The organism is Serratia aquatilis (assembly GCF_044865145.1).
Classification (GTDB): Bacteria; Pseudomonadota; Gammaproteobacteria; order Enterobacterales; family Enterobacteriaceae; genus Chania; species Chania aquatilis.
This window is the reverse complement of the sequence record NZ_CP173186.1, coordinates 4,026,792-4,084,462: the sequence shown is the minus strand read 5'-3', so window position 1 is coordinate 4,084,462 and position 57,671 is coordinate 4,026,792. Positions and strand designations below refer to the sequence as shown.

Below are 57,671 nucleotides of genomic sequence, written 5' to 3'. Positions count from 1 at the left end.
GCGGAAAAGGAAACCGCCGCTTTGGGTGCCGCCATTCAGGCGATGTGGTGCGATAACCTGGCTACTCAACCTGAGCTTTCGGCCAAGGAAGAATTGAGCAGCTTATGCCAGCGTTTTGTTCGCCTGGATGAAAACACGCGTGCAGTCCCCAATACTTTGCACCAGCGGCAGTATGCCGATCTCTACGCTGGTTATCTGAACTTACTGCAAAAAGAGTATCCCGAGGTGAGGTTATGACAGGCACTCCCCAAGCAAACGCCCCGGACTATCTGCTGGAGGTTACGGGTATAAAGAAAGCATTCGGTTCCGTCGTGGCGCTGAAAAATGCCGAATTCTGCCTGCGCAAGGGCTCGATTCATGCGCTGTGTGGCGGCAATGGTGCCGGTAAATCCACATTTCTCAGCATCTTAATGGGTTTTATCCAGCCTGATAGTGGCGATATTTTCATTAACGGCAAGCGCTGCGAGTTCGCCCATCCCAAAGAGGCATTGGCGGCGGGTATCGCTATTGTACAACAAGAGCTGAGTGCCATTCCCGATCTGACGGTGGCAGAAAATATCTGGCTGGGGCGTGAACCGCGTCGCTTAGGCTTTGTTGATTTTAAAACCATGAATCAGCAGACCGAAGCCCTATTGCAAGACCTGCATTTTGCCCTTTCGCCGACGGAGAAAATGCGCAATCTCAGCGTGGCAGAGCAGCAGTTGGTTGAGATAGCCAAGGCTCTCTCCCATGCGGATGCGGACATTATCATTATGGATGAGCCCACCTCCGCCATTGGTGAAGAAGATGTGCAGAAAATCTTTCAGGCGATCACGCGGCTGGCGGCAAAAGGTAAAGGGATCATCTATGTTTCGCACCGTTTGTCCGAGATCTTCCAGATTGCTGACAGTTACACCATCTTTCGTGATGGTAGCTATATCCACGAAGGCTTACTGCAAGATATCACTCGTGAGCAACTGATTGAGCACATTATCGGCGGCGAATTCGAGAGTGAGTTTGCCAAATTTAATCAACCCGGTGACGACGTAGTCATGGAGGTGAAAAATCTGTGCTGGGGGAAAAAGATCAATGACATTAGCCTGACGCTAAAGCGTGGCGAGATCTTGGGTATTTACGGGCTGGTAGGATCTGGCCGCAGTGAATTCCTTGACCTGATATTCGGTATTCAGCGCGCAGACAGCGGCACGATCAAGATTGGTAACGAACAACTTGCCAATCACTCGCCGCAGCAGGCGATTAAATGCGGTCTGGCCTATGTGACGGAAGATCGCAAAGAGACCGGTTTGGTGTTGTGCCGTTCAGTGAATGAAAACATCAATGTTGCTTCACTGGATGCAGTAAGCCGACTGGGGATGATTGACGACGGCAAGGAAATGGCTCGCGCAAAAGAAATGATCCAGCGCTTCAATATTAAAACCCCGGATGCCGAACATATCGTTGGCAACCTGAGTGGTGGAAACCAGCAGAAAGTGGTGCTAGGGCGCTGGGCCTTAATGGATCCACAGGTCATGTTGTTGGATGAACCAACGCGCGGTATTGACGTGGGGGCAAAAAAAGAGATTTACCGCTTTATGTCTGAATTTGCGCTAAAGGATAAAGCCATCATTATGGTTTCCTCCGAGCTTTCAGAAATTATCGGTATGAGCGACCGAATTTTAGTCTTTCGTCACGGCACGCTCGCCGCAGAATTATCGGCAGGAAATGCCACGCAGGCGGAATTAATGAAACTGGCCGTATAGCCAATGAATTAACTCATTATTTAAAAGAGATTTTATTATGAATGGCACCAATTCGCTAACGCCAGGGATATCTTTCTTTACGCAAAATAAAAAACATCTGCACAAATACGGCATTGTTATTGCGTTCTTCGTATTGTGTTTGATTGTCACCGTTATTGGAGAAGTTCAAGTTTCACAAGGTGCTTGGAGCAATAATTACTTTTTAAGTGATGAGAATATGCTGATCGTATTACGCCAGATATCCATTAATGGAATTCTGGCCATCGGCATGACCTTTGTCATTATTACCGCAGGCGTTGACCTTTCGGTAGGTTCGGTACTGGCACTGAGCGGGATCGTCGCCGCCCGCTTTGCTACCACTAATAGTGGCCTGTCTATTGGCGATACCGCTAATGCGGTGATGTTGCCGCTGATTGTTGCCTTGGGCATTGGCATTGTCTGCGGGTTGATCAACGGCACCATCCTGGCCCGTTACCGGTTGCAGCCCTTCATTGTCACCATGGGGATGCTTTCCAGCGCCCGTGGCCTGGCGCTGTTGACCACCGACGGTAACCCGGTTTCTCAGTTAAACAGTGATTTCCGCTGGTTGGGCAATGGCTATGCGCTTGGCATTCCTGTGCCGGTGATTATTTTCAGCGTGCTGTTTCTGCTCGCCTGGATATTGCTGAATAAAACCATCTTCGGCCGCCACGTGTATGCCGTGGGGGGGAACCAGAAAAGTGCTCGAACTTCCGGCATCAGCGTGGTGCAAATCAAAGTGCTGGTTTACACACTGTGTGCTGCCCTGGCGGGGATTGCTGGGGTGATCCTGGCCGCTCGTACCGGTTCAGCGCAAACCAACGCCGGTAGTGCCTATGAACTGGATGCGATAGCAGCGGTAGTCATCGGCGGCACCAGCATGGCTGGTGGCGTGGGTACTCTGGTTGGCACGCTGTTCGGCGTATTGATTATTGGCGTTATGAATAACGGCCTCGATTTACTCGGCGTTCAATCCTATTACCAGCAAATTATCAAGGGCGCACTGATTGTTATCGCTGTGCTACTTGACCCCTCACGCAAACAACAGCGTGACTGATTTTTTCGTTCCCTACAAACCAGGAGTCATAATGAACAAGATAACTAAAATTGCGTTGCTTACCTCCGGCCTGCTGTTGGGTAGTTCAGCGTTTGCCCAAGATGCTCCGGTCAAAATTGCCGTGTTGATGTACGGTATGAAAGCCGAGTTTGTACAGTTGATGGAGAAAGCGGCGAAAGAGCATCCTGAGGTAAAGAACGGCAACGTGCAGCTCACCGTCTACGATGGCCGCTACGATCCGATGGTGCAGAACAACCAGGCTGAAACCGCCATACAGACCAAAACGGATGCCATCATCATTAATCCGATGGATTATGAAGCCAATATTGATGTGGTGACTTTGGCCAATAAAGCCAAGATCCCGGTTGTTGTCACTAATGCTCGCCTGAATACCGATCTGATGACATCGGAAGTGGTCTCCGACGACGTGCTGGGTGGCTATATGGAAGCCAAAGCGGTACTGAAAAAAATGAACTGCCAGGGTAACGTCGTGATTATTGAAGGGCCAAAGGGTGGCAGTGGCGAGATCCAACGCGGACAAGGCAACGACAAGGCCATTGCGGAGTGCGGCCCGGGCAAAATCAAGGTGCTTGAGCGTAAAACTGCTAACTGGTCGCGGGCAGAAGCGCTGCCGCTGATGGAAAACTGGCTGCAAAAACACCGTGGTCAGATTAACGGCGTCATCGCGCAAAACGACGAGATGGCTTTAGGGGCAATCGAAGCGATCAAAAGCGCCAATCTGAATGTTAAAGATTTCGCCATTGCTGGTGTGGATGGCGTATCTGATGCTATTCGTGCCGTGCAGGCGGGGGAGATGGTTTCTATTCTGCAAGACGCTCATGCCCAGATGCAGGGTTCCATCGATGTGGCACTGCGTGCAGTAAAAGGCAGCAGCTACCAGCCGCAGTCAGATATCTGGAAACAGTATGAAAGCCAAATGAAGTGGGATAACGGCACGGCCAAGCATTACTCTGTGCCATGGACTGAAGTGACCACCGAGAATGCAGCGCAGCTATTAGATGCCCGTAAGTAAATAAAATTAGGCTGTGTCCCTTAACTGCACGCGAGCGTTCCAGCCTCAGGACAACTGCTCGACAAATCGGCCAGGAAAAGATTTGTCGAGCAGTTTCTGTATCTTGAGGGAATCTGGGGATGGCTTTTAGGCTGTATCCCTTAATTGCACGCGAGCGCCGCTGGCGGTCATTTGCGCACAGGGCAAGGCGTGAGCCGCGAGGTTTGGTGGACCAAATAAGCGGCGAACAACGCCGCAATGCGCGCAAATGGCCCCAGCCCGAAGGGTCGCGCCCCAAAAGCCCGTTTTCTGTGTTGTCGGGTTTGAACAGAGGGCCACTCTGCCCTTCACCCTCCGCCTTGATAACGGGCTTTTGGGTCTGCGACGGCACCACGGGCAATTAAGGGACACAGCCTAGCTACGCGTATAAGGATCCACATGAGTCATGACATTTAACACCCGGTGATTACTTAATACGGCTTTTCTGGCGCGAACGGCAATATCATGACCTTCTTTCACCGATAGTTCGCCATCAATCTCCAAATGTACATCAACGACAATCAGGTCACCCATCTTCCTGGTTTTAAAATCATGAATACTCATCACGCCCTCGGTGGCTAATAGCGTGGCTTTTATTTCCTCTTCGGTATCCCCGTCGACGGCTCTATCCATTAAGTCGTGCAGGGATTCCGACATAAATGAATAGCCCATCTTGCCAACGATCAGGCCAACGATGAGTGCGGCAACAGGATCGAGAAACTTAAAGCCAAGCAGGTTGCCGACGATCCCCAAAGCCACAACCAATGAAGAGGCGGCATCAGAGCGGGCATGCCAGGCATTGGCCACTAACATGCTTGATTTAACCTTGGTGGCTACGGATAACATGTAGCGGAAAAGTAATTCTTTCGAGACCAATGCAATAAGAGCAACCCACAAAGCAACAATATGTATTTCGGGAATGCTGCCAGGATTGTTTATTTTATTTATTGCAGACCATAGCATCCCGATGCCGACAATAAATAATAAAGAACCAAGAATTAATGACGCACCATTTTCATAGCGATGGTGTCCATAATTATGGTCTTCATCAGCTTCCTTTTTGCTCTTATTATTAGCAACAAGCACAACAAAGTCGGCAATCAGGTCGGAGAGTGAATGGATACCATCGGCAATCAACCCCTGAGAGCCGGAGAAAAACCCGGTAATCACCTGCCCAAGCGTTAAAAAACAGTTTACAACAACGCTGACCCAGGTGCTTTTTCGAGCCGCATGAAAACGCTCATGAGATTCATTGTTATTTGTATCAGCCATTTTATCTTTTCTCATGTAATCTCTCAAAAGCAATCAGCTGTATATAATTATTAAGCCTATACCCTTCATACTTCAAATTGCTTGGTTGTTGGCTGCCTTCGTTCACCCCAGTCACTTACCTGAGTAAGCTCCTGGGGATTCGCTCAGTTGCCGCCTACAAGCAACTCGAATTATTTTGGGTATAACTATCAATCCACTTTTTCATCTTGAGAATAGGCATAGTAAAATCCGAACTATTAGTCAGAGATAATAGTAATTGTAAGGCTTTATATAGGTTATTTCTCATTTTGACCAGTAACTTTCCCTAATCCAGCAGGTGAATATTGCTGTCGCCACGCTGCTTCCCTTGATTGGCCTGGCAGAGCAACGAACTACCGATCTTGAGCAGTTTTTTCTGCTGCCTGAACGGACCTTTGACCAATGACAAGGTGGTCTGAGCGTTAACTTCTTTATAATCAAGCCCGTTTATCTTCTCACTGGTGTGACAGCATGGCTTACCAACTAAACCTTAATTGGCCCGAATTTTTAGAAAAATACTGGCAAAAACAACCCGTTATTTTAAAAAAAGCCTTCCCTGATTTTGTCGATCCCATTACGCCGGACGAATTGGCGGGGCTGGCGATGGAGGCTGAGGTGGATAGCCGCCTGGTCAGCCAGGTAAATGGCCAGTGGCAGGCCAGCAACGGGCCGTTCGAGCACTTTGATAACCTGGGGGAAACGGGTTGGTCACTATTGGCTCAGGCGGTTAACCATTGGCATATGCCGTCAGCCGAACTGGTGCGGCCGTTTCGCGTGCTGCCGGACTGGCGCCTGGATGACCTGATGATCTCCTTTTCTGTTCCAGGAGGCGGAGTCGGGCCACATATCGATCAATACGATGTTTTCATTATCCAGGGAATGGGCCGCCGCCGCTGGCGCGTCGGTGATAAATTGCCACTCAAGCAGTTTTGCCCGCATCCTGCGCTATTGCACGTTGAGCCGTTCACACCGATCATCGATGAAGATCTCGAACCGGGTGATATTTTGTATATCCCACCGGGATTCCCACACGATGGCTTCACTCACGAAACTGCGCTCAACTACTCCGTAGGTTTCCGTGGGCCTAACGGTAGGGATTTGATCAGCAGTTTTGCTGACTATGCACTAGAACACGATCTCGGCGGTGAGCACTACAGCGACCCCGATCTTACTGGCCGTGAACATCCTGAGCGCGTTGAGGATTATGAGCTTGACCGCCTGCGCACGATGATGATCGACATGATTAATCAGCCTGAAGATTTTAAGCAGTGGTTTGGTCGTTTCGTGACGACGCCACGGCACGAGTTGGATATTGCTCCTGCGCAACCGCCTTTCGAGCCGCATGAGATTGCCGATGCCTTGATGGGAGGCGAAGTGCTGACGCGGCTAAATGGGCTGAGAGTGCTGCAAGTTGGCGGTAGTGCTTTTATCAATAGCGAACGGCTCGAGATCAGCGATCCTAGAGCGGCGAATGATCTGTGCCGCTATACCATGATCAGTAAAAAAGAGTTGGGCGATATCGTGGGTGATCCGCAGTTTATTGCTGAATTAACTGCGTTGATTAATCAAGGTTATTGGTTCTTCGACGAATATACCCAAAATAATTCGAGTTGCTTGTAGGCGGCAACTGAGTGACAAATCGGTCAGGAACCGATTTGAACAGCGCTTGCGCTGCCCGAAGGGTGAGCCTCAGGGATGAGGCTCATTAACCCCTAGGAGCATAGATAAACTATGTGACTAGGGTGAACGAGGGCAGCCAACACCCAAGCAACTTGAAGTATGAAGGGTATAATCATACGGTCAGGTGTTGCCTGTGAAGTGTGCTATTCTTGAGCAACGTGAATCGGCTCGCCATCGGGGCCGATTCAAATTCATGGCCTCCGTTTTGTGACGGAATATACGCCAATTAGCCGAGGTATAAAATGGAAGAGAAAACGGAAGCCAGTGCTCCTCAGCGCGACGCTTTTCTGGATGAAAGAACGTTCAAGTCTCGTACCGTCCTGCTATTTGGGCAAATAAACGATACCGTAGCGTACAACGTCGTCAAACAACTGGTCGCGCTGTCCGATGAGTCCTCTGCGCCGATCAATTTCCTGATTTGTTCACCGGGCGGTCACGTGGAGTCCGGCGACGTGATCCACGATGTTATCCGCTTTATTGATGCCCCGGTTAATATGATCGGCAGTGGTTGGGTGGGCAGTGCTGCGGTCAATGTGTTCCTTTCGGTGCCTAAGGAACGCCGTTTCTGCTTACAGAATACTCGTTTCCTGATCCATCAACCTAGCGGTGGTATTGGCGGTCAAGCAACCGATGTGGCGATCCAGGCGCGCGAAATCGTTCGCGTTCGTGAAAGAATTGCTGCCTTGATTGCCAAGGAAACCGGGCAAAAACTGGAAAAAGTGATCAACGACATTGATCGCGATTTCTGGATGCCGGTGGCAGAGGCGATCGATTATGGCTTGGTATCGAAATGCATAGTGAGTAGCAAAGATATCTCCTGAGTATCAGACTGAGTTGCTTGATTGATCACCGCGCCGTTAAGTGGCTCAGCCTGCCATTTCCGCTTTATCCAAGCACCTAGGGGCGAGATATACTGCCTTTTGGGGAGCGAAATAGATAAATTCAACTACTGCGCTGCGTTATGGGTTATGGTAACCCGGTCCTTTCATTGGAAATCCCCTGATATGACCGACTATTCTGCCGCAAATGCAAATGGTCTGCTTGCTGCTTTGACGCAGCCTGTCTGGCAGCGCCTGACGCCCCATATCTCGCGTATTGAGTTACCACTTGGCAAAGTATTGTATGAATCGGGAGATGTTTTGACCCACGTCTACTTCCCTGCTACGGCCATTGTATCGATGCTGTATGTAATGGAAAACGGTGCCTCGGCGGAGATAGCCGTTGTGGGTTATGAGGGCGTGGTCGGTGTTTCGTTATTCATGGGCGGGGAGTCAACCCCAAGCCGTGCAGTGGTACAAAGCGCGGGTTATGCTTACCGTTTACCGGCCCAAGTTCTAAAGCGTGAATTTCATCTAGGTGGTGAGCTACAGCGCCTTTTCTTACGCTATACGCAGGCACTACTGACTCAGATGGCGCAAACGGCGGTCTGTAACAGACATCACTCCATAGACCAACAGTTGTGCCGCTGGCTGTTACTCAGCCTGGATCGTCTATTGGGTAATGAGTTGGTGATGACGCAGGAACTGATTGCCAATATGCTTGGGGTGCGCCGCAGTGGCGTCACCGAGGCGGCGCTCAAGCTCCAGCAAGCTGGACTAATCCGCTATTCGCGGGGGCGTATAACCGTATTAGATCGCCCAGGGCTTGAACACCGTACCTGTGAATGTTACGACGTAGTAAAAAAGGAGTATGAGCGGTTACTGATTAACGTACCGACCGTGGCAGGCCAATCTGCTACCGAGCGAATTATCAGCGATGAATGATGGATATTTTGGTGCCTTCGATGCTGAGGCTACCCATCAGCCCTTGCTGATCAAAGATAAAGGCATAGGCATCTTCTTTTAGCGTTGAAGATGACAGGTTTTTGGCCAAACCTTCATTCACAACCACGATGGTCGGCCCAACCCCAACTTCCCAGCCTTTCGACTCTTGAAGGTATTTAACTGCCTTGTCATTCATCAGGAAAACAACGTAGCCGTAAGACTGAGCCCCTGCCTGTAATCCCCAAGATGCAGATACCGTATTATAGTAGTCAACGGGCTTGGAATTTCTTAAAAGTACGCCTTCACCATAGCTACCACCAAATACCAGACCCGCCTTGATTACTTTAGGAAACACCAGTATAGCACGTGACTCCTGGGCCATTTTTTTAGCCACCGGGTTATGTTGATATAAGGTGTTTAGCGACTGTATAGCATCTCTATTTAAATCATCGGCAGTGGCAGCAGAAGCATGCCCCACACTCAGACCAAAGAGTAATACGGCCATAATAGGAAAGAAGTTTATTTTTAGCATGTTTTGATTTTACCCTGTTTTTAGGTTAGTGTTTATTTTTCATTCAAAACAATCCTAATGGAATAACGTAAGAATGTCTGTACGCTAGCGTACAGACATCAGGATAATAAGGTTGTGAGGTAGTAAAACGGATGGTTTTAAATTTAATACTCAGTAGTTAATTATGCGTATTTATAAATTAAGCTCATTAAAAAATAACACCCCAAAAACTGTCATGCTTTTGGGGTGGTGAAAACTTAATGCTGTTAGGAAAGAAACTCATTAAACAACAATTTCTCGGCGGCAATAATATCTTTACGCCTTTTATCATCAATTAACCAGTTCAAACCCGCCTCGGTTAAATCGATTGCAGTGCCATCAGGTGAAATCACTTTCCCGGCAAAAATCATCTGTTGGTTTAAATTCGCAATACCGCCGACACGGGTGTAATCGGCAATAAAGCTTTGTTCTATAACCGCTCCTTGCTCCAACAGGCAACCGGCTCCGATAATCGCAGGCCCTCTAATTGTTACCCCAGGCTGTATTTCGGTACTGCTACCAATATACACCGGGCCTTCAATATCCAGGTTGGCGAAATCAGCTTTAACGTTTAAACCGCACCAGATTTGCGGTGCAATCTGGATCCCCGGCATTGGATAATCAGGTAACTCCCGATTAAGGATCATGCGGTTTACATGCCAGAAATCCTGCAGAGAACCAATATCAACCCATTGGAAAGGCAGGGCAATGCCGTAGAAAGGAACGCCTGCTTCTGCCAGTTTAGGGAATAACTGGCTGCCAATGTCATATTCAACGCCGTCAGGAATATAATTGAAGATCTCGGGTTCAAAAACATAGATGCCGGTATTGGCATTGTTAGACAATGCCTCTGTCGTTTTCGGTTTTTCCTGAAACTTACTGACCCGGCCTTGTTCATCGGTGACCACAATGCCGTACTTACTCACCTGATCCTCTGGAACAGGGCGCATAATCAGCGTTGCGACACTTTTTCTGGCCTTGTGGAATGCCAGTACCTGATCGAAATCGACATCAATTAACGCATCGCCGCACACAACAACAAATGTATCATCAAAAAAGCCCGAAAAATTCTGGATGTGTTTCATCCCTCCGGCGGAACCCAGTACGTTATCGACGAAGGTATTGCCTTCCATAACACCTTCGTAGGAGTACCCCATTTCCACTCCCCAGGCATGGCCATCACGGAAATAGTTCTCAATATCACTGGAAAGATAACTGGTATTCACCATCAACTGATTAAAGCCATACTTTCTTAAATGCTCAACGATCGACTCCATAATCGGTTTGCGGATTAATGGGATCATTGGCTTGGGTAAAATAGTGGTCAATGGCCTGGCTCTGGTTCCTTTTCCTGCTGCAAGGATCATGGCTTTCATAATGAATATACCTTATTAATCAGATTTATACTGAGCGCATTTGTTGTAGGGTCGACTGTTGATCCACGCCGATAGTAAATATTTTGTCCATCCGGGTTAGCTTGAACATGCTCTGGATGTTGCCGTTGAGTGAACAAACCGCAAGTTCACCTTTTCCATGCAAGGTTTTCAAAATAGAAACCAAAGCACCTAAACAACTACTGTCAATAAATTCAACCTGACTGAAATCCAGCAAAATATTGTTGGCACCCTGAGCAATCACAGTTTGCATATGTTCCTTAAACGAGGAGGAGACCGCCGCATCCAATCGCCTGTTCAACGGGGTAACCACCAAAACATTGCCAATTGACTGAGTTTCAAAGTTCATTATTTCTTCCTTACAATGCCGTTCGGAGGAGAGCCGGTAAGTGTTGGCTCTTCGGTAAAGAATCTGACCAGTATCGGGCGGTTTCCTGCCATGGCATATGAGCGTGAAACCTCACTCGGCCTGGTCCTCTCAGCGACGACGAGAATTCGGGATGCAGGAAAGCGACACAGATGGGGCGCAACTCTCCTGGTTGGAAAGGGTGAGTGCGTTGCTGCGCTGTTCGCCGTTTGCTTGTCACGCCTTGCCTCGCGCTCAAATGAACACCAATGGCGCTAAGTTGCAATCAAGGGACACTGCTTGGGAACAATTTCAGCTATGGAGAATATCTGCCGTCCCTGAGCTTCCCTAAACCAGAAAATATGACGCCCTTGGCTACCAATAACGGTATTAAGCGTAGCACAGAGTTTTCACCTTTCAATTTGATGTGGCTCGCGTAAAACGAGATACGCTTCAGGTGCGGCGAACTTTAGGCTGTGTCCCTTAATTGACCTATTCATCTCGATAGAGCAGATCGGCGTAAATCTCGCTTAACACGCCACCTTGAATGAACTGTTTTTTAATCCACTGGGTAACCTGCCCACTAGCGGCGTGCTGGGTGGCCAGTAACATACGGGAATCCTGGCGTGGGTTATGGATAGTGCGAAGCGCCAACAAACCTTCGGCTACAGCCTCACGGGCCATATATTCCGGCAGGAAACCAATCCCTTCACCCAAGATCTGGCACTGGCACTTGGTATTGAAATCTGGAACCATGATTGCCTCTTGTCCGTGCAACAGCCAACCCACTTTCTTGTTAATGGTATGAGCGGTGTCTTCCACCATAATGTTCGGATACAGCCGCAACTGGCTCTCTGATATGGGTTCCGGCATAAATGCCAGCGGGTGATCGGGTGCGATGGCAAAAACCCAGCGGATAGCACCAATCTCCGTGTAATCAATGCCGCCACCGTCCAGCAGGGTGTCAGGTGCACCAATCGCAATATTGGCCAGATTATTAATGATGGAATCCCAGACGCCGTTATAAACCTCGGTCGTTACCGTGATATGGCAGGTGGGGAACTGTTTTTTTAACACCTGTAGCAACCGGGCGGTATGCCGGGGGGTATAAAGTAACTGGTTAATGCAGATGCGTACCCGAGCCTCAATGCCTTGAGAAATGGTGTCGATACCGCGCTTGATAGCGTGAAAGTCGTTAAGCAGATCGGTGGCTTTACGATAGAAATAAAAACCGGACTCGGTAAGCTCGATACTGCGAGTGTTGCGGGAGAACAGCACCACATCCAGCCCGGTTTCCATACGCTTGATGGTATAGCTGATAGCCGAGGTTGTCAGGCCCAACTCTTCTGCCGCCTTGCTAAAGCTGCCGAAACGCGCGGCGGTGGTGAAAGCCAGCAGATTTTCTTCGGTAAAAATAGAGTTCATGTGTTGGGGGTCCGCAGCAATCCCCTTAGTAAGTGGATGCGGTCAGCGAAGGGGACAATAACCGCTGCCGTATTATTGAATGTATTTGTAATTCTTGGGGTGAGCAACCAGTATTGAATGAATTTTAACACTAAGGTTACAACTGATTTGATGAGTGTCACATTTCAAACTATTTGTTGTAAGCCAGCTGTGACGTGCAGTGAATCTGCATTCGCAGATAGGATCGTTATCGCTGGAAAACGGCCAGAACAGAGAGAAAACACTGCGCCGTCGCACGCTCTGCTCCGATTGTTGAAAACTATTCAATAATGTATCCCTTTGCGATGAATGATTTTTAAACGGATGTTTTTCTACTGAGTCTGTTGCTATTCTGACAAGCAATAAATAGTGCTATACCCTTCATACTTCAAATTGCTTGGGTGTTGGCTGCGTTACTCGGCCCATGTCGGGCCTCGCCCCTTCGGGGCCGCCTACAAGCAACACGAATTATTTTGGGTATAAGCCCACCAGTAAAGAGGGAGCCAGAATATGTCTCAGAAAGAATTAATGAGCGAGTTTCTTTTCGCAGCTGAAAAAGGCGATGCCGATACACTGAAAAATTGTTTGGCTGAAGGTGTAGATATTAATACCACCAATCGCCAAGGCCGAACTGCAATAACTATTGCCAGCCTGAATAAACACTATAGTTGTGTAGAGTTATTAATTTCTGCCGGTGCAGATATTGATAAGCAAGATCAAACCTGTTTTAACCCATTCCTATTGAGCTGCCTTAATAATGATTTAACGTTGTTGCGGCTGGTATTACCGGCAAACCCTGATTTGGAGCGTCTCACTCGCTTTGGTGGTGTTGGTATTACTCCTGCCAGTGAAAAAGGTCACGTTGAAATTGTGCGTGAATTATTGTTGCGTACCGATATTAACGTCAATCACACCAACTTTGTCGGCTGGACCCCCCTGCTGGAAGCCATCGTGCTGAATGATGGCGGTGCCAGACAGCAGGAAATTGTCAAATTACTGCTCGAGCATGGTGCGAATCCACATATGACCGACAAGTATGGTAAGTCACCGCTAACCCTGGCACGTGAGAAAGGCTATCAAGAAATTGCTGAACTGCTGATAGCAGCGGGTGCATAAGAAAAGAGGAGAAAGGTTATCGCACAGCCAATACGGCAGTGCATTAGTGCGCTATCGGCGGACGCTGGCTTTCCTCGTCAACGGTTAGTCGGGCATGTTGAACAGGTTTTTTCCAGGGCGGTAAACCTGTTCGTCCCGGAGCAGAAAATGCTCTACACATTATTAAGCCATGAGTACGATAATGCCCCGAATAGCTGCCGAATAGCGCTCCGGCACTGCGACAAACTATTTAGCCCCGGCGAGCCGGTGTGTTTTTTGCAGGATGGCATTGAAGTTGGTCAGAATAAATGGATTGATCTTTCTCACTGCCATTTATGGCAATGCTTTGAATGCGATTTAACTGAGGAAAATATAAAAGATATTAATTGGTACCGCTGGGGTCAATGGATTAATCAGCATGCGATGTCTGGTAATTCGCTTTTTGATTACTGTGGCGACAATATTTTTTATCAAGAAATCGCGGTGCAACTACAACGCAACCGCAGTGCCTTATTAAAAGCTATGCGGTGTAATGAAAACTTTGAACAAGTCATACATTCACTGATTGGGCTGGGTATTGGCTTAACGCCTTCCGGTGATGATTATCTGGTAGGACTTAGCGTCATATTGATGCTGCCAGGCCATCCGGCACGAAAATATCGCGAGACTTTCCTCAACGCATTGAGGAAAGCGAGAGAGAAAACGACGCTGTTGAGCGCAATTACATTAGAAGCGGCAATCAATCAGCGCTATCGGCAGGTAATTGGGGATCTGATAGGAAAAATTGTACGGGACGATCGTTACTTAATTATTCACACCATTAACGAGATTAAAAAAGTCGGCTCAAGCTCAGGATGCGACATGCTGTTTGGCATGGCTGATGCCTGCTTCTTGACCGCATATTTTGGAGAGCATTATGCCAATCAGGATCATTGTTAAAAAGAACACCTGGTTTGATTCCGTTTCACTGATGTCGATTTCGACCAAGGCGAACAAACTGGAGGGGGTTGAACAGGCGTTTGTGGCGATGGCCACCGAAATGAATAAAGGTGTGTTGCAGAACCTGGGGTTGATGACGCCAGAACTGGAAGCGGCCAAAAACGGCGACCTGATGATTGTGATCAAAGGTGCCAGCGACCAAGCCAACGACGCCACGTTGCAGGCTATTGAAGCGTTGTTCACCAATAAAGATAAAGGTACTCGGCACGAAGCTCGCTATGCCACCGTTGCCAGCGCCAAAGCCAACATTCCAGAGAGCAATCTTGCAGTTATTTCGGTGAATGGCCTGTATGCAGCGCGTGAAGCTCGTCAGGCGCTGGAAAACAATCTTAACGTGATGCTGTTTTCCGATAATGTTTCGATTGACGATGAGTTGGCACTGAAGCAACTGGCGCATGAAAAAGGGTTGCTGATGATGGGGCCTGACTGCGGAACGGCCATCATTAATGGTGCCGCTCTCTGTTTTGGTAACGCGGTGCGCCGCGGCAACATTGGCATCATCGGTGCATCCGGCACCGGTAGCCAGGAACTGAGCGTGCGTATCCATGAGTTTGGCGGCGGTATTTCACAGCTGATAGGTACCGGCGGGCGCGATCTTAGTGAAAAGATCGGCGGCATCATGATGTTGGATGCCCTGAAAATGTTGGAAGATGATAATCAGACAGAAGTTATCGTGCTGGTTTCCAAACCGCCAGCGCCAGCGGTGGCACATACCGTACTTGAACGTGCCCGTGCCTGCCGTAAACCGGTGGTGGTCTGCTTCCTTGGGCGTAACGCGCCACCGGCTGATGAGCAAGGGCTACAGTTTGCACGTGCCACCAAAGAGGCGGCACTAAAAGCGGTGTTGCTCACCGGTATCAAGCAAGAGTCTCTCGATCTTCATCCTCTCAACTGGCCGCTGATTGAAGAAGTGCGCGCTCGTCTGACGCCGCAGCAAAAGTATGTTCGCGGTCTATTCTGCGGCGGTACGCTGTGTGACGAAGCAATGTTTGCCGCCCTGGAAAAATACAGCGATGTTTACAGCAATATTCAACCTGACCCATCCAAACGTTTAAAAGATCTCAACCAGAGTATTGCACACACCTTCCTCGACTTCGGTGACGATGATTTCACCAATGGAAAACCGCATCCGATGATCGACCCAACCAACCGTATCAGCCGCCTGTTGCAGGAGGCTCGTGACCCGGAAGTGGGCGTGATAGTGATGGATTTTGTGCTCGGCTTCGGTGCGCATGAAGACCCTGTGGGCGTAATGATCGATGCCATCAAACAGGCCAAGGCGATTGCCGCACGTGAGCAACGGCCACTGGAGATCCTCGGCTATGTGCTGGGGACCGATCTTGATACGCCATCGCTGCAGCAGCAGTGCCAGATGCTCACGGATGCTGGCGTCATTTGGGCGAGTAGCAGCACCAATACCGGATTACTGGCGCGTGAATTTGTCTGCAAAGGGGAGAAAGCCTGATGAGCCATTCATTCTTTAACCAACCGCTGAATGTGATCAACGTGGGTATTGCCATGTTCAGTGACGATCTTAAAAAGCAGCATATCCCGGTCACTCATCTTGACTGGACGCCTCCGGGGCAGGGCAACATGGCGGTGGTTGAGGCGCTCGACCAGATCGCTTCCCCGGCGCTTGCCGACAAGATTGCAGCAGCCAATAAACTGGCGCTGGAGCGCATTATCCAGTCGCACCCGGTTCTGGTGGGTTACGACCAGGCGATTAATGTGGTACCGGGTATGACCCGCAAGACCATTCTCCACGCTGGCCCACCGATTAGTTGGGAAAAAATGTGTGGGGCGATGAAAGGGGCGGTAACCGGTGCGCTGGTGTTCGAAGGATTAGCTGCCAACCTCGAAGAGGCGGCTGAACTGGCAGCATCCGGTGAAATTACCTTCTCCCCCTGCCATGAGCATGACTGCGTGGGTTCAATGGCTGGTGTGACCTCTGCGTCAATGTTTATGCACATCGTAGAAAACAAAACCTACGGCAACCGTGCCTACACCAACATGAGCGAGCAGATGGCCAAGATCCTGCGCATGGGGGCCAACGACCAGAGCGTTATTGACCGCCTGAACTGGATGCGCGATGTGCAGGGCCCGATGTTGCGTGACGCCATGAAGCTGGCAGGTGAGATCGACCTGCGGCTGATGCTGGCGCAGGCCCTCCACATGGGGGACGAGTGTCACAACCGCAATAACGCGGGTACTACGCTGTTGATCCAGGCGCTAACGCCGTGGATCATCCAGGCCGGTTACCCGGTTGAGCAACAGCGTGAGGTCTTCGATTTTGTCGCCAGCAGTGATTACTTCTCCGGCCCTACCTGGATGGCAATGTGCAAGGCTGCAATGGATGCGGCTCACGGTATTGAATACAGCACGGTAGTGACAACCATGGCGCGCAATGGCGTCGAGTTTGGTTTGCGCATCAGTGGGCTACCAGGGCAGTGGTTTACCGGCCCGGCACAGCAGGTTATCGGCCCGATGTTTGCTGGCTATAAAGCGGAAGACTCCGGGTTGGATATCGGCGACAGCGCGATTACCGAAACCTACGGTATTGGCGGCTTTGCCATGGCGACTGCCCCGGCCATCGTTGCGCTGGTGGGGGGTACCGTCGATGAGGCGATCGATTTCTCCCGCCAGATGCGGGAAATCACCCTTGGCGAAAACCCCAACGTTACCATTCCTCTGCTCTCGTTTATGGGGATCCCGACGGCTATCGACATTACCAAAGTCGGTAGCAGCGGCATCCTGCCGGTGATTAACACCGCTATTGCCCATAAAGATGCGGGGATCGGCATGATCGGCGCCGGGATTGTGCATCCGCCGTTCGCCTGCTTTGAGAAGGCTTTACTGACTTACCGTGACCGCTACTGCCAATAACAAAAAAACGGGGCTAACCGCGAGTTAGCCCCACAGTAGCCAAGTTTGAGCATTGTCACCTGCAGGACCGATGGCGATCCCCTGGATCGTAAAGCGTGTTTTAACGACCTGTGAAGGACATTCCATGAACAGAATAAAATTAGAGTGGAAACGCGGTGACTGGGCGGCCTATTTCGGGCTGATGACCAATAACCTGACTAACCTACTCACCATGATGGGGTTGCTGATCTTTGTGGTCGGTATTCCTAAAGAGATTGTTTACGGACGTATAGCCCCGGCTTTTGGTCTGGCAGTGCTGTTGGCCAGCGTTTGTTACACCTGGTTTGGACTACAAATGGCGCGCCAGACCGGGCGCACCGATGTGACCGCGCTACCCTCTGGCCCCAGCGCACCGTCAATCTTTACCGTTACTTTCCTGGTGCTGATGCCGGTTTATCAGCAAACCGGTGATGCTGACTTTGCCATCCAGATTGGCCTGGTGTGGTGCTTTGTTGAAGCGCTGATCCTGGTGGGCGGCTCGTTCCTGGGGGAAACCATCCGCAAGATGATCCCGAGAACCGTGCTGCTCTCCTGCCTGTCTGGTTTGGGGCTGCTGCTGCTGGCGATGAACCCGATGTTGCAGGCGTTCGAAGCGCCGACGGTATCGTTCATTGTTCTGCTGCTGATCTTTATCAACTGGTTTGGCAAAAAACCTATCTTCGCACGTATACCGACCGGCTTACTGCTGCTGGTTGCGGGTACGGCACTGGCGTGGATTTCCGGTCTGCAAAGCCCGGAGGCGATTAAAGCTTCGATGGCGTCCTTTGGCTTCAACCCACCGGGTATTCATATCGACGGCTTTATTAATGGCTTGCCGCACGCGCTGCCGTATCTGGCCTCCGCCGTGCCGCTCGGGCTGGCGAACTACATTTTTGACCTGGAAAATATCGAAAGTGCGCATGCAGCAGGGGATAACTACGACACCCGCAAAGTGATGATGGCGAACGGTTTCTCCTCGATGATTGGCTGCCTATTGGGTAACCCGTTCCCGGTGACCGTCTATGTTGGCCACGCGGGTTGGAAAGCCATGGGGGCCAGTATTGGTTACACCTTGGCGTCTGGCGTGACCATGTTCATCGTACCGCTATTCGGGCTGGGGGCCTTTATGCTTGCGGTGATCCCAATGACCGCAATTGTGCCAATTCTGGTGTTTATCGGCGTGGTTACGGCCAATCAGGTGGTGCGGGAAACACCGAAAGTGGAGGTGCCGGTGATCTTCATCTGCCTGTTCCCGTGGATCGCCAACTGGGCGCTGACCATGGTCAACAGCGTGATGGGAGCCGCAGGCACTTCTGCCGCCAAACTGGGCACGGAATTGCTGTACAGCAAAGGGGTGTACTACCAGGGACTGGTGCATTTGGGCAACGGTGCACCGCTTGCCAGCATGCTGTGGGGGTGCATCGCTATCTTCGCTATCAATAACAAACCGCTGCGTGGCTCGGTCGCGGCAGCAACGGGGGCATTGTTGTCACTGTTTGGCGTGATCCACTCCCCGGCGGTCGGCTTTGCTACCGGCAATTCGATGATGTTTGTTCTCGCCTATCTGATGATGGCGGGCATGTTTGTGGTGAAACACGTGCTCGATAGCCGTGAAAATGTTCCCGCATCGGTGCAGGAACCGACCAAGACCGCGTAACCCATGACGGGGCTTGCCCCGTCTCTCTTATCGGATAAACCAGATGAAAGAACTAGTGGTAGTGGCCATCGGTGGCAACAGTATTATCAAGGATAACGCCAGCCAGTCTGTTGAACATCAGGCCGAGGCGGTGAAAGCCGTTGCTGAATCGGTGCTGGAGATGTTGGCATCCGACTATGACATTGTGCTCACTCATGGCAATGGTCCCCAGGTCGGCCTGGATCTGCGCCGTGCAGAGTTGGCGCACGAATATGAAGGACTACCTCTAACGCCGTTGGCCAATTGCGTTGCCGATACTCAAGGGGGCATCGGCTATCTGATTCAGCAGGCGCTCAACAATCAACTGGCCCAACGCGGTGAGCAGAAAGCGGTAACGATCATCACACAGGTAGAAGTGGATAAGGACGATCCCGGCTTCGAGCACCCCACCAAGCCGATTGGTGCTTTCTTCAGCGCAGCGCAGCGCGATGCGTTGCTACAACAACATCCAACCTGGCATTTTGTTGAAGACTCAGGGCGTGGCTATCGTCGGGTGGTCGCTTCGCCGGAGCCTAAACGCATTGTTGAGGCCGATGCCATTAGGGCACTGACACAGCAGGGCTTTGTGGTCATTGGTGCCGGTGGCGGTGGGATCCCGGTAGTGCGTGGCCCACAGGGGGATTATCAGAGCGTGGATGCGGTCATCGATAAGGACCTGTCGACTGCGCTACTGGCTAGGGAAATCAGTGCAGATGTGTTGGTGATCACTACCGGGGTGGAGAAGGTGTGTGTTCACTTTGGTAAGCCCAATCAGCGTGAGCTGGGTCAGGTCACCGTGCCAGAAATGACGCGTTATATGGAAGAAGGGCACTTCCCTCCTGGCAGTATGCTTCCGAAGATTGCTGCTAGCCTGGCATTTTTGCACCATGGAGGAAAACGTGTAGTGATCACCTCACCGGAATGCTTACCCGCAGCACTGCGCGGTGAGACCGGTACGCATATTGTCAACGTCTTAGAGGGAAGAAGAGATGAATGAAAATAAAAGTCGCCGTGATTTCTTGAGTCATAGCGGTAAAGTTGCTGCTGCCTGTGCGCTTTTGGGGGCAACCACTTCCGTCGGTTATGCCGCGCAATCGGCAACAGACAAACGTGAAGCGTCACAACCTATGCGCATCACTTCCCCGCACTACTATCTGGATAACGTTCTGCTTGAGCAGGGTTTTGAGTTTGACGGCGCAATGCCAGTTGCTACCCGCACTGAACTCAAAACCCTGGAAATCAAACAGGGGAAGATCGTCACCTTGCGCGATAATCGGCAGCACCCGGACGGCACCGTGCCAGTATATGACGCTGGTGGCAAACTGATGCTGCCCGCCATGCGTGACATGCATATCCACCTGGACAAAACGTTTTATGGTGGCCCGTGGCGCGCTCTGAATCTCCCGGCAGACACTACGATCCAGGATATGATCGCCCTGGAACATAAATTGCTGCCGGAACTGCGGCCCTATACTCAGGAGCGCGCAGGGAAACTGATCGACCTTCTGCAGTCACACGGAACCACTATTGCTCGCAGCCATTGCAACGTGGAACACGTATCCGGGTTAAAAAATCTTGAGGATCTGCAGGCGGTGCTGGCACGCCGCAAGTCCGGTTTCGAGTGCGAGATCGTCGCCTTCCCGCAGCATGGTTTACTGCTTTCAAAATCGGAACCGCTGATGCGTGAGGCGATGCAGGCGGGAGCACACTACGTAGGTGGATTGGATCCGACCAACGTCGATGCCGCAATGGAAAAATCGCTTGATACCATGTTCCAGATCGCCCTGGATTATGACAAAGGGGTCGACATCCACCTGCATGAAACCAGCCCGGCGGGGTTGGCAGCGGTGAAATATATGCTAGACACCGTGGAGAAAACCCCACAACTGAAAGGCAAGCTGACCATTAGCCACGCCTTTATACTGGCAACGCTGAATGAACAGCAGGTGGATGAGTTAGCGGCCCGCATGGTAGCGCAGCAGGTAACCATCGCTTCTTCGGTGCCTATTGGTACGCTGCATATGCCGCTTAGCCAGTTGCGTGACAAAGGCGTATTTGTCATGACGGGTACGGACAGCGTGATCGACCACTGGTCGCCGTTTGGTTTGGCTGACATGCTGGAAAAAGCCAATCTGTATGCACAGCTCTACATTAGCCCGAATGAGAAAACCCTGTCGCGTGCGCTGTCGATTGCCACAGGGGGGGTGCTGCCGCTGAACGATAAGGGTGAGCGCGTATGGCCAAAAGTTCAGGACGATGCCAGTTTCGTGCTAGTGGACGCATCCTGCTCCGCTGAAGCGGTGGCGCGGATTTCGCCTAGAACCGCGACCTTCCACAAAGGGGAAATGGTGTGGGGCAGTGTTGCTCCAGGCAGTAAGGCTTAACTGAGTTTTTGGAGCCAGACCTATGGCCCCTCTCATGGCTCACGCCTTGTACTGTAATCAAATGACCGCCAACGGTGCTCCCTTGCAATTGAGGGGGCACAGTCTAATCATCCAGATTGTTAATCGCCATGCTGGTATTGAGAACCTGGGGCTTGGCGATCTCTTTTCGCTGCTGCATCAGGGCCAGAAAAATCAAATCCGTCAGGGTATTCTGTGCGGTTCGCGACGAAATAGAGGAGCTTCGCCACTCATTCTCGTCGGAGACGCTTTCCAGTACGTAATCGGCTATTTTGGCCAACGGGTTTTCTTTACTGCCCGTTATAGCGATCACTGTCGCTCCCTGCGCTTTGGCCATGCTGGCTGCCGTTCGCATATCTTTCCTTTTACCACTGAAAGAAATCACAATTTGCACGTCTTTGGCCGTCAGGCAGTGAGCAGTGGCTAACTGAACATGCAGATCGGCCTCCACCAGGCTGATAATCCCTATCTTCTGCAATTTGTAGCTAAGATCTTTGGCTGTCAGCCCTGATGCCCATATGCCAACAATCTGTACCCGCAGGGCGTTATCGATAATATCAATAACTTTCTGAAAAACAGCAAAGTTTAGCCTTCTGGTGGTTTCTATAATCGCTGCTGTCTTCTCGTTAGCCAATTTTTGCGCCATGACGCTCAGGGAGTCTTCCGCTGAAATGGCGTTATGTAAGGCTTTATGCGGATAGGATTTTAAGCGCTCATTTCTGCCCAACTCTTCACTGATGGCAATTTTCAGCGCGGGAAACCCTTTCATGCCAATTTTCTGACTAAACTTCACGATGGCGGACTGACTGACCCCAATATCTTCTGCGAAGCGCGAGGAAGAGAGCATAAGCACCGATTCTGGTTTATCGAGAATGTACTTGGCAATTTTTTGCTGGTTCTCGGCAAGTTCAGGCAGCAGCCAGGTTATTTCATTTAGGATCGACATCAAAAATATCTCCACCGGGCGTCATAGATTATTCCAGTAATGACGCGCTTTATTCTTTTTCTTTAATTATATGAAATTATTGGTAATAAGTATTGATTTCGTATTGTTTTTTGACGCTTATTCCTTATTTTGATGCCATAGAGAATCGATTTACCGTGATAATTATCACACATAAGGAATAAATAATTCCTTAATATTGCTGGAAACCTGAATCAATGGAAGCCCTATGAAGATTAATTTAAGCAAAATGGTGACGGAAAGCCGAAATCCTGCCAGCGCTGAAATCGATACCCTGCCAACGCTCGACATGCTCGCATTGATTAACCGAGAAGATCAGCAGGTGCCCCTTGCGGTAGAGGCAACGCTGCCTGAAGTCGCAAAGGTTGTCGATCTTCTGGTAGAGGCTTTCGCTCAAGGCGGCAGATTGATTTATTGCGGTGCCGGTACCTCTGGGCGGTTGGGGATTTTGGATGCCAGCGAGTGTCCGCCAACTTATGGCACACCCCGTGAACAGGTGATTGGTCTGATAGCCGGTGGCAATACGGCAATACTGCAAGCGGTTGAAAATGCAGAGGATAATGCTGAGATGGGTGCGCAGGATCTGCGTAACCTCGATTTCAACGCCCGTGACCTATTGGTGGGGATTGCAGCGAGTGGCCGTACCCCATATGTCTTGGGTGCTATGGCTTACGCCCGCAGCGTTGGGGCAACGGTAGCGTCAATCTCCTGCAATCCGGGAAGCGAAATGAGCAAAGCGGCAGATATCGCTATCGAACCACGGGTTGGCCCGGAAGTGGTTACCGGTTCGTCACGGATGAAAGCGGGCACCGCGCAGAAATTAATCCTGAATATGATCACCACCGGGGCGATGATCCGTAGCGGCAAGGTTTACAGCAACCTGATGGTGGACGTTGAGGCAACCAACGCCAAATTGCTCCAGCGGCAGGTCAATATCGTCGTCGAAGCAACGGAGTGCAGTTCAGAGCGGGCAGAACAGGCGCTTAATCAGTGTAATCGCCACTGCAAAACCGCGATTGTGATGATCCTTGGCGATCTTTCTGCACAGGAAGCCAGTGCGATCCTGGCAAAAAATAACGGATTTATTCGTAAAGCGCTGCAAGGGATAAAGGCATAACTATGGCGAAAATAACCGTTTCTATGATTGAGCAGATTTTACTGCTCATCGGCGGCAGCAACAATGTCATTCTCTGTGGTAACTGCATGACGAGACTGCGTCTTACGCTCAAAGACCGTCAAAGCATCCAGATCGATACCATAAAGAAAATACCCGGCGTACTGGGGGTGATTAATGGTGATGATCAACTGCAGATTATCCTCGGCCCAGGCAAAGCACAGACCGCCAGCGAGATGATGAATGCGCTACTCAGCGCGGAGCCACAGCAGGGGCAGACTACGGCCGAGCAGAACGATTTGCGGACGCTGGCCAATCAGAATAAACAGCAGAGGAAAGCGGGCCAAAACAGCGCTGTTCATAATTTCCTGACTAAATTCGCCACCATTTTTACCCCATTAATTCCTGGGTTTATCGCCGCAGGATTGTTATTGGGGATAGCAACGCTGATGCAACAAACACTGGTAGTCGACGGTGTGGTTCAGGCTGTATGGCTAAAGGGGCTGATTGCCTACATGAAAGTGTTCAGCGTGGGTTTGTTTACCTTCCTGAGCATCCTGATTGGTTTCAACACCCAGAAAGCCTTTGGCGGCACTGGTGTTAATGGTGCGATTATCGCTTCGCTGTTCATTTTGCGCTATGTGCCAGAAGGGACCAGCGGTTATTACGCAGGTTTTAGCGACTTTTTTGGTCTGGTGATAGACCCGCGTGGCAACATTATTGGTGTTCTTTTGGCCTGTATCCTGGGGGCTTGGATCGAGCGGCAGGTGCGCCGGTTTATTCCTGACAACCTGGATATGATCCTGACTTCGACCATTACCTTACTGATTACCGGCGCAATTACCTATGTGGTGATTATGCCGGTCGGCGGCGAGCTGTTTAAGGGCATGTCATGGCTGTTTATGCATCTGAATGGTAACCCGTTCGGCACCGCAATTTTGGCCGGGCTGTTCCTGATCGCCGTGGTTTTTGGTATTCATCAGGGCTTTGTTCCGGTTTATTTTGCCCTAATGGATGTGCAGGGCTTCAATTCCCTTTTCCCTATTCTGGCAATGGCCGGTGCTGGGCAGGTTGGCGCTGCGCTGGCTCTGTTTGCACGTTCCCCTAAGGGCTCTGTTCTGCGTACCCAAATTAAAGGTGCCATTTTCCCTGGCTTGTTGGGCATTGGCGAACCGCTTATTTATGGCGTTACGCTACCACGCTTAAAACCGTTTGTGACTGCCTGTATAGGGGGCGCGATAGGTGGTTTCTTTATCGGGTTGGTTGCCTGGATGGGGCTGCCTGTGGGGCTTAATACCGTCTTTGGTCCATCCGGTTTGGTTTCTATTCCCCTGATGACTTCGGCAAAAGGTATTTATGCCGGTATGCTGGTTTACATTGCCGGGCTGCTGATTGCGTACACCGCCGGATTTATTGTGACCTGGCTATTTGGCAGCAAAGATGTTGATTTGAGCTGAATAGAGGTTTTGCATTGCGTTAAGGCCCTGCATGCCAGGGCCGTTTACGTTGAGGTAAAGCGTGCAGCCGGGTTTCAAGCTGCGGACGGCTTTACTTCATTGAGTGCAAACCAATCACGTTGCCTTCAGTGTCTTTGACAATCGAAATAAAGCCATTCTCGCCGATAGGGAATTTTGCTCTGAGTATTTCCCCGCCATTGGGTGCCACGCGGCTTTCTTCTACTGCGCAATCGTCACACATCAGGTAAACCATGGTGCCGCCAGGCCCTGGTGGAACGCCATCCATTTTAACCAACGCGCCACCCGCCCCTTCATGCCCTTGTTCGTACGGGAACATCAGGTATTCCATTTCCTCGTTTTCCAGCTTTTCTAGCTGAGTCATAAACACAGACTCATAGAATTTTTTTGCCCGAGGCATATCAGCAACATAAATCTCAAACCAACCAACGATATTCGCTTTCATCACATTCTCCAGTAGGTAAAAAATAGACTGATTTGCAAGCCGCTATTGTTACTTTGGCTGTATATAAATACAGTGATCTAGATCATGCAATTAGTGCGATATTTATTCGTTTTTTGCTGTGTAGCTAAACATCAGCACTGGTTCAAACGCTGCGCCGGGGATTGTGCAGGCCAAAGTTGAAGTTATTACAACGGTTACAAAACGCTATCATCGCGGGTGGGGTATCCATCGCAGGTAATTTTACTTCAATAAATACCAGAGAGTGCTGGCGTGAGGCCTGCTCCAAAGCCAGCTCCAACTGCTGGCTGGTTTCTACCGCTACACAGAAGGACTCCACCTGAGGGTTAAGTACGGCAGCCAGCTTGGCGTAATTCCACGGGCTGATATCGTTATAAGACGACGACTCACCCAAGATATAGCGCTCGATCGTGTAACCACCATTATTAATCAGGAAAATAATCGGCTTTTGTCCACAACGTAGCAATGTGGAAAGCTCCTGGGCAGTCAGTTGGAACGAACCGTCACCGATAAACAGCAGATGTCTGCGTTCAGGCGAAGCCATCATCGCGCCCAGTAAGGCAGGTAAGGTATAACCTATCGAGCCCCAGATCGGCTGGTTCACCACCGTCACCCCCTCAGGCATGCGCATTGCGCCAATCGCTGCACCTGAAGTGCCGTTTTCTACCACCAGGACGTCGTCAGGTTGGATAAAACGGTTCATACGTTGCCAGAAATTTGCGTGCTCAAGCAGGCTATTGTCCGGTGTTGCCAACTTATACTCGGAATGTGGTAATGGGGTCAGCGTTGTCGGCAGCGTATTTTTTGCCTTGTCCAGCAAGGTTTGCAGCAGGTCTGCGGCAGTGACGGCCGGATAGGCGATGTTTTCCAGCTTAAGCGAATAGGGTTGAATATCCACCACCGCTGAAGTTGCAAACTGCTGGCTGAAATAACCCGTGGTGGAATCTACCAGACGAACACCGAAACTGAGTACGCAATCCGATTCAGCCATCAGTGCGAATAATTCAGGACGAGATAAATCACCGTTATAACCTCCTTGCCAGCCGGGAGTATTCTCTGGGAGCACGCACTTTGCCGTGGGCATATTGGCTAACGGGATCGCGAATTTTTGCGCTACTTCGATCACCAACTGCTGTAATTGATAACGCTCAACCATCTGATCAACCAGTATTACTGGCTGTTTTGACTGGTTGATACGAGTGAGTAGGGCCGTTGCTGCCAGTTCGAGATTGTTTTTGTCGCTGCTGGGTAAGCGCGGCTGGGAAAGCTTATCGGGCACATCGATTTCCACATCGCACAGATCCGCAGGCAATTGCAGATAAACCGGTTTTTTCTGTTGCCAGGCGCAGGTAATCAGGCGTGGAATTTCTGTCGCGGCATTTTCTGGCGTGATCAGTGCCTGTGCCACGGTGAATTGCTTGAAGCAGTTCATCACGTTGTCAAAATTGCCATCCGCCAGCGTGTGATGCAGTAAAGCATGGCTTTTCATCGCATGTAGCGGCGGTGAGCCCGCAATGCAGATTACAGCGGCAGATTCCGCATAGGCACCGGCAATACCGGAAAGTGCCGCCAAATCCCCCACGCCATAAGTGACAATTAAAGCTCCGATGCCGTTGAGCCGTGCATAGCCGTCTGCCGCATAGGCGGCATTTAACTCGTTGCAGTTACCAATGAAGTTGACCTGAGGGTCATGTTCGATCATTTCCAACAAGGCCAGGTTGTAATCACCGGGAACGCCATAAATATGGGCTACCTTAGCGGCATGAAGCTGTTGCAGGATGAATGAACCTATTGTTATTTTCACGACTTGCTCCACATTCACTTTAATTATATTTAGCAGAAACACAGCAGAAAACCGTTGGCGATGCCGTTCCGCTAATCGTTGAAAATGCGACTCACCCATTTGGAGTTACCGTTAACAGTCGATGTAAGTGAAAACTTATTCAAGTTTGTGCAAGATGATGGAAGCATGCGTATCGTATACAAGCCTTTACGCTATGAAGGTATGCAGGAAGTCAATGCGGGTAAGACAGTAGGTTCTTATCTGTTAGGCTGTGCCCCTAAGATTAACCTAACTGCAGTTGGTAAAAAGCAATTCAGATACTTTTCATTATTTAATGACTCCCAATTCAATTATTCTCCTTAGTTGTAATGTTAACTTCACGCATACATATTTTTAACAAAATACCTTGTTGTTTGCCGTGGTTGGCAACTTTATACAGCTAGAGGCCGATAGGGATGGTTGAAACGCTGTGGAACGGATCACACTTGGTTTCAATTTAATGGCAATGTTTCGCTACACCAGCAGGAGAGCAATATTTTTTCTGGCAAGGAGGCAGGTAACGGCATCACCCAGTACGTTTTCTGTAACGTTCCCGAATAGGCTGAAACTATTTCACATTAAGCAATCAAGTTAATTTCAGACTGCTGACAAACCCCGTTATTAGGGAGAGCGTACCGATGGGGTCGTAACGGCGTAAGCCGTCGGAGCGCCCCTCGGTGCGCTAGGCCCGGGTATCTCGGGTCGGAAGGCGACTTTGTCATCAACCTCATTTTCGTTTACCAATCAAACTTTGATAATCCTCTATAACTCATTGAAGAAAAAGTAAAAGACAGAATTATCTGAAAGACAAGCTTTGCGCTGAAGCCTAGGCTGTGTCCCTTAATTGCCCGTGGTGCCGTCGCAGACCCAAAAGCCCGTTATCAAGGCGGAGGGTGAAGGGCAGAGTGGCCCTCTGTTCAAGCCCGACTTTACTTCGAACGGGCTTTTGGGGCGCGACCCTTCGGGCTGGGGCCATTTGCGCGCATTGCGGCGTTGTTCGCCGCTTATTTGGTCCACCAAACCTCGCGGCTCTCGCCTTGCCCTGTGCGCAAATGACCGCCAGCGGCGCTCGCGTGCAATTAAGGGACACAGCCTAGATTGGCCTCATTGCTTCCCGCTGTTTGCTGCCTGTATTTTTTGTCGTATTAAATGACCACGGTTAAATCCAAGTTCAATGCTTTGAAGCGCGCAGGCAGGATGTTGGTGCACTTGCAGGCAATGAACGGGCGTTGCCCGGTTGGAAAAATCCCAAATGTGCGGGTAAAAGCATTGACCAAATAAGATACAACTTGATTTGGATAGGGCGATCGTTAAGAATCCCCGGCTGCATTTTTACAGGAGTTTATGATGGGTTTTATAAGGATCCTTTTGGTATGTTCACTGGCGTTGATATTTCCTGCACTGCCTTTACATGCTGAGGCGGGTAGAGAAAGTAGCCAGGTTGTACATGCCGAAGATCCTGGCCTGTGGGGGCGCTTCAAAGGCAATGTGGCGGAAACCTGGAATAACTCCCCAAACAAGGAGTTTTATCTGCCCGCCATCACCTGGCACAACCGCTGGACTTACGATCAGGAAAAGCTCGATAACTACAATGAGCGTCCGTGGGGGGCAGGCTACGGTATCTCCCGTTTTGATGGCGACGGTAACTGGCATGCCATCTATGCGATGGCTTTCAAAGATTCGTTCAATAAGTGGGAACCCATCGGCGGCTATGCTTACGAGAAAATTTTGCGCCCGAGCGACAATAAGGATTTTCGTCTGGGCATAGGGTTCACTCTTAGCGTTACCGCTCGTGATAACTGGAAATACATTCCTATCCCTGCACCGCTGCCGTTAGCGTCGATCGGCTATAAGCAATTGACTTTCCAGGCTACCTATATTCCTGGTACCTACAATAATGGTAACGTATTCTTCGCTTGGCTGCGCTGGCAGCACACGAGTTCCTCATGGAATGAAAGGAGTTTTTCGTGATACACGGCATTTTTACGGGAGCACAACCAAGCGACACCGTCTAATTTTACTGAAGAGTCGATATCAATGAAAAAACTCCTGATGCTTTCCCTGTTTGTTGGCACAACCTTGCTGCAAGGGTGCGTTAGCAAAACCAACAATGATGCGCCATTACCGCCACGGGTGGATAAGAATATAGGCATGGCGAATCCTGCCGATGTTTATTGCACTAAGTCGGGTGGCAAGCTGACCGCGAAGCAAAATTCTCAAGGGCAGTATTCTACCTGTACCATGGCAGACGGGCAGGAAATTGACAGTTGGGAACTTTTCCGCCGCGACCACCCCGCGAAAAAATAGCACCAGAGGCCCCCACATCCCCCTGGATCGACAGATTTGCTGTTCAGTTGCCGCCCACCTGCAACTTGAAGTAACTTGGGTATATCTGATTTTTGCCCATAGTGGCTCCTCCGCTTGAACAGCAGGTTACCTTTAGCTATGAAACCTGCTGTATATGCCAGTAGACAATGGAGATTGATGATGAAAATAGCCCACGTTGCTTTATGGACACAGGATATTGAGGCGCAAGTTAACTTCTGGCTGCGCTATTTCAATGGTGTGGCGGGAGAAACCTATGTCAGCAAGAACCGTCCCGGTTTTGTCTCCCGCTTTATTCAACTGGCTTCTGGACCAACGCTGGAAATCATGAGTGTTCCTAGTTTGCTGCCGGGAGCAGAGCGGCAGGAACGGATCGGTTGGGCGCACATTGCACTCTCACTGGGTAGCGAAGCGCAAGTGGATTCCTTGGCGAAGCAAGCACAGCTTGATGGTGTTCTGCAAGCTGCGCCTCGCTGGACGGGGGACGGCTTTTATGAGGCGATTATTCTTGATCCCGACGGTAACGCCATCGAAATCACCGCCTGACGACACCATATAGTGTGGAGAAGAAACGAATTTTAATTTACGTTTCTTCACTGTAAATGTGATTGAAAGCTGCACAATATTTCCACTTATACTCTAAATAATTCGAGTTGCATGACAAAAACGCAATGCGTTTTTGAACAGCGCTTGCGCTGGCCCCGCAGGGGCGAGGCCCATAATTGGGCCAAGTAACGCGGCAAGACCGAGAGTCGCCAGGAGCATAACCCACTATGTGACTGGTGCGATTGGTCGCAGCTAACACCCATGCAACTTGAAGTATGACGAGTATATAATGGACTGAATAGCTAACAAGGAGTGAGTATGGGGATCAGTGAGGAAGAGTCTATTCGCCGTTTAGCCCTTGAGAAGAATGCCGTAGGGAATTCGGCTAAATGGGTGGCAATTGTTTCGGCAGTTTACTTCGTATTGATGTTGTTTTACGGCCAGCCTATCGGGGTACTAGCCATGTCCGGCACAATTTTTGTTGTTTCTGCCGTAACTTGGTTTAAGAAACGCCAGAAGGTAAAGGCCTATCGCTTGGCGTTAGCCAAGATAAATAATAGCGAAACCCCCTAGCTCTATTCCAACACTTTGCCGTAGGCGCATGATTGAGGGGAGGTATCCCATCCTCCCCGGAATAAGCGAAGCCGCGAAAGGAGGACGTCTGCCAGCATTTGCGCCAGAATGTTCTGAAGAGGTTTCCCGTCACGGTAAAGGTATTAACATTACCAGTTTCAATCCGCTTTGCTCTGCCGGATAGAATGTCACTTGCCGATAAGAAAGCTCCCCCTGTTGTGGATGGCTGAACATACGTTCACCACCTTCACGTGCCAGAACGTCCTGTTGTTTCCACCAATGACGAAAGGCTTCACTGTTGTGCGTCATATTACGAACCAAAGCACGTATTTCTTCGGTGCCCTGATGATGGCTGGTTTCGGCACGGAACTCTGCCACTAACCGCCGCGCGCGATCTTCCCAGTTTCTGACCAGCACTTTGGCCTGTGGGTGAAAGAACATGAAGTGCAGCAGGTTCGGTGTTTTTGCCCGTTTTAGCCAGTCGCAGAACAGCACTTCTGCCTGCGGATTCCAGGCAATCATGTTCCAGGTGAGGTCGAGTAAATAGCAGGGCACCGCAACTTGATGCACGCTGTCCAGCACGGCTGGATCGATCGTTTCCTGTGGTTTTTGCTGCTCAGGGTCACTAATACGCGCCAGAGTAAACAGGTAGTGACGCTCGGCATGGCTTAAACGCAGTGCTTTGGCAATGCGGGCCAACGTATAGGGGGAAATGGAAACCTCGCGCCCCTGTTCGATCCAGGTATACCAGGTTGCGCTGATACCGCTGATTTGCGCAAGTTCTTCCCGGCGTAACCCACTGGTACGGCGACGTACGGCGGTAGGCAAGCCGAGCATGTCTGGCGTGACGCGTTCGCGGTGAGCACGCAAAAAGGCCCCAAGGGCTTTCTGGCTGGATAAAGCATCCGATTCCATAGGTGGTACCTTTTGATACAAGGCTGTGCCCCTTAAATGTCCGTGGTGCCGTCGCAGACCCAAAAGCCCATTATCAAGGCGGAGGGCGAAGGGCAGAGTGGCCCTCTGTTCAAGCCCGACAACGCAGAGGATGGGCTTGTGGGGCGCGACCCGAAGGGCTGGGGCCATTTGTACGCATTGCTGCGTTATTCGCCGCTTATTTGGTCCACCAAACCTCACGGCTCACGCCTTGTTCTGCGTACAAATGACTTCCAGCGGTACTCGCGTACAATTAAGGGGCACAGCCTAGGATAACTGCTCATATTGTACCCGTTTAGTAGTTTGATTATAGTCCTACAGGCCATCCGGCGCAGGCGCAAGCCAGATAAAAAAAGGGAGTGATTATGAGTGTCAGCGACAGCCACAAAAATGCAGTTGAACGCCAGTTTGGCGAACAGGCCAATGCCTATTTGAGCAGCACAGTTCATGCGCAAGGGAGAGATCTGCAACGTCTGGCTGAGCTGCTTGCGGGAAGTTCCTCTGCCCGATTGCTGGATCTGGGGTGTGGGGCGGGGCATGCCAGTTTTACCGCAGCCCCTAATGTGGCTCAGGTGGTTGCGTACGATCTCTCGGCACAAATGCTGGATGTTGTGAGCAATGCTGCGCGGGAAAAGGGGTTGGCGAATATTCAGGTACAGCAAGGCGTCGCGGAATTACTACCGTTCGGCGATGCCAGTTTTGAGGTGGTGATCAGCCGCTATTCGGCACACCACTGGCATGACGTTGGCCGGGCACTGCGCGAGGTGAAACGTGTGCTGAAACCGGGGGGCAGGGCCATCTTTATGGACGTGGTTTCGCCCGGGCATCCGTTATTGGATATCTATCTGCAAACTGTCGAGGTCTTGCGGGATACCTCGCACGTAAGGAATTATGCGCCGGGAGAGTGGCTGAGTATGTTCACTGAGTCAGGGTTGCTGATACAGGAAGCCACGACTGACCGTCTGGATCTGGAATTCAGCAGTTGGGTGGCGCGTATGCGAACACCGGAGCATTTTGTCACCGCTATCCGCGCATTACAGCAAGGTGTGGCTGAAGAGGTTAGCCAGCACTTTGCCATTCAGGCTGATGGCTCCTTTACCAGTGACATTATGATGCTTGTGGCGGTTAAGGCATAAATAGCAGAGGGGTTATAAGCGGCTTTGTCATCTGGGTGTCATCGGAGGTTAATAGGCTTTTAGCGCTTACCTTTACTCACTGTGAGATGACACCATGAGAATCAAACCGCTTTGTCTCCTTTTTGCCTCTGCATTGCCACTATCTTCGTATGCTGCGGAGGGGGCGGTTCCGGGCTGGTTTTAAATCATCAGGAAGGCGGCGACCTGATACTGACGACGTTTACCGAATGCCGATAGCCCTGCATTCGGTAAAAAGGATGCCAAAATTTTCCCTAGCCCGAAATTTGTTCCTCTGCTGATGGATATTCGTATTAGCGGAAGTAAAGCCATGGCGACAAATGCACGCCCTTTACATGATGACCAAGGCACAATCAGCGGCTTGCCGTGATCGGCTCAACCAACGAAGTAGCAATAACAGACAGCTTAAAATCGTTACCCAGTGACAAGCGTGGGTTGGATACCGAAGGGAGCAGCCTTGTTGGTTTCTGCTACCGGTAAAATCTGTTTAAATAGGCGCTCGCGTTCAATTCTGGGACACCGGCTAGTCATGCTTAGTTTACGTTTAGCGCAACAGTCTGATATTCAGCAGTTGATCGAGGTTGAACGCTCTGCAGGGCAACTGTTTCTGCAACTGGCGGAGCTGCAATTTATTGCCGACGATGAGGGGATGAGCCCACAGCAGCATGCTGATTTTATTGCGCAGCAGCGAGAATGGCTGATGGTTGACGCCGACGGACAGGTTGCGGGTTTTATTGCTGTTCAATCATTGTTGCACGGCTGGCATATTGCAGAATTGTCGGTAGCGGCCAACTGGCAGCGGCAAGGGGTTGGTAAAAAACTCATTGCCGAAGTTATGTCACTGGCCAGGCAACAGGGCGCGCCTCGGCTGACGTTGACCACTTTTGTCAACGTACCTTGGAATGCACCTTATTACCAACGTTTGGGATTCCGCAGGCTATCTGCCCATCAGTTGGATGCGCAACTACAGGGTTTACTTGCAGAAGAAATTAAACAGGGTCTTGCTGCGGGTAGCCGCTGTGTAATGGAATTTACACTGTTGTAAATATTGAAATACATGCAGAGGACTGTATGATGCAGCAGCAGCAGCGTGAGTGCCTGCTCCGGCTGCCCGCACTCACGGCAGGCAAACCAATGCATTCAAGTCATCGCATAAGGGACAACCGGTAATGACACAAACCATTTTTATGGTAGGCGCTCGCGGAGCAGGTAAAACCACCATAGGCAGCGCATTAGCGCAGGCATTAGGTTATCAGTTTATTGATACCGACCTGTTTATGCAGCAAACCGTGCAAATGAGCGTGGCGGAAATCGTTGCGCAGGAAGGTTGGCAGGGGTTTCGGCGGCGCGAAACGGTAGCTTTGCAAGCGGTAACTGCGCCGTCAACCGTGGTTGCCACCGGTGGCGGGGCGATCCTGGCTGAAGAAAACCGGCATTTCATGCGGGAGCACGGCACGGTGATTTACCTGCGTGCGCCTGCCAGCATCCTGGCTCAGCGCTTGGAAGAGGTTCCTGAGGAGGGGCAGCGGCCTACTCTGACCGGGCGGCCTATCGCCGAAGAGATCATGGAAGTGCTTACCACGCGTGAAGCGTTATATCAAAATGCTGCACATCATGTCATCGATGGCAGTGCCAATCCGCAGCAGGTCGTTGAGCAGATCCTGGCTGTACTCCAGCCAGCGGCAGTAAAGTAAATTTCCTTGGGGCATAACCTGTTGTGCCCACTATACCTGCGGTTCATTCCTGTCATTCATGCAGCCAAACAGATTGATCGTTTGGTGGCAGCCTGCCTGTAAATTTAGGTAATTTGACTATATATTCAATCTTGTCCCTCAATCGTATTATAATAAATAGCATTTTCTGCTGATATATAGCGTTACATGCGTTCATATTCTAGAGTGAGAGTCTAACGGCTTCATGATGTGCGTAATATGTCCACTGTCATAGCATTATTCTCTTTAATTTACCTTCGCAATTATAAAACAAACCGCTTGACGATAAGTTGTTCAAATCTTAATTTCCAAAATATAGATTCAGAACTAAGTTCCATATAATGGAACAAGGTGCATAATGACCACATTAGAAAATGCTACGGCGGTATTAAAGTTATTTTCTCAACGGCAGATAACCCAGGGGCAACCCGGTATTTCCTTTACCGAGGTGGTTGAATATCTTGGGTTGCCGAAAAGCACGGTATCGCGTTTATTACAGACGATGGAAAGCCAGGGGTTGCTGAAGCGCGATGCGCAAAGCCGTCAGTATCATATTGGGCATCTGTTGCTGATGGTTGCCAGCCACTACCTTTCAACACCATTGGTAGAAAGTGCGGCAGAAGCGATGGTGCAGCTAAACCAACTCACCTTTTGTACCGGGTATATTTCGGTTCTGGAAGGGCAAGAAAACTGGGTGATGCGGACTTTCCCCGGGCGCCATTTTTTGCAGGTGGTGACTCCGGTGGGTGCGAGCTCCGCCGCAGCGGAAACCTCCGTAGGCCGGGCGATAATGGCGCGTGAAAGCGATCAGCAGGTGTGTGCGCGTTTTGCCGATGGCTATTGTGTGAGGGCAGAAAACTCCCCGCAAACGCTAGAAGAATTGCTGCAAAAATTGACTCAGATCAGGCAACAAGGCTGGTCATTGGCTCGCAATGAAACATTGCCAGGTATCAGTTCACTGGCAACTTCTGTTACCAATAAACACCGCAGTGAGACGGTGGGGTTATGTCTGTCTTTTCCCTCTCAGGCTGAGGAGCAACCTTATTCACCTCAGGTGCTTGAGGCATTGATGGCGGTTTCCCGCCAATTGGCGCAAAAACTCGGTGATGACTATTGGCAGCAGATCCAATAGCCCACCGTATATCCATGACTTAATCGATAAGACGATTCTATGGCAGGTTAGTTACGGCATCGATTGTCGGTAATTAATTATGTCCGAATGGCTGAAAGGCAATTAACTCGATAATGAGTTCCAAATAATGGAACTCAATAGGTTTGCTATGCAAAAAATATTCTCTTGCCAAAGAGTTGAGATATTCAGGGGAGCAGTTTATGAAGCCAGATAAAACTAATAATCCATTGAAAGATATCGGTACGCTACTGGTAATGGTGCTGTTATCCATTATTGGCGCGATTATCGGTGTGCAATTGATTACCACACTGGGTGTAACACCGAATACATCGATTATCGGTGCGTTGCTAGCTATGTTGTTGGCGCGTATTCCGATGCAAATGTTTCAACGTTATCGCTCGATCCATACTCAGAACTTGGCGCAGACGGTGATTTCTTCTGCGACGTTTGGCGCGGCCAACTGCCTGTTGATGCCGATTGCGGTGCCTTACGTTATGGGGCAACCGCAGCTGATACTGCCCATGTTCTGTGGCGTAGCGGCCGCAATGCTGCTGGATGGTTACCTGTTGTACCGTATGTTCGACACTAAAATTTTCCCGGCAGCAAATGCCTGGCCACCTGGCGTGGCGGCGGCGGAGGCGATCAAAGCGGGAGATAGTGGAGGAAAGCAGGCTTGGCTACTGGTACTTGGCGTAGCCGTAGGGATTGCGGGCTCAATGCTGAAGATCCCCATGGCAGCTTTTGGTACGGCTTTCATCGGTAATATTTGGGCTTTGAGTATGTTCGGCGTGGGTCTGCTATTGCGTGCCTATGGTCAACCGCTGACCGGCGTCGATCTGAATGCGCAGTATATCCCGCACGGGGTGATGGTCGGGGCGGGGCTGGTAGCACTGATTCAAGTGGTGCAAGTGATCCGCCATAAAAATCAACAGGCTGTATCAACCTACACTCAACCTGACAGCGAGGTGCGTAAAGCCCTAGGGCTGGGGGCCGTAGGTTATGTTGTGATAGCGGCTTTGCTGGCGTTGGGCAGCGGGCTGTATAGCGAAATGTCGCTGACCATGCTGGTGCTATTTGTGATTTATGCGGCGTTTGCCGCCTTCGTACACGAATTGATCGTCGGGATTGCGGCGATGCATTCCGGTTGGTTCCCGGCTTTTGCGGTGGCGTTAATTACGCTGATTGTCGGGATCATGCTCGGTTTTCCCCCATTGGCTCTCTGTATTCTCACCGGTTTCACCGCGGCCACTGGCCCGGCGTTTGCCGATATGGGGTTTGATCTGAAAGCCGGTTTTATCCTGCGGGGTTACGGTAAGGATTTACAACAGGAACTGTTGGGGCGACGCATTCAGATGATTGCCGCCATGTTGGCTTTTGTGATCGCTATTCCGGTCGTTTACTTCTCTTACACCAGTTATTTCACGCAGGGACTAATACCGCCAGTGGCGCACGTGTATGCCAAAACCATTGAGGCAGGCGTCCAGCCCGGTATCGCGTCCAGCCTGCTGATTTGGGCGATCCCAGGCGCCATAGTACAGTTTATCGGCGGGCCTAAGCGCCAAATGGGGGTGCTACTGGCGACAGGCCTGCTGATCAATAACGCGTTTGCGGGATGGGCGGTGCTTATCGGTATTACGTTGCGCATTCTGATTATCAGACGCTGGGGAGATAAAGGCCAGACACCGATGGAGATTATGGCCGCCGGGTTTATCGCAGGCGATGCGTTGTACAACTTCTTTAGCTCCATCTTTTCCAGTAAAGATAAGTAAGGCTGAGCCGGTCCTTACTGGTGAAATCAATACATCGGGTAACATTTTCGAGGGATAAAACATGAGCTTGCAACAAACACTACAGGTCTTTGAACTGATTGATAGTGCGCATGTTAGTGGCCAGGACGTGGTTGATTTGTTTGCGCACTATGCTTTGGTGAACGCCAGCACCCATCGCGTCAGCGGTGAAAAGGGGACGACCGACTTTGTCCGCATCGAGATCCACGGTAGTGAAGGCAAGCTGTCTGGTGGTACTGCGCCAACGCTGGGGATCATTGGCCGCTTGGGGGGGATAGGTGCACGGCCTGCGCGGATTGGGCTGGTTTCTGATGGCGACGGTGCTATTGCGGCCATCGCCTGTGCCCTGAAACTGGCAGAAATGCAGCGCAAAGGCGATGTGCTACCGGGGGATGTGATAGTCACCACTCATATTTGCCCGAATGCCCCCACACTACCACGCACTCCGGTGGATTTTATGGATTCCCCCATCGATGACGTAACGATGAACAACCATGAGGTTGTAGCGGAAGCGGATGCCATTTTGTCGATCGATACCACCAAAGGGAATCGCGTCATTAATCACAAAGGTTACGCGCTCTCACCGACGGTGAAGCAGGGCTATATTCTGCGAGTTGCGGAAGATCTGCTACGTATTATGGAGATGACCAGTGGCCGCCCGGCGGTAACCTTCCCGATCACCACACAGGACATCACGCCATACGGTAACGGTGTTCACCATATCAATAGTATTTTACAGCCTTCTACCGCTACCGCTGCGCCAGTCGTGGGGGTGGCGATTTGTACCGAGACGGTCGTTCCTGGTTGTGGTACCGGGGCAAGCCATGAAGTGGATATCGCGCTAGCGGTGAAGTTTGCCGTAGAGGTGGCAAAAGAATTTGGCCGCGGTACCTGCCATTTTTATGATGCAACCGAATATGAACGCCTGCTGTCACTCTATGGCAGTCTGAGCCATTTGCAGCAAAGACGATAACGGATCGGGCAGGGGGCTTCATACAGTCACTTGCCCGTTGTTCACCACGGCGATTTAAGCATAATGTTCATCTTCCGCTCACCAAACTGATTGTTTGATCCCGCGTATGTTAAGGCTGTGTCCCTTAACTGTCCGTGGTGCCGTCGCAGACCCAAAAGCCCATTATCAAGGCGGAGGACGAAGGGCAGAGTGGTCCTCTGTTCAAGCCCGACAACGCAGAGAATGGGCTTTTGGGGCGCGACCCTTCGGGCTGGGGCCATTTGTACGCATTGCTGCGTTGTTCACCGTTTATTTGGTTCACCAAACCTCACGGCTCACGTCTTGCTCTGCGAACAAATGACCGCCAGCGGCGCTCGCGTCCAGTTAAGGGACGCAGCCTAACTGCACGCAGTGATCGCATTTCGTATGAAAAACCAGTGACAGACCTATTTTCATCCCCCAATATGGAGTTCCACAAAGATGATTACGCGGGTGCCAGTCTATGCTGAAAGTGAATGATTATTTTTCAGGAAAAGTGAAGTCTATCGGTTTCGATAGTAGCAGCATTGGTCGTACCAGCATCGGGGTGATGGAGGAGGGGGAGTACACCTTCAGTACCGCGCAGCCGGAAGAGATGACGGTGATTACCGGGGCTTTAAAAGTATTGTTACCGGGAGCACCGGATTGGCAAGTGTTTACACCGGGTGAAAAGTTCTTCGTACCTGGGCAGAGTGAATTCAATCTGCAGGTGGCCGATGCAACGGCATACCTGTGCCGCTATCTGAGTAAATAACTTTGCGCCGGGGGATCCCCGGCGCTTTTCCCACGACTTCAGCGTTGTGCTTCTCCCCCCAAAGCTTCAATCGTGTTGCTGATCAATGCCGCCAGTTCGCTGGTCATCAGGATGAAATCGGCATCGAACCGCTGGGCGAAATCATCGCGATCAATATCATCGTTCTGATCGCGCAGGGTATCGGAAAACTTCAGGCGTTTCAGCGAACCGTCGTCTGCCAGTACCAGTTGAATGCGTTCCTGCCAGTCTACAGCCAGTTTGGTGACCAGCTTACCGGCTTCAATATGGACGGCAATTTCATCGCTGATCAGGTTTTGTTTCTTGCAGCGGATCACACCGCCATCTTCCAGAATGGCTTTCAGTTCAGCTTCATCCTGAATGATAAAACCGGCTGGCAGTTCGCCGGAACGAACCCATTCTGTCAGCGTCAGTTCGATGGGGCTTTCCATGGTCAGAGGCACCACCGGCAATGAACCCAGGCTTTTGCGCAGTAGCGCCAGCGTATCTTCTGCGCGTTTGGCACTGGCAGCATCCACCATGATCAGGCTATTGACAGTATCGATCCACATAAATGTCTGGTTAAAACGGCTGAAGGCGCGTGGCAGCAGAGTATGCAGCACTTCATCTTTCAGTGAGTCTTTCTCGGTTTTTTTCAGCTTGCGGTGTTGCTCGCCTTCCAGCTTTTCGATCTTGGCCTGTAACTCCTGTTTGATGACCGGCGAGGGCAGAATTTTCTCTTCTTTACGGGCGCAGATCACGATTTGGCCATTGACCGCGTGCGTTAGCGCATCGCTATGGGAACCCATAGGGGAAACCCAGCCGGTTTTCGCCATATCCTGGCTGCCGCACGGGGTGAAAGCAAAGGCGCTGAGCTGTTTTTCCATTTCATCCGCATTTAGCGCAACGTCGCGGCTCAAACGGTAAACCATCAAATTCTTAAACCACAGCATAGTTTTATCCCTGGCAGGGCGTGCGTTCAGCACGCCGATTCATCAAAAGCAGGGCGGCATAATAACGAATTGACGGTGAAAAATCGCCTTATTCCCGCCGATTTGCGCCCATTGCCGCGTTTCTGCGCCGTGCTTGCTGCAATGCCTGCGCCAGTTGCCGCTGGCTGAAAGGCTTGCGGAGTAATTCGATATCCTGCAGATCGCTTTCTCCATGTTGGCGCATATCCTGGCCACTGATCAGCAACGTGGTCAGTTGATGGTTGCTCACGCGTGCCTGCCGGATCACCTGCACGCCGTTCAACTCGCCAGGCAGCATCAAATCACTGATCAGCACGCTGATATCCGGCGTTTGGTGCAGTATGGCCAGCGCCTCCTGGCTGTCGGCACTGTCCAGCGTCAGGTATCCCAACTGGTGTAAATGCTCACACAGGGTTTGGCGGACATCATTTTCATCCTCCAGAACCAGCACCAGATGATCGTGGCTATCATTGTCCGGCTGCGGTGTCACCGGGGGCATATCGACCACCACCGTTTGTGCTCGTGGTAACTGCAACCGAACCAGAGTGCCATGACCGGGACGGGTTTCAATCTGAACCCGGCCACCGGATTGCCTTATGAAGCCATACACCATCGACAGTCCCAGTCCGCTGCCACTGCCTACGGCTTTGGTGGTGAAGAAGGGTTCAAACGCCTGAGCCTTGACCTCTTCCGACATACCACTGCCGGTGTCGATCACTTCCAGGGCAACCATGTCCTGTTTTTTGCCCCCGGTACGTACCACGCGTTGGTTATAAATGCGGAGATGCACCACGCCGGAGCGCCCCTCCATGGCGTCGCGGGCATTAACCACCAGATTCATCAGGGCATTTTCCAATTGGCTGACGTCGATCCATGCAGGCCAGCCGTTCGGCTGTGCTTCCAGGGTGAGTGAGAGCGTGGAGGGGAGCGTGTGGCGCAATAACTCCCGCAAATTCTCCACCAGATCTTTCAGTATTACTGCCTGCGGGTGCAACGCCTGTTTACGGGAGAATGCCAGCAGGCGTTGAGTGAGCTGCGCCCCCCGTTCAGCGGCCTTTAATGCGCGGGCAATGCGCTGCTCCGTTTGGGCATCTTGGGTATGTTGCGTTGTCAGTTCCAGGCTACCAATAATAACGGCCAGCAAGTTATTGAAGTCATGAGCCACTCCGCCGGTCAACTGGCCGACGGCTTTCATTTTCTGGCTATGTAACAAGGCTTCTTCCAGCGCTTTACGCTCGGTACGTTCCAGTACCACGTTGACAACCCCCCGTTTTGGTACCGGGCTGAAACGCAGTTCAACGGTACGTCCTGCTGCCAGCCGTAGTTCCTGCGGATGGGGAAGTTCGCTTGAGATATTGGCCAGCACATCCTCCCAACGTTGACCGGGCGGCGGCGTAACATACTGCAATAGCTCGCGATAGTGCTGACCCCGATGCAGCTGTTGTTCACTCAACCCCAGTAGCAAAGGATATTGCGGGTTCCATACCACCAGGTGTCCATGATTGTCGAACAGGGCAAAACCATCACGCATTGCCAGAAATGTGGTCTCTAACTGGGTGCTCTTCTCTTTCAGCAGGCGAGAGGTCTGTTCCAGTGACGCGGTGTTGCGGGCAAAAACGTTAAACGCCCGCGCTAGTTCCCCCAACTCATCGTGCCGTTGCAGTGCAGGTACAGTGACATCGCGCTCTCCACGCGCCAGCCGCGTCATCGCGTTGGCAATCGCTGTGAGGTTGGAACCCAGGTTACGGTAGATATACAGGCTGGCAAAACCGGTGATCACCAGTGCCAGCAGCGCGAACAGACCAATGAAGATAATGATCGAATTCAGTTCACTGTGTGTCTGGTGGGTGCGTTGTTCTGATCCCTCCGCCACTTTCTGCACATAGAGGCTGATGTCGTCGTTGAGCATCGCCACCAGTGCCTTGATATGGTAGGTGTAATACGCCAAAGCCAGATCGCTTTGTGCCAGCGCCCGCGTTTGCAGCAGCAAGGGCTGTTGATTATTGCGGAATTGGCCCATTTTCTGGTTAATCAGCGGGTCCGGGCTGTGAGAGGGCCAGTCAGCCATCACCAGGGCGAGCTGTTCAGTGGCGGCCTTGGGGGTTGGGGTCTGGATGGCAATAGATAACAGGCGGTCTATCTGGCTCAGTAGTGCTAGAGGTGGCTGCTCCAGGTTCTCTCGCTGGTTGAGGGTGATGATGTGGCGCAGCGTGCTTTGGGCCTGATAAAGACCACTGAGTAAAATATTACGTTGCAGATGACGAATATGACCCAATTCCAGCATGGGTGAGACGCTGCTTTCCAGTGCGTTGCTGCGTTCGATAATACGGTTGACCAACTCCGGTTCGCTCTGCGCCAAACCTGTGTCAGCCAGGCGTTCCAGAGAGGATTGCAGCGCCAACTGTGTCTGCTTCAGCCGTGCCGATTCGCTCTGATACTCCAGCGCGCCAACCACCTGTGAAAGCCGGATGGCAGCGGTTGCCACGTTAGACGTATCCCGGCTCAGTGCCATGCTGCCGTTCATCTCTTGCAAGGTTTGCGCCTGCACTTTCTCTTGAAGTTTCCCCGCGTGAATAAAACCGATGATGGCTATGCCGCTGACCATCAGCGTAACCGCCACCACCAGCAGGTTGAACATCAACAAGCGCCCACGGGCACTGGCGAAAAAAGGCAATTGGTGCATGAGTTCTCCTCCAGACCCTGTTCAGCAGGCAACCGCCTGATAGTGCTGATGATAGAAGTCAGCACCGTTAACATTATGACAATCATGAATGGCCACTGACATTTTGTGTTTATTTTGTGGTGATTAACTGCCACCACTCTAAACCGCAAGCCAGGGAATGACGATGAGCGCCACGCCGATTCTGGAAATGCAGAATATTGCCAAAAGTTTTGGTCAGTTTTATGCGCTTAAAGGTGTCAATCTGACGGTGTATCGCGGAGAAATCCACGCGCTAATGGGTGAGAACGGCGCGGGTAAAAGTACATTAATGAAAATATTGGCCGGCGCCTATACCGCCAGCAACGGGGAAATCTTTATTGATGGACAGCCGTTTGCCATCAAAGGGCCAAAAGACGCACTGGCCGCAGGGATCACGCTGATCTATCAGGAAATGAATCTGGCACCCAACCTGACGGTGGCGGAGAATATCTTTCTTGGCAGTGAGTTGCAGCGTGGTGGCCTGGTAAAACGCCATCAAATGCAGGAAGAGGCTCAGAAGGTCATCGATCGTCTGGGGGCTCAATTCAGCGCTAGCGACCGGGTGATGAGGCTGACCATCGCCGAGCAACAGCAGGTGGAGATTGCCCGTGCGTTGCATCGTAACAGCCGTATTCTGGTTATGGATGAGCCTACCGCTGCGCTCTCATCCCGCGAAACGCAACGCCTGTTTGAATTGATCAAGCGTTTGCGTGACGAAGGAATGGCCATCATCTATATCAGCCACCGCATGGCGGAGGTCTACGAGCTTTCCGACCGCGTCAGCGTGCTGCGAGATGGTCAGTATGTGGGAAGCCTGACGCGGGACAATCTTTCTGCCAGTGAACTGGTAAGAATGATGGTGGGGCGGCCATTGAGCGATCTGTTCAATAAAGAACATGGGATCGCCGTCGGTGCAGCGCGTTTGGCGCTGCATAACCTGACCGACGGCAAGAAGGTCAAACCTGTCAGCCTGCAGGTGTGCTCAGGGGAGATTGTGGCGCTGGCCGGATTGGTCGGAGCAGGACGCTCTGAATTGGCCCAGTTGATCTTTGGCGTGCGCAATGCCACCGCAGGCACCGTTGAAGTCGATGGCAAGAGTACCAACATTCGCTCACCTCGGGATGCGATAGCACTGGGGATCGGTTTCCTGACCGAGAACCGCAAAGAACAGGGGCTATTTCTCGATCTGGCCGCCCACGAGAATATCGTTATGGCGACGATTGAGCGCGATGCCAGCTACGGCCTGCTTAATCGCCGCAAGGCACAGACCATTTCCAGCGACGCCATTGCCTTACTGAATATCCGTGTGCCACATGCGCAAGTGCGTGCTGGTGGGCTTTCTGGCGGGAACCAACAGAAGCTACTGATTTCACGCTGGGTGGCAATCGGCCCACGCATTCTAATCCTCGACGAACCCACCCGTGGCGTTGACGTCGGTGCCAAAAGCGAAATCTATCGCATCATGAGCCAAATGGCCCAACAGGGTGTGGCGATCCTGATGATTTCCAGCGAGTTACCGGAAGTGGTAGGCATGAGCGACCGCGTTTATGTGATGCGTGAAGGCAGCATTGCCGGTGAATTGGCCGGTGTTGATATCACGCAGGAAAATATCATGACGCTGGCAACCGGCGTTGATGCCGCCCAACCGCTGGCGACTCACCATGAATAACCCAATAACAACATCCAAGGAGCCTGCCATGACCGCTAATCCGGTGCCGCCTCGCGTACCTGCCCCAACGATGAAAAAGGCACTGTTCGGCGATATGATGCAAACGGTGGGGATTTTACCGATATTGATCCTGATCGTTGCCATTTTCGGTTTTGTTGCCCCCAACTTTTTCACCGATGCCAACTTGTTAAACATCGCGCGTCAGGCCTCCATCAACATCGTTTTGGCGGCCGGGATGACGTTTATCATCCTGACCGGTGGCATTGACCTTTCCGTCGGGTCGATGCTGGGTACCACGGCGGTGGTGGCGATGGCCGTCTCGCTGATGCCGGGCCTGTCGGGGCTAGCGATCCCTTTGGCCCTGTTGGCCGGGCTGGGAATGGGGCTGTTTAACGGCATTCTGGTGGCCTACGCCGGTTTGCCACCGTTCATTGTCACGCTCGGTACCTATACCGCATTGCGTGGTGCCGCCTACCTGCTGGCGGACGGCACCACGATTATCAATTCCAACATCGGTTTTGAATGGATCGGTAACTCCTATCTGGGGCCGATCCCGTGGCTGGTGATCATCGCCTTTGCAGTGATTGCACTGTGCTGGTTCATCCTGCGCCGCACCACGCTGGGGGTCCACATCTATGCGGTTGGCGGCAACATGCAGGCGGCTCGCCTGACCGGGATTAAAGTCGGTGCCGTGCTGTTGTTCGTATATGGCATGAGTGGGCTTCTTTCCGGACTGGGGGGAGTAATGAGTGCTTCGCGCCTCTATAGCGCCAACGGCAACCTGGGAATGGGCTATGAACTGGATGCCATCGCGGCGGTGATCCTCGGTGGCACCAGCTTTGTTGGTGGCATCGGCACTATCACCGGCACGTTAGTGGGGGCGCTAATCATTGCAACCCTGAATAACGGCATGACCCTGATGGGGGTTTCATACTTCTGGCAGTTGGTGATCAAAGGCGCGGTGATCATTATCGCGGTGATGATCGACAAATACCGTACGCGTAATTATCAGCATTGATTTACCCGTCGTCTTGCAAGCCATAGGGAAGGGTAAGGTTAGGCAGGTTGGTTGGCGCCCAATGGGGCAGATATTGTTCGTGTGTCCGAAAATAACGAGGAAAACACTATGCGTTTCAAGCCATTGATAACCGCTTTGCTGGTGACGGCTGCTCTGGGCAGCAGCGCGCTGGTACAGGCAAAAGAGTTGAAATCGATTGGGGTGACGGTGGGCGATCTGGCAAACCCATTCTTTGTGCAAATCACCAAGGGTGCCGAACTGAAAGCGCGGGAGCTGGCGGGGGATAAGGTGAATGTCACGCTGGTGTCCAGTGGTTACGATTTGGGGCAGCAGGTGGCGCAGATTGATAACTTCATTGCTGCCAAGGTTGACATGATTATCCTTAACGCTGCCGACTCCAAAGGTATCGGCCCGGCGGTGAAACGCGCCAAAGATGCCGGGATTGTAGTGGTTGCGGTAGACGTAGCGGCTGAGGGTGCAGATGCAACCATCACTTCCGATAACACCCAGGCAGGGGAAATGGCCTGTAAGTACATCAGTGACCGCCTCAAGGAAAAAGGTAATGTGGTGATCATCAACGGACCACCGGTTTCCGCCGTGCAAAACCGGGTGGAAGGCTGCATGACCGAACTGAAAAAACACCCGGAAATCAAACTGCTTTCCCATAACCAAAATGCCAAGGGCAGCCGTGAAGGCGGGTTGGAGATTATGACTTCTCTGCTGGCGGCCAATCCGCAGATCGACGGCGTATTTGCCATTAACGATCCTACTGCCATTGGTGCCGATCTGGCGGCAAAACAGGCGCAACGCAGTGAGTTCTTTATTGTCGGCGTGGACGGTTCACCGGATGGTGAAGAAGCTTTGAAACGTGGTAACTCGCTGTTTGTCGCCACACCGGCGCAGGATCCGCAGGTGATGGCGGCTAAAGCGGTAGAGATTGGTTATGACATCCTGCAGGGGAAACCGGCACCGACAGGGCCGGTACTGATCCCGGTGACCCTGATCGATAAAAACAATATTGGCAGCTACAAAGGCTGGACGGTGAAATAACCGTTAATGCCGCTTGCTCCCCTCACCTTGAGATAGGTGAGGGGAAAGAACAATTTTGGAGGCAGCATGAAACGCTCAGCCGTGAATCACATCCTGCAACAGACCCGACATTTTTTCTCCCGGCACGACGTTCATTTACCCCCCTTCGCCCATTTCAGCCCGCAGATTTGGCAACAGCTTGATTGTCACGCCTGGCAGGAGGTGTTCGATCTGAAGCTGGGTTGGGATGTCACCGCCTTTGGTGGTGACGATTTTGCCCACTGTGGCCTGACGTTGTTCACATTACGTAACGGCTCCCCTTCCGGCCAATTCTACGGTAAATGCTATGCGGAAAAAGTGATGCACTGTCGCGAAGCGCAGGTAACGCCGATGCATTTCCACTGGCGCAAGCGTGAGGACATCATTAACCGTGGTGGCGGCAATCTGATCGTCGAACTGCACAACGCCGATCGGCAAGAACAGTTGGCAACCAGTGAAGTGACGGTGGTGATCGACGGCTGTCGGCAGACACATGCCGCCGGTTCCCGCCTGCGCCTGGCACCGGGGGAAAGCATCTGCCTGACACCGGGGATGTACCATAGTTTCTGGGGTGAAGAGGGGTTTGGTGATGTTTTGGTGGGAGAGGTTTCGATGGTGAACGATGACGATAACGACAACCGTTTTCTGACGCCGCTGAGCCGCTTTAGCCAGATAGAAGAAGATCAGCCACCGCAGTGGTTGCTGTGTAACGAATACCCACTTTTCACCGTAGAAAGGAGAGGATGATGGCACTGATTTCACTGGCTCAAGGATTAGCCGATGCCAGGCGGCATGGCTACGCGTTAGGCGCATTCAACGTGCTCGACAGCCACTTTCTGCGTGCGCTGTTTAGCGCAGCCAAGCAGGCGCGTTCGCCCTTCATCATTAATATTGCCGAAGTGCATTTCAAATATGTGTCGTTGGAGTCACTGGTTGCGGCGATAAAAACCGAAGCGGCACAGCACGATATTCCGGTTGTGTTGAACCTCGATCATGGCGTGCATTTTGCCGCAGTCGTCCAGGCGTTAAGGCTTGGCTTCAGCTCGGTGATGTTTGACGGCTCTGGTCTGAGTTATGAAGAGAACTTGCGGCAGACGCGTGAAGTGGTGCGCATGTGCCACGCGGTGGGAGTTTCGGTTGAAGCGGAACTGGGTGCGGTAGGCGGCGATGAAGGTGGCGCGCTCTACGGTGAGGCGGACAGCAATAAATTCACCGATCCGCTACGAGCCAAAGAATTTGTTACCCAGACCGGTATTGATGCGCTGGCCGTTGCCATCGGTAATGCCCATGGCAAATACAAAGGCGAACCCAAGCTAGATTTCGACCGTCTGGCGGCGATCCAACAACAAACCGGTATTCCGCTGGTGTTGCACGGTGGTTCAGGCATTAGCGATGCCGACTTCAAGCGGGCGATTTCTCTGGGTATCCACAAAATCAACTTCTATACCGGAATGTCGCAGGCGGCATTGGAAGCCATTGAACGGCGTATGGCGCAGCGCCATGCCATTTACGATGAATTTGCCGAAGTGCTGTTGGCAGTGGAACAGTCGATTGATGAAGTTGTGCAGCAACAGATGCATATCTTCGGCAGTGCCGGGCGGTTGTGATGATCCGACGCGGTATTCTCTCTGCCGGCAATATGCTGGTGGATCATGTGCATCAGATTGCCCAGTGGCCGCAGCAGGGATGGCTAGCGGAGATCACCCACAGTGAAAGAGCCACGGGCGGTGCACCACTGAACGTATTGCTGACGTTGGCACGCATGCAAGCCGGCTTGCCGCTGGCGGCGGCGGGGGTGATAGGCCAGGATGCCGATGGGGAGTACATCTTGCAGATGCTGGAACAGCATCGGGTTGATAGCCAATGGGTGCAGCGCCGCGCAAAGGTGATGACATCCATGTCGCAGGTAATGACCGAACCGGGTGGGCAACGTACTTTCTTCCATGCCCCGGGTGCCAATCGCTTGCTGGATCTGGCGGACTTTGCCGAGGTGAATAGCCAACACCAGATTTTCCATTTGGGCTATCTATTATTGCTCGATAGCCTTGATTGCCCGGATAGTGAGTTCGGTACGCGCAGTGCACGCCTGCTGGCACAGATGCAGCAACGGGGTTATCACACCTCGCTGGATCTGGTTTCTCGCCAGGGTGATCCTCGCTATCGTCCGCTCGTTTTACCCGCTTTGCGCTGGCTCGATTATCTGGTGATCAATGAGCTTGAAGCGGGGGAGTTTACCGGCTTGGCACTACGTTGCGCCGATGGCACTTTGCAGCAGCATTTAATGGCACAGGCTGCGCAGCAACTTATGCAAGAAGGTGTGCGGCAGCGGGTGGTCATCCACTGCCCGGAAGGGGCTTACGGCTTGGAGCACAGTGGCGAAGCCCGTTGGCAGCCCTCGTGGCAACTTGCGGCAAATGAGATTGTGGGTAGCGTTGGCGCGGGAGATGCATTCTGCGCCGGTGTGCTCTATGCCAGCCATGAATGCTGGCAGTTGCAAGAGACGTTACAGTTGGCACACACTTGCGCCCGTTTTAATCTGTTATGTGCCAACGCAATAGATGGCGCACAACCGTTGCCGGTACTGATGGCGTATATTAAGCAACAGCAACCGGCTGAGTGACGTCGGCGGCAAAAACATATCCCAATCCGCGGATAGTGCGTATCAGTTCGGGTTGATGCGGATTGTTTTCGATCTTACGGCGTAGGCGCATGATCAGTACGTCGATGGTGCGGTCAAACACCTCAAGCGTTTCGCTATGGGTGAGTTCCAACAAACGGTCGCGGGTGAGCACTTTACGTGCATGCTTCACCAGTGCCAACAACAGACTGTATTCGCCCTGAGTGAGATCGACGGTTTGCCGTTGCGGGTTTTGCAAGATGCAGCGGGTGGTATCCAGACACCAACCGTTGAATTGCCAGCCCTCGGAGTGCGGTTGTTCGTTTATCGTTGGTTCAATAGTGAGCGCCCCGCTACGCCGTAGTACAGCTTTGGCACGGGCGACCACCACGCGCGGGTTGAAGGGTTTGGCGATGTAATCATCGGCTCCCATTTCCAGCCCGACCACCACGTCGGACTCCGAGCCAAGGCCCGTCAGCATCACTACTGGCAGATCCGGCCGTAAGCGATGGATCTGCTGTAGCACCAGCAAACCGTTGGTGTCGGGCAGGATCAGATCGAGCAACACCAGCGCTATGTCGGGCTGTTGATTAAGTAATAGTTGTACGTCGCTGCCTAGGTGGCAGGTATGAACGGTGAATACGTGCTCATGCAGCACGTCTTTGAGTAAGTCGCATATGGCGGGATCGTCATCGACGATCAGTACGGCAGGTTTCATTGCTGCTCCCAAGATTAATAGGCTGTGTCCCTTAACTGCGCGCAAATGGCCCCAGCCCGCAGGGGTGCGTCCCAAAAGCCCGTCCTCGGTGTTGTCGGGCTTGAACAGAGAACCACTTTGCCCTCTACCCTCCGCCTTGATGACGTGCTTTTGGGTCTGCGACGGCACCACGGACAGTTAAGGGACACAGCCTAGGCTATGTCCCGGTGTATTTCACGCTGTAGCCAACGTTTGAAATCCAACGGATACAAATGTTATCAGCCAGTTAAACGCAGTGTAACCGATGGTTGATTAATAAGCGGCGGCCAACGGCTATCAGATGTGGAAATTGCCATTGTGGTCACATTCGGTTGCAATTAGGTGATTCGGTTTGTCGGCTGTATTAGGCTGTGGCGGTGGATCTTGTCTTTAGGAGATGAATTGTGCGTATTGGTATCGACCTGGGCGGCACTAAAATTGAGGTGATTGCGTTAGCCAATGACGGGCAGGAGCTGTTCCGCCATCGAATTGCAACGCCACGTGATGATTATCAGCAGACCTTGCAGGCGATCTGCGGGTTGGTGAGGCTGGCGGAGGAGAAAACTGGGCAGCAGGGGTCAGTGGGGGTGGGCATTCCAGGCACGCTGTCGCCGTTTACCGGCTTGGTGAAAAATGCCAACTCAACCTGGCTCAATGGTCAGCCGCTGGATCAACATCTCTCCGCGATGTTGGAGCGTGAAGTGCGGCTGGCCAATGATGCCAACTGTCTGGCCGTATCGGAAGCGACCGACGGCGCAGGGGCGGGTAAGGCAACCGTGTTTGCGGTGATCGTCGGTACGGGATGCGGTGCCGGGGTGGCGATTAACGGTCAGGTACATGCCGGAGGGAACGGCATTTCCGGTGAGTGGGGGCATAATCCTCTGCCGTGGATGGATGATGACGAACTGCGTTTCCGTGCTGAAGTGCCTTGCTACTGTGGCAAACAAGGGTGCATTGAAACCTTTATCTCTGGTACCGGTTTTGCCAACGACTATGCGCGCCTAAGTGGTAATGTGCTGAAAGGCCATGAAATCATGACGTTGGCTGAGAAACAGGATCCGATAGCAGAGTTGGCTATCCAGCGCTACGAAATGCGGTTGGCGAAGTCGTTGGCGCATGTGATCAATATTTTCGACCCAGATGTGATTGTCCTTGGCGGTGGCATGAGCAACGTTGAACGTCTCTATCAAACGGTGGCGCAACGAGTGAAGCCCTGGGTATTTGGTGGCGAATGTGAAACGCCAATCCGCAAGGCTATTCACGGTGACTCCAGTGGCGTGCGCGGTGCCGCGTGGCTGTGGCCGCAGGTGTGATTTTGTTCGGCGCTTGAACTATGGTGTCTGTAAGCGGCCATGCTGAATGGTGTGGCGCTACCTGGTTAAGGACTGCAGTGAGCCTCATTCCTTTGGCGTGTAATGGCTTTCGCTTTCGCTGCGCACCCGTTCAATGTGAATGGTCAAAAACATCATCTCTTCATTGGTCAACTGGTGTTGGTAGTGTTGGTCGATATGCCTGTTGATCTTGACGGCGCAGGCGAAAGATTCGTGATATTTGTCTTTCACTACCTGATACAGCGAGTCGTCGTCACTACTGACATAACTCTTCCCCAGTAGCCGTTGGGCAAAGAATTTCAGATGGGTCACGAAGCGGTGATAGCTGAGCGCATCCTCGTTGTAATCAAAACGAAAATGATATTTAACGATGTTGAGGATCTCCTGCATCACACGGGTGATATTCAACGTGTTGTGCATTTCGTCATTGAGTTGGGCGTTGACCAGGTGCAAAGCAATAAATCCGGCCTCGTCCTCTGGCAATGTGGTTTCCAAGCGTTCAGCAATGATCGCCAAGGCCTGCAAACCCAGTGCAAACTCGTTCGGATAGAGCTTTTTGATGTCCCACAGCAGGACATTCTTGATGTCCATCCCTTGCGCATGGCGCTGTAAAGCGAAGTGGATGTGATCGGTCAGGGTGATGTAAACGATGTTATGCAGTTTCCCTGGCAGCCGTTCGCGGGCTAGGGTAATGATCTTGTCAGCCGTTGTGACGCAGGCCAACGGGATCTCTGCCAACAATTCTTTATAGCGTTCGCTCATCTCACCGCTGTTGAGGGTGAAGACCTTTTCGATCAGGCTTTCGTCTACGCTATCCCCGGCTTTCTTTTTAAAGCCAATACCACGCCCCATCACCACCGTCTCTTCAAGGTGGTCATTCAGCGTAATCACTACATTATTATTGAGTATTTTAGCGATATTCATGGCTCTTCCTGGCATTTCCTGCCCAGTAAAAACGAAAAAACCCGACACCCGAGAACGGTCCCGAGCGTCAGGTTTTGCCTGTATTCACAGTGACAATCCTGTTATTCGCTGCATGATAACCGTTCTCAGCTGTGGCTCAATGCTTTTAGCCGCGTACTGCCGCCGCGATCACATTTTAGGCCGTCGCTACTCAACGCGAAACCGTTGATCCAACCGACTAACCCCTAACCCGTTGACCTTCCTCACCTTAATCTGTACCGGAATGCGCTCTTTCATCGCATCAACATGGCTGATCACTCCGATGGTTTTACCCGTGGCGTTAAGGCTGTCCAGTGCATCCAACGCGGTGTCCAGCGTTTCAGCATCCAGTGTGCCGAAACCTTCGTCCAGGAATAACGAATCGATACTAGTCTTATGGCTGACCAAATCTGATAACGCCAGCGCCAGCGCCAGGCTGACCAGGAAACTCTCACCGCCGGAGAGGGTACGGGTGTCGCGCAAGGTATCCGCCTGCCAGGTGTCGACCACCTGTAATTCCAGCGCTTCGCTGGTCTTACGCTGCAGCAGATAGCGGCCATGTAACCGACCAAGCTGATTGTTAGCCAGGTAGACCAGGTGATCAAGCGTAAGGCCTTGGGCAAACTTGCGAAACTTGTCGCCTTCTTTTGAACCAATCAACTGATTCAGTAGACTCCAATCGTCATACTGCTGCTGACTTTGCGCGATCTGGTCAAACAGAGATTGCTGATTGAGGCGACGTTGAGCATCGTTGCTCAGTTGGTTACTCACTTCGCCTTGATTCAACTGCAGTGCTTTTAGCCGCTCCGCTAGCCCGTTGAGCGTGGTTGTGAGCTGTTCAGCATCAACCGTTGCTTCGTCAATATCGGCGGGGCGCTTGAGCCGATGTTGCTCCAGCGTTTGTACCGCCTGCGCCAACAGTGCGCTGGCCTGTACCTGATGTTGCTGTAACTGCTCTTTGCGCTGCTGAAGTTGTTGGCGCGTATCGTCATCAAGCAGCGCAGCTAGAAGTTGGCTTTCATCTGCAAACGTACTGCTGGATAACGCTTGTAGCCACTGCTGCTCGGCCCGCTGCAACCGTTCGGTTTGCTGTTGTTGCTGCTGTTGCAATGCCACCAATTGACCTGCCAGCATATCGCGCTGTTCCTGGGCTTTCTGTAACTGCTCGCTCGTCTGCCGCTCAGCGTTCTCGCAAGTGCTCAGTGCGGTTTGCAGTTGCTCACGCACTGCGGCGATAGATTGCTCGCCAAATAGCGCAACTCGCTTGTTGTGCAGCTCGGCCAGTGTTGCTTCGTTCTCTTGGCAGCGTTGTTGCCACTGCGCAAGCTGGCGCAGCGTCTCTTGCTGACTGATTTCCAGCAGCTCAAAACGCTCATTCAAGCGGGCCGTTTCCTGTTGGGAACTCTGCTGCTCCCCTTGCAGCGCATTCAAGGCATCTTTGGCCTGTTGTAAGGCAACGGCGGCCTGTTGGTGCTGTTGCAAACGTTGCTGATTGGCCTGCTCTTCGCTTTCGCAAGTGTCTAGCCATGTACGTAAGCGTTCGGGCTCTTGCAAGGTAAAATCGAAAGCGAGAGGTGCGGTGAGCGACAGCCAGCTTTGCCGATGCTGTTCTTGTTGCGCCAATGCCTGCTCCAACTGGGGTTGCAGGCGCTGCAGTTGCTCTTTCAAGCTATCGCAGCGAGCGCGCAGTTCAGTGCCCTGTGTGTGCAATAGCTCGGTTTGACTTCTTAATTCAGCGGCACGCCGCTCGGTCTCGGACGGTTTTAGCGCCTGATACTGTTCGATTGCCGGGTGCTCGGTTGAGCCACAAAGCGGGCAAGGCATATTTGCCTGTAAATGGGCGCGTTCCGCTTCCAGACTGACAATACGCTTTTCCATCTCGAGCACTTTCTCGACATCAGTCTGGTGCGCTTTATGCTGCTTGTATTGCAGACGAACCGCATCGAGTTGCGTTTCTGTTTCGGCCAGCTGCTTTTGGTTGGCGGCAAACTCCAGCTGTTGGCGATCAATTTGCCGTTGGTTTTGCGCAAACAGTAACGCCAGTTCGGATAGCTGCTGGCGTAATGGGCGCAGCCCGGTTAATTCTGCCTGACGATGCCGCAGTTTCTCCGCTGGGGATAGCGCCTCTAACTCAACCTGTTGTTGTAACTGCTTTTCGAGCGCCGCTGTCAGTTGTGACTGTTTAGCCTGGTATTGCCCTGCCAATGCGGCGAGTTGCGTGCGTTTTGTGTTCAGTTGTTCCAGTTCGAGCCGCTGCTTTTCACTCAGTTGCTGATATTTATCACGTTCCGTTTGGGCATCTGCTAGCTTGGTGCGTAATTGGGCTATTTGCTGGTCAAGCGGCTGAACCCGTTCATCGATCAGGGCCTGCTGTTGTTGGTTATGACGGTTTTGCGTCTGCTTTGCTGCTTGGGCCTGTTCCAGGCGTTGTTGCAAGGGGAGCAGTTCGGTTACTTGCCGTTGTTGCTGTTGCTCCAACTGTTCACGCTGTTGCCGCAGGGTCAGATTATCCTGCTGGCAGCGTTGGTGTTCATTCAGCAACGGGCGCAACTTCTCAGCGGGTTCACTGCGTGCCAGCCGTAGCAACTGTGGTTCGGCCTGCTGATAATCCTGCTGTACGGCGGCAAGCTGCTGTTGATAGCTCTGGACCTGTTGCCCGGTGCTGTGCCACTGCTGCAACCAGTTCAACCGATGTTGTTGCTGTTGTAACTGTTGGCTGACCGACAGTTCTTCGCTACCGAGCGTGCTGAGTTGGTTTTCCAACGCTTGACGCTGCTCATCGTTGAGCAGTTCAATGCCACTAGCCCGCTGATGCAGAACATCAAGCTCGGTTTTTGCCTGTTTATGTTGTTCAAACACCTGTGACGATAACTGGCCATAGATCTCGGTGCCGGTCAGTTCTTCCAGCAGTTCGGCGCGTTCATTCGGTTTGGCGTTCAGAAAGGCAGCAAACTGCCCCTGAGAAAGCATCATCGATTTGGTAAAACGGCCAAAATCCAGGCCGGTTATTGAGGCGATCAGCTCTTTTTTATCGGAAATTTTGTCTGCCAGGATTTTGCCATCTTCCCGCAGCGCCAGTTCAACTTTGGGGGCTTGAAGATTGCCGTCAGGATCGTTTTTAGCGCGGCGTTGGCTCCAGAAGGCGCGATAACCGATGCCTTTGACCTCAAACTCCACTTCCGCCAATGACTCTGCGGTATGGCGCGTCATCAGTTCATTCTGGCTGGCGCTGACCTCCAGGCGCGGCGTTTGGTGATAAAGCGCCAGGCAGATAGCATCCAGTAGGGTAGTTTTGCCTGCTCCGGTTGGGCCGGTAATGGCAAACAGGCCATTGCTGGAAAAAGGTTCGGCAGAGAAATCAATCTTCCACTCCCCTTGTAGGGAGTTCAGGTTCTTCAGCCGTAAGCTCAGGATTTTCATGCTGATGGCTCCTCGCCGTGGTGAAGGCTGTCCACCACCTGTTGGAACATTTGCCGCATCCGCTGTTGGCGGGGTTCAGCCATTTCCGCTTCCAATGCCAGCCGCCGTTCGAATACTTCGCTGACGCTCAACTCGTTCAATGTCTCTTTATCCTGTTGGGCAATGGTCTGGCGGCGTTGCTCTTTGCTACGCCGCAGCAGTATAACCTCAACCGGCAGATCGCCGGCCAACAGTTGGATGCGCCGCTGAATGTCACTCAGGTAATCTTGGGTAGCTACTTCAATATCCAACCAAACCGGCAAATCGCCTTGGTAATCGCTAAATTGTTGCAGTTGGGCTTCAATTTGCGCCAGATTGCCCTTGATGAGCTGCATAGGTTGGAAGATAGGGATTTCCAGTGGAGTGACCTGCTGCAATGCGCCGTCGGCGAGATCAACTATGAATACGGTTTTGGCTTTGCCTAGTTCATCAAAACTTAATGGGATCGGCGAGCCGCTGTAACGGATATGCTCGGATTTGGCGACGTTTTGCGCACGGTGAATATGGCCCAATGCAATATAGTCGGCTGGGGGGAATGCTTGCGCCGGGAAAGCATCCAACGTGCCAATGTAGATATCACGCACAGAATCGGAGGTGCTCACCCCCACCGTCGTCAGGTGGCCGGTAGCGACTATCGGCAGTTTCAGGCCCAGCGTCTGGCGATATGCGCAGGCCGCCTGATAAAGGCGCTGATAGTGTTCGGCAATGGCATCCTGCAAGGCCTGCTGCTTTTGGCTACCCGATTCCCCGGCGCGGCTGGCGAGCAGATCCCGTGGACGTAGAAAGGGGATTGCACACAGTACCGCACCCGGTTGGCCATTGCGTTGATTCAATACCACGATTTGCTGCTCGGGCTCGGCCTGCGCATTGGCAATCACGGTGGTATTCAGGCAGGAAAGCAGCTCACGCGATTCATTCAGAGTCGCCACGGAGTCATGGTTGCCCCCCAGTATCACCAGTTGGCAGCCTGTGCGCTGCAGCTCCACCACAAAACGGTTGTACAGTTCGCGGGCGTAGCTGGGGGGCGAGCCGGTATCAAAAAGATCCCCTGCGACGATCACCGCATCTATCTGCTGCCGTTCCACCTGCTCAATCAACCAGCTTAAGAAAGCCTGATGCTCTGCGGCGCGGCTTTTAGTAAAAAAGTGCTGGCCCAAATGCCAGTCAGAGGTATGGATCAGGCGCATATAAAGCTTCCCGGCTAATAGAGGATGGCGATGATTATAAGGGCGTAGATACCTTGTGTCGTGATGCAATCAATATGATATTCGAATCATTTTTCTTCGATCTTCCAAATAAACACAGACTTGCTATCCACAAGATAGATATTCATAAAAATGTCACAAAATTGACGCATAATAACTCCACATAGCCTAATAGATCGCAAACTCATTGGCAGGATGGACAATGGCAAGACGCATACTGGTGGTGGAAGATGAAGCACCAATCCGTGAGATGGTGTGCTTTGTGTTGGAACAGAATGGTTACCAACCGTTGGAAGCCGAGGATTATGACAGTGCCGTAATGCGCCTGTCTGAGCCATTCCCTGACTTGGTGCTACTTGACTGGATGTTGCCTGGTGGTTCCGGGATCCAGTTGATCAAGCACATGAAGCGTGAGGCGATGACCCGGGATATTCCGGTCATGATGCTCACCGCGCGTGGTGAAGAAGAGGACCGAGTCCGTGGTCTGGAGGTCGGTGCTGATGATTACATCACCAAGCCATTCTCACCCAAGGAGTTGGTGGCACGTATCAAAGCGGTGATGCGCCGTATTTCACCGATGGCGGTAGAAGATGTGATTGAAATGCAAGGGCTCAGCCTGGATCCGTCTTCACACCGTGTGATGGCTGGCGAGCATGCGTTGGATATGGGGCCCACCGAATTCAAGCTGCTGCATTTCTTTATGACTCATCCAGAGCGTGTTTATAGCCGCGAACAGTTGCTTAATCATGTCTGGGGCACTAACGTTTATGTTGAAGACCGTACCGTTGATGTGCATATTCGCCGGCTGC

50 protein-coding genes (2 of these 50 cut by a window edge) are annotated in these 57,671 nt (G+C 51.8%); 35 read left to right on the top strand and 15 right to left on the bottom strand.

Features of this window, described 5'->3' with window-relative positions; all coding sequences use genetic code 11:
* The 4 genes in view from xylB to SAQUA_RS18420 are tightly spaced (at most 37 nt apart) and all read left to right on the top strand, a layout consistent with a single transcriptional unit that may run on beyond the window.
* A protein-coding gene (gene xylB / locus SAQUA_RS18435; RefSeq protein WP_380674563.1) for a xylulokinase crosses the window boundary here: on the top strand, positions 1-237 show its 3' portion. Its footprint begins 1,281 nt before the window's first position; the window shows 237 of its 1,518 coding nt (coding positions 1,282-1,518); the start codon falls outside the window, past its left edge; the stop codon is at positions 235-237.
* On the top strand, positions 234-1,739 hold the full coding sequence (locus SAQUA_RS18430; RefSeq protein WP_380674565.1) for a sugar ABC transporter ATP-binding protein: 1,506 nt from the start codon (positions 234-236) through the stop codon (positions 1,737-1,739). The genes xylB and SAQUA_RS18430 overlap by 4 nt, the downstream gene beginning before the upstream one ends.
* A gap of 37 nt (positions 1,740-1,776) precedes the next feature.
* Positions 1,777-2,814 (top strand): ABC transporter permease, encoded by a 1,038-nt coding sequence (locus SAQUA_RS18425; RefSeq protein WP_380674567.1) that lies wholly within the window; start codon positions 1,777-1,779, stop codon positions 2,812-2,814.
* 31 nt (positions 2,815-2,845) lie between these two features.
* Positions 2,846-3,847: a substrate-binding domain-containing protein gene (locus tag SAQUA_RS18420; protein ID WP_380674569.1), complete on the top strand. Its 1,002-nt coding sequence runs from the start codon at positions 2,846-2,848 to the stop codon at positions 3,845-3,847.
* Positions 3,848-4,240: 393 nt separating this feature from the next.
* Here the strand turns inward: SAQUA_RS18420 and SAQUA_RS18415 are convergent, their stop codons facing one another.
* Positions 4,241-5,152: a cation diffusion facilitator family transporter gene (locus tag SAQUA_RS18415; protein ID WP_380674571.1), complete on the bottom strand. Its 912-nt coding sequence runs from the start codon at positions 5,150-5,152 to the stop codon at positions 4,241-4,243.
* A 474-nt stretch (positions 5,153-5,626) separates the two neighbouring features.
* Here SAQUA_RS18415 and SAQUA_RS18410 point away from each other — a divergent pair, with 474 nt between their 5' ends.
* The 3 genes from SAQUA_RS18410 to SAQUA_RS18400 all read left to right on the top strand — a co-directional run bounded on the left by SAQUA_RS18410 (position 5,627) and on the right by SAQUA_RS18400 (position 8,598).
* The gene (locus SAQUA_RS18410) at positions 5,627-6,775 is read left to right on the top strand and encodes a JmjC domain-containing protein (RefSeq protein ID WP_380674573.1); all 1,149 of its coding nucleotides are present in this window, start codon (positions 5,627-5,629) and stop codon (positions 6,773-6,775) included.
* A 302-nt stretch (positions 6,776-7,077) separates the two neighbouring features.
* The gene (locus SAQUA_RS18405; RefSeq protein WP_380674575.1) at positions 7,078-7,656 is read left to right on the top strand and encodes an ATP-dependent Clp protease proteolytic subunit; all 579 of its coding nucleotides are present in this window, start codon (positions 7,078-7,080) and stop codon (positions 7,654-7,656) included.
* 183 nt (positions 7,657-7,839) lie between these two features.
* Positions 7,840-8,598, top strand: coding sequence for a Crp/Fnr family transcriptional regulator (locus tag SAQUA_RS18400; protein WP_380674577.1), 759 nt, complete (start codon positions 7,840-7,842; stop codon positions 8,596-8,598).
* On the opposite strand, the gene SAQUA_RS18395 is transcribed toward SAQUA_RS18400, so the two are convergent.
* The 4 genes from SAQUA_RS18395 to SAQUA_RS18380 all read right to left on the bottom strand — a co-directional run bounded on the left by SAQUA_RS18395 (position 8,585) and on the right by SAQUA_RS18380 (position 12,313).
* Positions 8,585-9,130 carry a YSC84-related protein gene (locus SAQUA_RS18395; RefSeq protein ID WP_380674579.1) on the bottom strand — a complete coding sequence of 182 codons (546 nt, stop codon included), beginning with the start codon at positions 9,128-9,130 and terminating at the stop codon, positions 8,585-8,587. The genes SAQUA_RS18400 and SAQUA_RS18395 overlap by 14 nt on opposite strands.
* 245 nt (positions 9,131-9,375) lie before the next feature.
* Positions 9,376-10,524 (bottom strand): sugar phosphate nucleotidyltransferase, encoded by a 1,149-nt coding sequence (locus tag SAQUA_RS18390; protein ID WP_380674581.1) that lies wholly within the window; start codon positions 10,522-10,524, stop codon positions 9,376-9,378.
* A gap of 25 nt (positions 10,525-10,549) precedes the next feature.
* The gene (locus tag SAQUA_RS18385; RefSeq protein WP_380674583.1) at positions 10,550-10,891 is read right to left on the bottom strand and encodes an STAS domain-containing protein; all 342 of its coding nucleotides are present in this window, start codon (positions 10,889-10,891) and stop codon (positions 10,550-10,552) included.
* Between the two features lie 489 nt (positions 10,892-11,380).
* Positions 11,381-12,313: a LysR substrate-binding domain-containing protein gene (locus tag SAQUA_RS18380; RefSeq protein WP_380674585.1), complete on the bottom strand. Its 933-nt coding sequence runs from the start codon at positions 12,311-12,313 to the stop codon at positions 11,381-11,383.
* A gap of 528 nt (positions 12,314-12,841) precedes the next feature.
* Between SAQUA_RS18380 and SAQUA_RS18375 the strand changes: the two genes are divergently transcribed.
* From SAQUA_RS18375 to SAQUA_RS18345, 7 genes are all read left to right on the top strand, one after another.
* Complete coding sequence (locus SAQUA_RS18375) at positions 12,842-13,447, top strand: ankyrin repeat domain-containing protein (RefSeq protein WP_380674587.1); 606 nt, start codon at positions 12,842-12,844, stop codon at positions 13,445-13,447.
* A 147-nt stretch (positions 13,448-13,594) separates the two neighbouring features.
* Positions 13,595-14,365 (top strand): DUF2877 domain-containing protein, encoded by a 771-nt coding sequence (locus SAQUA_RS18370; RefSeq protein WP_380674589.1) that lies wholly within the window; start codon positions 13,595-13,597, stop codon positions 14,363-14,365.
* A complete protein-coding gene (fdrA, locus tag SAQUA_RS18365) occupies positions 14,343-15,890 on the top strand; it encodes an acyl-CoA synthetase FdrA (protein ID WP_380674591.1) in 1,548 nt (515 codons plus the stop codon). Before SAQUA_RS18370 ends, fdrA begins: the two co-directional genes overlap by 23 nt.
* Positions 15,890-17,308: a DUF1116 domain-containing protein gene (locus SAQUA_RS18360; protein WP_380674593.1), complete on the top strand. Its 1,419-nt coding sequence runs from the start codon at positions 15,890-15,892 to the stop codon at positions 17,306-17,308. The genes fdrA and SAQUA_RS18360 overlap by 1 nt, the downstream gene beginning before the upstream one ends.
* Before the next feature lie 124 nt (positions 17,309-17,432).
* The gene (locus SAQUA_RS18355; protein ID WP_380674595.1) at positions 17,433-18,983 is read left to right on the top strand and encodes a xanthine permease; all 1,551 of its coding nucleotides are present in this window, start codon (positions 17,433-17,435) and stop codon (positions 18,981-18,983) included.
* Between the two features lie 43 nt (positions 18,984-19,026).
* Positions 19,027-19,998, top strand: a complete 972-nt coding sequence (locus SAQUA_RS18350) for a carbamate kinase family protein (RefSeq protein ID WP_380674597.1) — start codon at positions 19,027-19,029, stop codon at positions 19,996-19,998.
* The gene (locus SAQUA_RS18345) at positions 19,991-21,385 is read left to right on the top strand and encodes an amidohydrolase family protein (RefSeq protein ID WP_380674599.1); all 1,395 of its coding nucleotides are present in this window, start codon (positions 19,991-19,993) and stop codon (positions 21,383-21,385) included. The genes SAQUA_RS18350 and SAQUA_RS18345 overlap by 8 nt, the downstream gene beginning before the upstream one ends.
* A 103-nt stretch (positions 21,386-21,488) precedes the next feature.
* Here SAQUA_RS18345 and SAQUA_RS18340 read toward each other — a convergent pair whose 3' ends face one another.
* Positions 21,489-22,349, bottom strand: a complete 861-nt coding sequence (locus tag SAQUA_RS18340) for an SIS domain-containing protein (RefSeq protein WP_380674601.1) — start codon at positions 22,347-22,349, stop codon at positions 21,489-21,491.
* A 226-nt stretch (positions 22,350-22,575) separates the two neighbouring features.
* Between SAQUA_RS18340 and murQ the strand changes: the two genes are divergently transcribed.
* Both murQ and murP read left to right on the top strand, forming a co-directional pair.
* Positions 22,576-23,484, top strand: a complete 909-nt coding sequence (gene murQ, locus SAQUA_RS18335) for an N-acetylmuramic acid 6-phosphate etherase (protein ID WP_380674603.1) — start codon at positions 22,576-22,578, stop codon at positions 23,482-23,484.
* Positions 23,485-23,486: 2 nt separating this feature from the next.
* Positions 23,487-24,938, top strand: a complete 1,452-nt coding sequence (gene murP, locus SAQUA_RS18330; protein ID WP_380674605.1) for a PTS N-acetylmuramic acid transporter subunit IIBC — start codon at positions 23,487-23,489, stop codon at positions 24,936-24,938.
* 91 nt (positions 24,939-25,029) lie between these two features.
* On the opposite strand, the gene SAQUA_RS18325 is transcribed toward murP, so the two are convergent.
* Both SAQUA_RS18325 and SAQUA_RS18320 read right to left on the bottom strand, forming a co-directional pair.
* On the bottom strand, positions 25,030-25,401 hold the full coding sequence (locus tag SAQUA_RS18325; protein ID WP_380674607.1) for a VOC family protein: 372 nt from the start codon (positions 25,399-25,401) through the stop codon (positions 25,030-25,032).
* Positions 25,402-25,543: 142 nt separating this feature from the next.
* Positions 25,544-27,223 carry an alpha-keto acid decarboxylase family protein gene (locus SAQUA_RS18320; RefSeq protein ID WP_380674609.1) on the bottom strand — a complete coding sequence of 560 codons (1,680 nt, stop codon included), beginning with the start codon at positions 27,221-27,223 and terminating at the stop codon, positions 25,544-25,546.
* Between the two features lie 1,362 nt (positions 27,224-28,585).
* Between SAQUA_RS18320 and pagP the strand changes: the two genes are divergently transcribed.
* The 4 genes from pagP to SAQUA_RS18300 all read left to right on the top strand — a co-directional run bounded on the left by pagP (position 28,586) and on the right by SAQUA_RS18300 (position 30,685).
* On the top strand, positions 28,586-29,212 hold the full coding sequence (pagP, locus tag SAQUA_RS18315; RefSeq protein WP_380674611.1) for a lipid IV(A) palmitoyltransferase PagP: 627 nt from the start codon (positions 28,586-28,588) through the stop codon (positions 29,210-29,212).
* A 66-nt stretch (positions 29,213-29,278) separates the two neighbouring features.
* The gene (locus tag SAQUA_RS18310) at positions 29,279-29,548 is read left to right on the top strand and encodes a DUF333 domain-containing protein (protein WP_380674613.1); all 270 of its coding nucleotides are present in this window, start codon (positions 29,279-29,281) and stop codon (positions 29,546-29,548) included.
* Between the two features lie 180 nt (positions 29,549-29,728).
* Positions 29,729-30,112: a VOC family protein gene (locus SAQUA_RS18305; protein ID WP_380675055.1), complete on the top strand. Its 384-nt coding sequence runs from the start codon at positions 29,729-29,731 to the stop codon at positions 30,110-30,112.
* A gap of 318 nt (positions 30,113-30,430) precedes the next feature.
* A complete protein-coding gene (locus SAQUA_RS18300; RefSeq protein WP_380674615.1) occupies positions 30,431-30,685 on the top strand; it encodes an ABC transporter ATP-binding protein in 255 nt (84 codons plus the stop codon).
* Between the two features lie 129 nt (positions 30,686-30,814).
* Here the strand turns inward: SAQUA_RS18300 and SAQUA_RS18295 are convergent, their stop codons facing one another.
* Positions 30,815-31,600, bottom strand: coding sequence for a helix-turn-helix transcriptional regulator (locus SAQUA_RS18295; protein ID WP_380674617.1), 786 nt, complete (start codon positions 31,598-31,600; stop codon positions 30,815-30,817).
* A 383-nt stretch (positions 31,601-31,983) separates the two neighbouring features.
* Here SAQUA_RS18295 and SAQUA_RS18290 point away from each other — a divergent pair, with 383 nt between their 5' ends.
* The 7 genes from SAQUA_RS18290 (at position 31,984) to ppnP (ending at position 39,148) form a co-directional block, all read left to right on the top strand.
* Positions 31,984-32,754, top strand: coding sequence for a class I SAM-dependent methyltransferase (locus SAQUA_RS18290; RefSeq protein ID WP_380674619.1), 771 nt, complete (start codon positions 31,984-31,986; stop codon positions 32,752-32,754).
* A gap of 547 nt (positions 32,755-33,301) precedes the next feature.
* A complete protein-coding gene (locus SAQUA_RS18285) occupies positions 33,302-33,817 on the top strand; it encodes a GNAT family N-acetyltransferase (RefSeq protein ID WP_380674621.1) in 516 nt (171 codons plus the stop codon).
* A gap of 124 nt (positions 33,818-33,941) precedes the next feature.
* Positions 33,942-34,466: a shikimate kinase AroL gene (aroL, locus tag SAQUA_RS18280; RefSeq protein WP_380674623.1), complete on the top strand. Its 525-nt coding sequence runs from the start codon at positions 33,942-33,944 to the stop codon at positions 34,464-34,466.
* 376 nt (positions 34,467-34,842) lie between these two features.
* The gene (locus tag SAQUA_RS18275) at positions 34,843-35,616 is read left to right on the top strand and encodes an IclR family transcriptional regulator (RefSeq protein WP_380674625.1); all 774 of its coding nucleotides are present in this window, start codon (positions 34,843-34,845) and stop codon (positions 35,614-35,616) included.
* Positions 35,617-35,816: 200 nt separating this feature from the next.
* Positions 35,817-37,385, top strand: a complete 1,569-nt coding sequence (locus SAQUA_RS18270) for an OPT/YSL family transporter (RefSeq protein WP_380674627.1) — start codon at positions 35,817-35,819, stop codon at positions 37,383-37,385.
* A gap of 61 nt (positions 37,386-37,446) precedes the next feature.
* A complete protein-coding gene (locus SAQUA_RS18265) occupies positions 37,447-38,376 on the top strand; it encodes a DUF1177 domain-containing protein (protein WP_380674629.1) in 930 nt (309 codons plus the stop codon).
* A gap of 481 nt (positions 38,377-38,857) precedes the next feature.
* Positions 38,858-39,148, top strand: coding sequence for a pyrimidine/purine nucleoside phosphorylase (gene ppnP, locus SAQUA_RS18260; protein WP_380674631.1), 291 nt, complete (start codon positions 38,858-38,860; stop codon positions 39,146-39,148).
* Between the two features lie 38 nt (positions 39,149-39,186).
* Here ppnP and rdgC read toward each other — a convergent pair whose 3' ends face one another.
* Together rdgC and SAQUA_RS18250 are read right to left on the bottom strand one after the other, a co-directional pair.
* Positions 39,187-40,098, bottom strand: a complete 912-nt coding sequence (gene rdgC, locus SAQUA_RS18255; protein WP_380674633.1) for a recombination-associated protein RdgC — start codon at positions 40,096-40,098, stop codon at positions 39,187-39,189.
* A gap of 88 nt (positions 40,099-40,186) precedes the next feature.
* Positions 40,187-42,799 carry an ATP-binding protein gene (locus SAQUA_RS18250; RefSeq protein WP_380674635.1) on the bottom strand — a complete coding sequence of 871 codons (2,613 nt, stop codon included), beginning with the start codon at positions 42,797-42,799 and terminating at the stop codon, positions 40,187-40,189.
* A 163-nt stretch (positions 42,800-42,962) separates the two neighbouring features.
* On the opposite strand from SAQUA_RS18250, the gene SAQUA_RS18245 reads away from it, so the two are divergent.
* From SAQUA_RS18245 to SAQUA_RS18220, 6 genes are all read left to right on the top strand, one after another.
* Positions 42,963-44,486 carry a sugar ABC transporter ATP-binding protein gene (locus SAQUA_RS18245; protein WP_380674637.1) on the top strand — a complete coding sequence of 508 codons (1,524 nt, stop codon included), beginning with the start codon at positions 42,963-42,965 and terminating at the stop codon, positions 44,484-44,486.
* Between the two features lie 28 nt (positions 44,487-44,514).
* Complete coding sequence (locus SAQUA_RS18240; RefSeq protein ID WP_380674639.1) at positions 44,515-45,504, top strand: ABC transporter permease subunit; 990 nt, start codon at positions 44,515-44,517, stop codon at positions 45,502-45,504.
* Positions 45,505-45,612: 108 nt separating this feature from the next.
* The gene (locus SAQUA_RS18235; RefSeq protein ID WP_380674641.1) at positions 45,613-46,554 is read left to right on the top strand and encodes an ABC transporter substrate-binding protein; all 942 of its coding nucleotides are present in this window, start codon (positions 45,613-45,615) and stop codon (positions 46,552-46,554) included.
* A 66-nt stretch (positions 46,555-46,620) separates the two neighbouring features.
* Positions 46,621-47,319 carry a D-lyxose/D-mannose family sugar isomerase gene (locus tag SAQUA_RS18230; RefSeq protein ID WP_380674643.1) on the top strand — a complete coding sequence of 233 codons (699 nt, stop codon included), beginning with the start codon at positions 46,621-46,623 and terminating at the stop codon, positions 47,317-47,319.
* On the top strand, positions 47,319-48,179 hold the full coding sequence (locus SAQUA_RS18225) for a ketose 1,6-bisphosphate aldolase (RefSeq protein ID WP_380675057.1): 861 nt from the start codon (positions 47,319-47,321) through the stop codon (positions 48,177-48,179). The genes SAQUA_RS18230 and SAQUA_RS18225 overlap by 1 nt, the downstream gene beginning before the upstream one ends.
* Positions 48,179-49,192, top strand: coding sequence for a carbohydrate kinase family protein (locus SAQUA_RS18220; RefSeq protein ID WP_380674645.1), 1,014 nt, complete (start codon positions 48,179-48,181; stop codon positions 49,190-49,192). Before SAQUA_RS18225 ends, SAQUA_RS18220 begins: the two co-directional genes overlap by 1 nt.
* Here the strand turns inward: SAQUA_RS18220 and SAQUA_RS18215 are convergent.
* The gene (locus SAQUA_RS18215; protein ID WP_380674647.1) at positions 49,167-49,907 is read right to left on the bottom strand and encodes a response regulator; all 741 of its coding nucleotides are present in this window, start codon (positions 49,905-49,907) and stop codon (positions 49,167-49,169) included. The two genes, SAQUA_RS18220 and SAQUA_RS18215, sit on opposite strands and share 26 nt — an antisense overlap.
* 422 nt (positions 49,908-50,329) lie before the next feature.
* Between SAQUA_RS18215 and mak the strand changes: the two genes are divergently transcribed.
* The gene (gene mak / locus SAQUA_RS18210) at positions 50,330-51,238 is read left to right on the top strand and encodes a fructokinase (protein WP_380674649.1); all 909 of its coding nucleotides are present in this window, start codon (positions 50,330-50,332) and stop codon (positions 51,236-51,238) included.
* 84 nt (positions 51,239-51,322) lie between these two features.
* On the opposite strand, the gene licT is transcribed toward mak, so the two are convergent.
* The 3 genes from licT to sbcD all read right to left on the bottom strand — a co-directional run bounded on the left by licT (position 51,323) and on the right by sbcD (position 56,844).
* A complete protein-coding gene (licT, locus tag SAQUA_RS18205; RefSeq protein WP_380674651.1) occupies positions 51,323-52,180 on the bottom strand; it encodes a BglG family transcription antiterminator LicT in 858 nt (285 codons plus the stop codon).
* 186 nt (positions 52,181-52,366) lie between these two features.
* Positions 52,367-55,618, bottom strand: coding sequence for an exonuclease subunit SbcC (sbcC, locus tag SAQUA_RS18200; RefSeq protein ID WP_380674653.1), 3,252 nt, complete (start codon positions 55,616-55,618; stop codon positions 52,367-52,369).
* A complete protein-coding gene (sbcD, locus tag SAQUA_RS18195) occupies positions 55,615-56,844 on the bottom strand; it encodes an exonuclease subunit SbcD (protein WP_380674655.1) in 1,230 nt (409 codons plus the stop codon). Before sbcD ends, sbcC begins: the two co-directional genes overlap by 4 nt.
* A 220-nt stretch (positions 56,845-57,064) precedes the next feature.
* Between sbcD and phoB the strand changes: the two genes are divergently transcribed.
* A protein-coding gene (gene phoB, locus SAQUA_RS18190; RefSeq protein ID WP_380674657.1) for a phosphate response regulator transcription factor PhoB crosses the window boundary here: on the top strand, positions 57,065-57,671 show its 5' portion. 83 nt of this gene lie beyond the right edge of the window; only the first 607 of its 690 coding nucleotides appear in the window; the start codon lies at positions 57,065-57,067; its stop codon lies beyond the right edge, outside the window.

Bases quoted from the DNA above. Each gene is read 5' to 3' on its own strand.
- SAQUA_RS18430 (WP_380674565.1), top strand. From the start codon at position 234: ATGACAGGCACTCCCCAAGCAAACGCCCCGGACTATCTGCTGGAGGTT.
- SAQUA_RS18425 (WP_380674567.1), top strand. From the start codon at position 1,777: ATGAATGGCACCAATTCGCTAACGCCAGGGATATCTTTCTTTACGCAA.
- SAQUA_RS18420 (WP_380674569.1), top strand. From the start codon at position 2,846: ATGAACAAGATAACTAAAATTGCGTTGCTTACCTCCGGCCTGCTGTTG.
- SAQUA_RS18415 (WP_380674571.1), bottom strand. From the start codon at position 5,152: ATGAGAAAAGATAAAATGGCTGATACAAATAACAATGAATCTCATGAG.
- SAQUA_RS18410 (WP_380674573.1), top strand. From the start codon at position 5,627: ATGGCTTACCAACTAAACCTTAATTGGCCCGAATTTTTAGAAAAATAC.
- SAQUA_RS18405 (WP_380674575.1), top strand. From the start codon at position 7,078: ATGGAAGAGAAAACGGAAGCCAGTGCTCCTCAGCGCGACGCTTTTCTG.
- SAQUA_RS18400 (WP_380674577.1), top strand. From the start codon at position 7,840: ATGACCGACTATTCTGCCGCAAATGCAAATGGTCTGCTTGCTGCTTTG.
- SAQUA_RS18395 (WP_380674579.1), bottom strand. From the start codon at position 9,130: ATGCTAAAAATAAACTTCTTTCCTATTATGGCCGTATTACTCTTTGGT.
- SAQUA_RS18390 (WP_380674581.1), bottom strand. From the start codon at position 10,524: ATGAAAGCCATGATCCTTGCAGCAGGAAAAGGAACCAGAGCCAGGCCA.
- SAQUA_RS18385 (WP_380674583.1), bottom strand. From the start codon at position 10,891: ATGAACTTTGAAACTCAGTCAATTGGCAATGTTTTGGTGGTTACCCCG.
- SAQUA_RS18380 (WP_380674585.1), bottom strand. From the start codon at position 12,313: ATGAACTCTATTTTTACCGAAGAAAATCTGCTGGCTTTCACCACCGCC.
- SAQUA_RS18375 (WP_380674587.1), top strand. From the start codon at position 12,842: ATGTCTCAGAAAGAATTAATGAGCGAGTTTCTTTTCGCAGCTGAAAAA.
- SAQUA_RS18370 (WP_380674589.1), top strand. From the start codon at position 13,595: ATGCTCTACACATTATTAAGCCATGAGTACGATAATGCCCCGAATAGC.
- fdrA (WP_380674591.1), top strand. From the start codon at position 14,343: ATGCCAATCAGGATCATTGTTAAAAAGAACACCTGGTTTGATTCCGTT.
- SAQUA_RS18360 (WP_380674593.1), top strand. From the start codon at position 15,890: ATGAGCCATTCATTCTTTAACCAACCGCTGAATGTGATCAACGTGGGT.
- SAQUA_RS18355 (WP_380674595.1), top strand. From the start codon at position 17,433: ATGAACAGAATAAAATTAGAGTGGAAACGCGGTGACTGGGCGGCCTAT.
- SAQUA_RS18350 (WP_380674597.1), top strand. From the start codon at position 19,027: ATGAAAGAACTAGTGGTAGTGGCCATCGGTGGCAACAGTATTATCAAG.
- SAQUA_RS18345 (WP_380674599.1), top strand. From the start codon at position 19,991: ATGAATGAAAATAAAAGTCGCCGTGATTTCTTGAGTCATAGCGGTAAA.
- SAQUA_RS18340 (WP_380674601.1), bottom strand. From the start codon at position 22,349: ATGTCGATCCTAAATGAAATAACCTGGCTGCTGCCTGAACTTGCCGAG.
- murQ (WP_380674603.1), top strand. From the start codon at position 22,576: ATGAAGATTAATTTAAGCAAAATGGTGACGGAAAGCCGAAATCCTGCC.
- murP (WP_380674605.1), top strand. From the start codon at position 23,487: ATGGCGAAAATAACCGTTTCTATGATTGAGCAGATTTTACTGCTCATC.
- SAQUA_RS18325 (WP_380674607.1), bottom strand. From the start codon at position 25,401: ATGAAAGCGAATATCGTTGGTTGGTTTGAGATTTATGTTGCTGATATG.
- pagP (WP_380674611.1), top strand. From the start codon at position 28,586: ATGATGGGTTTTATAAGGATCCTTTTGGTATGTTCACTGGCGTTGATA.
- SAQUA_RS18310 (WP_380674613.1), top strand. From the start codon at position 29,279: ATGAAAAAACTCCTGATGCTTTCCCTGTTTGTTGGCACAACCTTGCTG.
- SAQUA_RS18305 (WP_380675055.1), top strand. From the start codon at position 29,729: ATGAAAATAGCCCACGTTGCTTTATGGACACAGGATATTGAGGCGCAA.
- SAQUA_RS18300 (WP_380674615.1), top strand. From the start codon at position 30,431: ATGGGGATCAGTGAGGAAGAGTCTATTCGCCGTTTAGCCCTTGAGAAG.
- SAQUA_RS18295 (WP_380674617.1), bottom strand. From the start codon at position 31,600: ATGGAATCGGATGCTTTATCCAGCCAGAAAGCCCTTGGGGCCTTTTTG.
- SAQUA_RS18290 (WP_380674619.1), top strand. From the start codon at position 31,984: ATGAGTGTCAGCGACAGCCACAAAAATGCAGTTGAACGCCAGTTTGGC.
- SAQUA_RS18285 (WP_380674621.1), top strand. From the start codon at position 33,302: ATGCTTAGTTTACGTTTAGCGCAACAGTCTGATATTCAGCAGTTGATC.
- aroL (WP_380674623.1), top strand. From the start codon at position 33,942: ATGACACAAACCATTTTTATGGTAGGCGCTCGCGGAGCAGGTAAAACC.
- SAQUA_RS18275 (WP_380674625.1), top strand. From the start codon at position 34,843: ATGACCACATTAGAAAATGCTACGGCGGTATTAAAGTTATTTTCTCAA.
- SAQUA_RS18270 (WP_380674627.1), top strand. From the start codon at position 35,817: ATGAAGCCAGATAAAACTAATAATCCATTGAAAGATATCGGTACGCTA.
- SAQUA_RS18265 (WP_380674629.1), top strand. From the start codon at position 37,447: ATGAGCTTGCAACAAACACTACAGGTCTTTGAACTGATTGATAGTGCG.
- ppnP (WP_380674631.1), top strand. From the start codon at position 38,858: ATGCTGAAAGTGAATGATTATTTTTCAGGAAAAGTGAAGTCTATCGGT.
- rdgC (WP_380674633.1), bottom strand. From the start codon at position 40,098: ATGCTGTGGTTTAAGAATTTGATGGTTTACCGTTTGAGCCGCGACGTT.
- SAQUA_RS18250 (WP_380674635.1), bottom strand. From the start codon at position 42,799: ATGCACCAATTGCCTTTTTTCGCCAGTGCCCGTGGGCGCTTGTTGATG.
- SAQUA_RS18245 (WP_380674637.1), top strand. From the start codon at position 42,963: ATGAGCGCCACGCCGATTCTGGAAATGCAGAATATTGCCAAAAGTTTT.
- SAQUA_RS18240 (WP_380674639.1), top strand. From the start codon at position 44,515: ATGACCGCTAATCCGGTGCCGCCTCGCGTACCTGCCCCAACGATGAAA.
- SAQUA_RS18235 (WP_380674641.1), top strand. From the start codon at position 45,613: ATGCGTTTCAAGCCATTGATAACCGCTTTGCTGGTGACGGCTGCTCTG.
- SAQUA_RS18230 (WP_380674643.1), top strand. From the start codon at position 46,621: ATGAAACGCTCAGCCGTGAATCACATCCTGCAACAGACCCGACATTTT.
- SAQUA_RS18225 (WP_380675057.1), top strand. From the start codon at position 47,319: ATGGCACTGATTTCACTGGCTCAAGGATTAGCCGATGCCAGGCGGCAT.
- SAQUA_RS18220 (WP_380674645.1), top strand. From the start codon at position 48,179: ATGATCCGACGCGGTATTCTCTCTGCCGGCAATATGCTGGTGGATCAT.
- SAQUA_RS18215 (WP_380674647.1), bottom strand. From the start codon at position 49,907: ATGAAACCTGCCGTACTGATCGTCGATGACGATCCCGCCATATGCGAC.
- licT (WP_380674651.1), bottom strand. From the start codon at position 52,180: ATGAATATCGCTAAAATACTCAATAATAATGTAGTGATTACGCTGAAT.
- sbcC (WP_380674653.1), bottom strand. From the start codon at position 55,618: ATGAAAATCCTGAGCTTACGGCTGAAGAACCTGAACTCCCTACAAGGG.
- sbcD (WP_380674655.1), bottom strand. From the start codon at position 56,844: ATGCGCCTGATCCATACCTCTGACTGGCATTTGGGCCAGCACTTTTTT.